50 protein-coding genes (1 of these 50 only partly in view) are annotated in these 57,671 nt (G+C 69.1%); 32 read left to right on the top strand and 18 right to left on the bottom strand.

What is annotated here, in order from left to right; translation table 11 throughout:
- Nucleotides 1–103 precede the first annotated feature (103 nt).
- The gene (locus Aple_RS15475; protein WP_170321479.1) at nucleotides 104–265 is read left to right on the top strand and encodes a hypothetical protein; all 162 of its coding nucleotides are present in this window, start codon (nucleotides 104–106) and stop codon (nucleotides 263–265) included.
- A 68-nt stretch (nucleotides 266–333) separates the two neighbouring features.
- Here the strand turns inward: Aple_RS15475 and Aple_RS15480 are convergent, their stop codons facing one another.
- On the bottom strand, nucleotides 334–1,224 hold the full coding sequence (locus Aple_RS15480; protein WP_155345281.1) for a sigma-70 family RNA polymerase sigma factor: 891 nt from the start codon (nucleotides 1,222–1,224) through the stop codon (nucleotides 334–336).
- A gap of 85 nt (nucleotides 1,225–1,309) precedes the next feature.
- Here Aple_RS15480 and Aple_RS15485 point away from each other — a divergent pair, with 85 nt between their 5' ends.
- Both Aple_RS15485 and Aple_RS15490 read left to right on the top strand, forming a co-directional pair.
- Complete coding sequence (locus Aple_RS15485; protein WP_246264491.1) at nucleotides 1,310–1,759, top strand: carboxymuconolactone decarboxylase family protein; 450 nt, start codon at nucleotides 1,310–1,312, stop codon at nucleotides 1,757–1,759.
- Nucleotides 1,760–2,066: 307 nt separating this feature from the next.
- Nucleotides 2,067–2,807, top strand: coding sequence for an SAM-dependent methyltransferase (locus Aple_RS15490; protein WP_155345283.1), 741 nt, complete (start codon nucleotides 2,067–2,069; stop codon nucleotides 2,805–2,807).
- On the opposite strand, the gene Aple_RS15495 is transcribed toward Aple_RS15490, so the two are convergent.
- The 10 genes from Aple_RS15495 to Aple_RS15540 form a co-directional block, all read right to left on the bottom strand.
- Nucleotides 2,804–3,976: an ABC transporter permease gene (locus tag Aple_RS15495; protein ID WP_155345342.1), complete on the bottom strand. Its 1,173-nt coding sequence runs from the start codon at nucleotides 3,974–3,976 to the stop codon at nucleotides 2,804–2,806. The genes Aple_RS15490 and Aple_RS15495 overlap by 4 nt on opposite strands.
- A gap of 17 nt (nucleotides 3,977–3,993) precedes the next feature.
- The gene (locus tag Aple_RS15500; RefSeq protein WP_155345284.1) at nucleotides 3,994–4,674 is read right to left on the bottom strand and encodes an ABC transporter ATP-binding protein; all 681 of its coding nucleotides are present in this window, start codon (nucleotides 4,672–4,674) and stop codon (nucleotides 3,994–3,996) included.
- Entirely contained in the window at nucleotides 4,671–5,732 is a 1,062-nt protein-coding gene (locus Aple_RS15505) for a peptidoglycan-binding protein (protein WP_155345285.1), read from the bottom strand. Before Aple_RS15505 ends, Aple_RS15500 begins: the two co-directional genes overlap by 4 nt.
- Complete coding sequence (locus Aple_RS15510) at nucleotides 5,732–6,229, bottom strand: hypothetical protein (RefSeq protein ID WP_155345286.1); 498 nt, start codon at nucleotides 6,227–6,229, stop codon at nucleotides 5,732–5,734. Before Aple_RS15510 ends, Aple_RS15505 begins: the two co-directional genes overlap by 1 nt.
- Before the next feature lie 45 nt (nucleotides 6,230–6,274).
- Nucleotides 6,275–7,675 carry a sensor histidine kinase gene (locus tag Aple_RS15515; RefSeq protein ID WP_155345287.1) on the bottom strand — a complete coding sequence of 467 codons (1,401 nt, stop codon included), beginning with the start codon at nucleotides 7,673–7,675 and terminating at the stop codon, nucleotides 6,275–6,277.
- A complete protein-coding gene (locus Aple_RS15520) occupies nucleotides 7,672–8,355 on the bottom strand; it encodes a response regulator transcription factor (RefSeq protein WP_155345288.1) in 684 nt (227 codons plus the stop codon). The genes Aple_RS15515 and Aple_RS15520 overlap by 4 nt, the downstream gene beginning before the upstream one ends.
- A gap of 45 nt (nucleotides 8,356–8,400) precedes the next feature.
- On the bottom strand, nucleotides 8,401–9,096 hold the full coding sequence (locus Aple_RS15525; protein WP_308805505.1) for a FadR/GntR family transcriptional regulator: 696 nt from the start codon (nucleotides 9,094–9,096) through the stop codon (nucleotides 8,401–8,403).
- A gap of 7 nt (nucleotides 9,097–9,103) precedes the next feature.
- On the bottom strand, nucleotides 9,104–10,138 hold the full coding sequence (locus Aple_RS15530) for an MBL fold metallo-hydrolase (RefSeq protein ID WP_308805506.1): 1,035 nt from the start codon (nucleotides 10,136–10,138) through the stop codon (nucleotides 9,104–9,106).
- 114 nt (nucleotides 10,139–10,252) lie between these two features.
- Complete coding sequence (locus tag Aple_RS15535) at nucleotides 10,253–11,380, bottom strand: steroid 3-ketoacyl-CoA thiolase (protein ID WP_155345290.1); 1,128 nt, start codon at nucleotides 11,378–11,380, stop codon at nucleotides 10,253–10,255.
- A 60-nt stretch (nucleotides 11,381–11,440) separates the two neighbouring features.
- A complete protein-coding gene (locus Aple_RS15540; protein WP_246264493.1) occupies nucleotides 11,441–12,103 on the bottom strand; it encodes a TetR family transcriptional regulator in 663 nt (220 codons plus the stop codon).
- Nucleotides 12,104–12,307: 204 nt separating this feature from the next.
- Between Aple_RS15540 and Aple_RS15545 the strand changes: the two genes are divergently transcribed.
- From Aple_RS15545 to Aple_RS15565, 5 genes are all read left to right on the top strand, one after another.
- Nucleotides 12,308–13,369 (top strand): acyl-CoA dehydrogenase family protein, encoded by a 1,062-nt coding sequence (locus Aple_RS15545; RefSeq protein ID WP_155345291.1) that lies wholly within the window; start codon nucleotides 12,308–12,310, stop codon nucleotides 13,367–13,369.
- Entirely contained in the window at nucleotides 13,369–14,523 is a 1,155-nt protein-coding gene (locus Aple_RS15550) for an acyl-CoA dehydrogenase family protein (RefSeq protein ID WP_155345292.1), read from the top strand. The genes Aple_RS15545 and Aple_RS15550 overlap by 1 nt, the downstream gene beginning before the upstream one ends.
- A gap of 133 nt (nucleotides 14,524–14,656) precedes the next feature.
- Nucleotides 14,657–15,562, top strand: a complete 906-nt coding sequence (locus tag Aple_RS15555) for a bifunctional MaoC family dehydratase N-terminal/OB-fold nucleic acid binding domain-containing protein (RefSeq protein WP_155345293.1) — start codon at nucleotides 14,657–14,659, stop codon at nucleotides 15,560–15,562.
- A gap of 1 nt (nucleotide 15,563) precedes the next feature.
- Nucleotides 15,564–15,956 (top strand): MaoC family dehydratase, encoded by a 393-nt coding sequence (locus Aple_RS15560; protein WP_155345294.1) that lies wholly within the window; start codon nucleotides 15,564–15,566, stop codon nucleotides 15,954–15,956.
- Between the two features lie 14 nt (nucleotides 15,957–15,970).
- Nucleotides 15,971–17,140: a lipid-transfer protein gene (locus tag Aple_RS15565; protein ID WP_155345295.1), complete on the top strand. Its 1,170-nt coding sequence runs from the start codon at nucleotides 15,971–15,973 to the stop codon at nucleotides 17,138–17,140.
- 226 nt (nucleotides 17,141–17,366) lie between these two features.
- Here the strand turns inward: Aple_RS15565 and Aple_RS15570 are convergent, their stop codons facing one another.
- A complete protein-coding gene (locus tag Aple_RS15570) occupies nucleotides 17,367–18,965 on the bottom strand; it encodes a hypothetical protein (protein WP_155345296.1) in 1,599 nt (532 codons plus the stop codon).
- A 315-nt stretch (nucleotides 18,966–19,280) separates the two neighbouring features.
- On the opposite strand from Aple_RS15570, the gene Aple_RS15575 reads away from it, so the two are divergent.
- From Aple_RS15575 to Aple_RS15620, 10 genes are all read left to right on the top strand, one after another.
- The gene (locus Aple_RS15575; protein WP_155345297.1) at nucleotides 19,281–20,288 is read left to right on the top strand and encodes an ABC transporter ATP-binding protein; all 1,008 of its coding nucleotides are present in this window, start codon (nucleotides 19,281–19,283) and stop codon (nucleotides 20,286–20,288) included.
- A complete protein-coding gene (locus Aple_RS15580) occupies nucleotides 20,281–20,952 on the top strand; it encodes an ABC transporter permease (protein ID WP_246264495.1) in 672 nt (223 codons plus the stop codon). Before Aple_RS15575 ends, Aple_RS15580 begins: the two co-directional genes overlap by 8 nt.
- Complete coding sequence (locus tag Aple_RS15585) at nucleotides 20,949–21,611, top strand: ABC transporter permease (protein ID WP_155345299.1); 663 nt, start codon at nucleotides 20,949–20,951, stop codon at nucleotides 21,609–21,611. Before Aple_RS15580 ends, Aple_RS15585 begins: the two co-directional genes overlap by 4 nt.
- A gap of 39 nt (nucleotides 21,612–21,650) precedes the next feature.
- The gene (locus Aple_RS15590) at nucleotides 21,651–22,562 is read left to right on the top strand and encodes an ABC transporter substrate-binding protein (protein ID WP_155345300.1); all 912 of its coding nucleotides are present in this window, start codon (nucleotides 21,651–21,653) and stop codon (nucleotides 22,560–22,562) included.
- Between the two features lie 104 nt (nucleotides 22,563–22,666).
- A complete protein-coding gene (locus Aple_RS15595; protein ID WP_246264496.1) occupies nucleotides 22,667–23,146 on the top strand; it encodes a flavin reductase family protein in 480 nt (159 codons plus the stop codon).
- 960 nt (nucleotides 23,147–24,106) lie between these two features.
- Nucleotides 24,107–26,278, top strand: a complete 2,172-nt coding sequence (glgB, locus tag Aple_RS15600) for a 1,4-alpha-glucan branching protein GlgB (RefSeq protein WP_155345301.1) — start codon at nucleotides 24,107–24,109, stop codon at nucleotides 26,276–26,278.
- A 158-nt stretch (nucleotides 26,279–26,436) separates the two neighbouring features.
- Entirely contained in the window at nucleotides 26,437–27,570 is a 1,134-nt protein-coding gene (locus tag Aple_RS15605; RefSeq protein ID WP_155345302.1) for a hypothetical protein, read from the top strand.
- 640 nt (nucleotides 27,571–28,210) lie between these two features.
- Entirely contained in the window at nucleotides 28,211–29,101 is an 891-nt protein-coding gene (locus tag Aple_RS15610) for an FKBP-type peptidyl-prolyl cis-trans isomerase (RefSeq protein ID WP_155345303.1), read from the top strand.
- A 105-nt stretch (nucleotides 29,102–29,206) separates the two neighbouring features.
- Nucleotides 29,207–29,590, top strand: a complete 384-nt coding sequence (locus Aple_RS15615) for a hypothetical protein (protein ID WP_155345304.1) — start codon at nucleotides 29,207–29,209, stop codon at nucleotides 29,588–29,590.
- A 211-nt stretch (nucleotides 29,591–29,801) separates the two neighbouring features.
- Nucleotides 29,802–31,400, top strand: coding sequence for a glycosyl hydrolase family 18 protein (locus Aple_RS15620; RefSeq protein ID WP_218038339.1), 1,599 nt, complete (start codon nucleotides 29,802–29,804; stop codon nucleotides 31,398–31,400).
- Nucleotides 31,401–31,480: 80 nt separating this feature from the next.
- On the opposite strand, the gene Aple_RS15625 is transcribed toward Aple_RS15620, so the two are convergent.
- Both Aple_RS15625 and Aple_RS15630 read right to left on the bottom strand, forming a co-directional pair.
- On the bottom strand, nucleotides 31,481–34,063 hold the full coding sequence (locus tag Aple_RS15625) for an outer membrane protein assembly factor BamB family protein (protein ID WP_155345305.1): 2,583 nt from the start codon (nucleotides 34,061–34,063) through the stop codon (nucleotides 31,481–31,483).
- Between the two features lie 44 nt (nucleotides 34,064–34,107).
- Nucleotides 34,108–34,854: a FadR/GntR family transcriptional regulator gene (locus tag Aple_RS15630; protein WP_155345306.1), complete on the bottom strand. Its 747-nt coding sequence runs from the start codon at nucleotides 34,852–34,854 to the stop codon at nucleotides 34,108–34,110.
- Nucleotides 34,855–35,016: 162 nt separating this feature from the next.
- On the opposite strand from Aple_RS15630, the gene Aple_RS15635 reads away from it, so the two are divergent.
- Both Aple_RS15635 and Aple_RS15640 read left to right on the top strand, forming a co-directional pair.
- Nucleotides 35,017–36,192 (top strand): mandelate racemase/muconate lactonizing enzyme family protein, encoded by a 1,176-nt coding sequence (locus tag Aple_RS15635; protein ID WP_155345307.1) that lies wholly within the window; start codon nucleotides 35,017–35,019, stop codon nucleotides 36,190–36,192.
- Nucleotides 36,189–37,802, top strand: a complete 1,614-nt coding sequence (locus tag Aple_RS15640; RefSeq protein WP_155345308.1) for an N-acyl-D-amino-acid deacylase family protein — start codon at nucleotides 36,189–36,191, stop codon at nucleotides 37,800–37,802. Before Aple_RS15635 ends, Aple_RS15640 begins: the two co-directional genes overlap by 4 nt.
- 84 nt (nucleotides 37,803–37,886) lie before the next feature.
- On the opposite strand, the gene Aple_RS15645 is transcribed toward Aple_RS15640, so the two are convergent.
- A complete protein-coding gene (locus tag Aple_RS15645; protein WP_155345309.1) occupies nucleotides 37,887–38,786 on the bottom strand; it encodes a dihydrodipicolinate synthase family protein in 900 nt (299 codons plus the stop codon).
- Nucleotides 38,787–38,907: 121 nt separating this feature from the next.
- Between Aple_RS15645 and Aple_RS15650 the strand changes: the two genes are divergently transcribed.
- The 11 genes from Aple_RS15650 to sppA all read left to right on the top strand — a co-directional run bounded on the left by Aple_RS15650 (nucleotide 38,908) and on the right by sppA (nucleotide 51,044).
- Nucleotides 38,908–40,509: an ABC transporter substrate-binding protein gene (locus Aple_RS15650; RefSeq protein WP_155345310.1), complete on the top strand. Its 1,602-nt coding sequence runs from the start codon at nucleotides 38,908–38,910 to the stop codon at nucleotides 40,507–40,509.
- An 87-nt stretch (nucleotides 40,510–40,596) separates the two neighbouring features.
- Nucleotides 40,597–41,541: an ABC transporter permease gene (locus Aple_RS15655; protein ID WP_155345311.1), complete on the top strand. Its 945-nt coding sequence runs from the start codon at nucleotides 40,597–40,599 to the stop codon at nucleotides 41,539–41,541.
- A complete protein-coding gene (locus tag Aple_RS15660) occupies nucleotides 41,538–42,398 on the top strand; it encodes an ABC transporter permease (RefSeq protein ID WP_155345312.1) in 861 nt (286 codons plus the stop codon). The genes Aple_RS15655 and Aple_RS15660 overlap by 4 nt, the downstream gene beginning before the upstream one ends.
- Nucleotides 42,398–43,408, top strand: coding sequence for an ABC transporter ATP-binding protein (locus Aple_RS15665; protein WP_155345313.1), 1,011 nt, complete (start codon nucleotides 42,398–42,400; stop codon nucleotides 43,406–43,408). The genes Aple_RS15660 and Aple_RS15665 overlap by 1 nt, the downstream gene beginning before the upstream one ends.
- A complete protein-coding gene (locus Aple_RS15670) occupies nucleotides 43,405–44,442 on the top strand; it encodes an ABC transporter ATP-binding protein (RefSeq protein ID WP_218038340.1) in 1,038 nt (345 codons plus the stop codon). Before Aple_RS15665 ends, Aple_RS15670 begins: the two co-directional genes overlap by 4 nt.
- A complete protein-coding gene (locus Aple_RS15675; RefSeq protein ID WP_170321488.1) occupies nucleotides 44,439–45,311 on the top strand; it encodes an NAD(P)-dependent oxidoreductase in 873 nt (290 codons plus the stop codon). The genes Aple_RS15670 and Aple_RS15675 overlap by 4 nt, the downstream gene beginning before the upstream one ends.
- Nucleotides 45,308–46,042: a cysteine hydrolase family protein gene (locus tag Aple_RS15680; RefSeq protein ID WP_155345316.1), complete on the top strand. Its 735-nt coding sequence runs from the start codon at nucleotides 45,308–45,310 to the stop codon at nucleotides 46,040–46,042. The genes Aple_RS15675 and Aple_RS15680 overlap by 4 nt, the downstream gene beginning before the upstream one ends.
- A 4-nt stretch (nucleotides 46,043–46,046) precedes the next feature.
- Entirely contained in the window at nucleotides 46,047–46,808 is a 762-nt protein-coding gene (locus tag Aple_RS15685) for an amidohydrolase family protein (RefSeq protein ID WP_344316128.1), read from the top strand.
- Nucleotides 46,805–47,740 (top strand): Gfo/Idh/MocA family protein, encoded by a 936-nt coding sequence (locus tag Aple_RS15690; RefSeq protein WP_155345318.1) that lies wholly within the window; start codon nucleotides 46,805–46,807, stop codon nucleotides 47,738–47,740. The genes Aple_RS15685 and Aple_RS15690 overlap by 4 nt, the downstream gene beginning before the upstream one ends.
- Nucleotides 47,741–47,757: 17 nt before the next feature.
- A complete protein-coding gene (locus Aple_RS15695; RefSeq protein WP_155345319.1) occupies nucleotides 47,758–49,290 on the top strand; it encodes a hypothetical protein in 1,533 nt (510 codons plus the stop codon).
- 62 nt (nucleotides 49,291–49,352) lie between these two features.
- Nucleotides 49,353–51,044, top strand: coding sequence for a signal peptide peptidase SppA (gene sppA / locus Aple_RS15700; protein WP_155345320.1), 1,692 nt, complete (start codon nucleotides 49,353–49,355; stop codon nucleotides 51,042–51,044).
- A 181-nt stretch (nucleotides 51,045–51,225) separates the two neighbouring features.
- On the opposite strand, the gene Aple_RS15705 is transcribed toward sppA, so the two are convergent.
- From Aple_RS15705 to Aple_RS15715, 3 genes are read right to left on the bottom strand one after another with little or no spacing between them, the layout of a single operon-like run.
- Nucleotides 51,226–52,569 (bottom strand): maltokinase N-terminal cap-like domain-containing protein, encoded by a 1,344-nt coding sequence (locus Aple_RS15705; RefSeq protein ID WP_155345321.1) that lies wholly within the window; start codon nucleotides 52,567–52,569, stop codon nucleotides 51,226–51,228.
- Nucleotides 52,570–52,573: 4 nt separating this feature from the next.
- On the bottom strand, nucleotides 52,574–54,286 hold the full coding sequence (treS, locus tag Aple_RS15710; RefSeq protein WP_155345322.1) for a maltose alpha-D-glucosyltransferase: 1,713 nt from the start codon (nucleotides 54,284–54,286) through the stop codon (nucleotides 52,574–52,576).
- Nucleotides 54,287–54,317: 31 nt separating this feature from the next.
- Complete coding sequence (locus tag Aple_RS15715) at nucleotides 54,318–56,402, bottom strand: alpha-1,4-glucan--maltose-1-phosphate maltosyltransferase (RefSeq protein ID WP_155345323.1); 2,085 nt, start codon at nucleotides 56,400–56,402, stop codon at nucleotides 54,318–54,320.
- Nucleotides 56,403–56,721: 319 nt separating this feature from the next.
- Here Aple_RS15715 and glgP point away from each other — a divergent pair, with 319 nt between their 5' ends.
- Nucleotides 56,722–57,671, top strand: partial view of an alpha-glucan family phosphorylase gene (gene glgP, locus Aple_RS15720; RefSeq protein ID WP_155345324.1) — the beginning only. 1,654 nt of this gene lie beyond the right edge of the window; the window shows 950 of its 2,604 coding nt (coding positions 1–950); its start codon is at nucleotides 56,722–56,724; its stop codon lies off the right edge, out of view.

The raw sequence follows: 57,671 nt of genomic DNA on the forward strand, positions 1-57,671 counted from the left end.
GGGTGGGAGAACCAGAACCCAGACCATCACGTCCGAGACGTGACGTTCAGAAAGGACCGATGCGGAGTGCGCACGCGCCTCAGCACCCTTGATCCTGGCGGTCATGCGCAGCCACGCGATCGGCGCGCCGCGACTGCTCAACTTCACCGATATCGCTGAAGGCACCCGCTGGGCCCGCGACGATTTCAGCAACCCGCTGATCACCCTCGGTCTCACGATGGGAGAACTCCTTCAGCCCTGCTACCCAAAACGCGCTGGTATCTGAGTCGAGTTGAACGTGTACCTCGCCCGTCACGGGCGCCCAGGTGTGGCATTCAAATGACAGGACAGCGTTTAGATTCCCAGTGCGGTCAGGTCGAGGTGGGCCACGCGGGTGGGGTCGGCGAGGATGTCGATGCCCACGATTCCGCCCTCGAGGATGGTGAAGCTCATGACCGAAAATGGGCGGCCGTCGAGGGTGCCGATGACTCCGGCGGTGCCGTTTACCAGGGCGGGTAGCGCGGCGTAGGCGAGTTGTGTGGTGCTGGTGGAGCGTGAGAAGAGGAGCGACTGGCCGGCCACGTCCGTCGCGCCTCGAACGACCCGCAGGCCGCCTGGCGTGTCGACCCGCAGGAGCACATCTGGGTCCAGGACGGCCACGAGGGCGTCGAAGTCGCCGCCGCGTGAGGCGGCCAGGAAGGCGTCCACGACCTGGCGCTGGCGGGTCAGGTCGAGGTCGGGAGCGGGTGCCGTGCGCTGGACCCGTCGCCGGGCCCGGCTGGCGAGCTGGCGTGCGGCGGCGGGGGTCCGTCCCACCATGGGGGCGATCTCCTCGAAGGGCACCGCGAACATGTCGTGCAGGACGAACGCCAGCCGCTCCGCGGGCGTCAAGGACTCCAGGACGACCAGCAGCGCCAGCCCCACCGAGTCGGCTAGCAGCGCCTCATGCTCGGGCTCGATTCCGCCGGCGGGGCTGACGACCGGGTCCGGCAGGTGCTCCTCCAGGGGATCCTCACGACGGGAGGCACGAGATCGGAGCATGTCCAGGCAGACCCGCCCGGTCACCGTGGTCAGCCAGCCGGCCAGGTTTTCCACCTGGCCGGCGTCGGTACGGCTGAGCCGGAGCCAGGCCTCCTGCACGGCGTCGTCGGCCTCGCTCAGCGAACCGAGCATCCGGTAGGCCACCGCCTTGAGCCGCCCGCGGTGAGCCTCGAACCGGTCCGCCAGAAACTCGTTCTCATCCATCGGTCACATCCTCCAGTTCTGTCCCGTCATACCGATGACGAACCAAAACAACCCGGTGTGACCTGGAGGAATTATGGAAGCACGAATGAGCAACCCGGCGATGGCCCTCCCTGGCGCGCTGACGGCCATCCAGGGGCTCATCAAGGCCAAGTCCAAGGGAGGAGTGCCGGAGGAGACCCTGGAGCTGGTGCACCTGCGGGCCAGCCAGATCAACGGCTGCAGCGCCTGTGTGTACGCGGGCGGGATGTCCGCGAGGAAGGCGGGAATGAGCGACGAGCGGCTGTGGGCGGTGGCGGCCTGGCGGGAGGCGCCGTACTTCTCGGAAGCGGAGCGTACGGCCCTCGAACTGGCCGAGACGATGACCCGGCTCAGCGACCGCACCGGCGAGGCCGTGCCGGACGAGCTGTGGGAGCGCGTATGCGACCACTACGACGAGCCGCAGCGCGCGGCCCTGATCCTCTGGATCGCCACCGCCAACTTCTTCAACCGCATCAACACCGCCATCAAGGAACCGGCAGGCACCACCTGGGGATAAACCACAACAAACCCGCTACCGCAACATCCGCCCGCAGTGGCCTGATACCAACCCAGGTACCCGATCTCGGTCGGGATCGGGTAGGGGTGGCCTTGCCTGGCGGGTGGCGAACCCAGGGTACGGCGACCCTTACCCGATCTCGGTCGGGATCGGGTAGAGGCGACCTGCCTGCCGGGTGGCAAGCCCAGGCACGGTGACCTTTATCCGATCGGTTCTCGCCGCACCGGCGCCGAAGCGGCAGCGGGATTCTGTTGTGCGTTCCAAATGGGTGGTGTGCTCTGCGGGAGATACGACAGAGTTGGACCCCATGGATCGCCAGCTCATCAGCCATCTCGCTCATCGTGACCATCCCATCGCCGCGCCGGTCTCCGGCGCGCAGGTGACCCGGCTGCTCCGCCGGGCCCGATTGTCCGAAGGGGCGAGGATTCTCGACCTCGGCTGTGGCGAGGGGGCCTGGGCGCTGCGGGCGCTGGCGATGTACCACGACGCGACCGCCGACGGCGTGGACATCTCCGCCGAAGGGCTCAAGGCGGCCGAGCGTATGGCCGAAATGCAGGGCGTCTGGGAGCGGATCCGCCTGCACAACAAGCCGGCCGCCGACTTCCCGGTGGCCGAGCAGTACGACCTGGTGCTCTGCGTCGGCGCGACGCACGCGTTCGGCGGTCTCGTCCCGACCGTCGAGCACGTCCGCCGCTACCTGCGCCCGAACGGGCTCGCGCTGGTCGGCGAGGGCTTCTGGGAACGCGAACCGACGCCGGAGGCGCTCACCCGCCTGGGCGCCGACCCGTCGGAGTACCTGGACCTGCCCGGCACCGTCGCCGCCGCCGAATCCGCCGGATTCGACACGGTCTACGCGTACACCAGCGACCTGTCCGAATGGGATGACTACGAGTGGTCCTGGACGGGATCCCTCCTCCGCTGGGCCAACGAACACCCTGGCCCGGACGCCGCCGACGCCCGCTCAGCGGCCCTCGACCACCGCGACGCGTGGCTCCACGGCTACCGGGGGGTCCTCGGTTTTGTCACCCTCCTACTCCAGCGAACCTAGGGAGTCGCAAGGGCCTCCGTGGGAGGCATCCGGGCGGCCCGTACGGCGGGGTAGAAACCGGCGAGCCCGCCGATGACCAGCGTCGCCACCACGCCGCCGATCATCGCCCAGGCGGGCACGATGGCAGGCCAGCTCTGATAGCTCGCGTACGCCCCGGTTACCCCGATGCCGAGCAGCACCCCGCCGACGCCGCCGAGCAGCGAAAGCAGCAGTGACTCGGCCAGGAACTGCAGCCGGATCTGCCCCCGGGTGGCCCCGAGCGACCGGCGCAGGCCGATCTCCGCCCGCCGCTCCAGGACCGAGATGACCATCGTGTTGGCCACCCCGACCCCGCCGACCAGCAGCGCCACCCCGCCGAGGCCGAGCAGCAGCGCGTTGAGCGTCGCGTCGGTGGCCTGCTTGGCGGCCAGCGCGTCCGAGGGCCGCGAGACCTTGACCTCCTGCGGGTTCTCCGGGTTCGCGGTCCCGGCCAGCACCCCTTGCACGGCCACGACCTGGGACTCCTCGGCCCGGGTGTACACCGTCGTGGGATATCCGTCGAAGCCGAGCCGCTCCTCGGCGACGGGCCAGCCGACCAGCGCGGCGGTGTCCAGCTCGGGCGCGAGCGGCGCGGGAGCCAGCACCCCGACGACCGTGAACCATTCCCCGCCCAGCCACACCCGCTGCGCGGGGCCGGGCTGGTAGACGCCGAGCCGGTCGGCTGCCGTCGCGCCGAGGACCACGGCCGGGTAACGTTCGGTCGCCGCGTTCAGCCAGCCGCCGGCCGCGACCGTCGCGCTCACCTTGCCGAGCAGGTCCAGCCGGGCCGCGGTGACCGCGATGCTGCCGCTCTCCGCCACCGGGATCCGGTCGTTCCGGTACACCTTGGCGGGCGTGGTCCCGATCGCGGTCACCGCCGTCACCGGCCCGATCCGGGCGATCATCGGTTCGGCGTCGGCGGGCAGGTGCGAGTGGTCGCCGAACAGGGTCTGCCCGGGTGCGACCGTCAGCAGGTTGGTGCCGAGGGCGGCCAGCCGGCGGTTGAGGTCCTCCTGGCTGGACGCCGAGATGCCGACCACGGACAGCATGGCCGCGATCCCGATGGCGATGCCCAAAGCTGACAGGAAGACGCGCAGCGGGCGCGACCGCAGCCCCGCTCCGCCCACCCGCGCCACGTCCCGCGGGCTCATCCGCGCGGGCCGATAGGTCACCACGTGGCCACCTCCAGAGCGGAGTCCCGGACGACCCGGCCGTCCAGGAGCTCGATCTGGCGGGGGAGCGCGGTGGCGAGGTCGCGGTCGTGGGTGATGACCAGGACCGTGGTGCCGCCCGCGTTGAGCTCCCTGAGCAGGGCCATCACCGCGGCTCCCGAGGCGGAGTCGAGGTTGCCCGTGGGCTCGTCGGCCAGCACGACCGCCGGGTTTCCGACGACGGCGCGGGCGATCGCCACCCGCTGCCGCTCGCCGCCGGACAGCTGGTGCGGCCGGTGGCCGAGGCGGTGCCCGAGGCCCACCTGCCGCAGCGCGAGCTCGGCCCGCCGTTGCCGCGCGCCCAGCGGCACCCCCGCGTACAGCAGCCCGTCCGCCACGTTGTCCAGCACCGGAACGCCCGCGGCCAGGTGGAACTGCTGGAAGACGAACCCGATCACGCGGGCCCGCAGCGCCGACAGCTCGCGATCGGTCAGCGCGGCCACGTCGTGCCCGGCGATCCGCACGGTCCCGCCGGACGGGCGGTCCAGAGTGCCGATGAGGTGCAACAGCGTCGACTTGCCGGAGCCGGAAGGACCCACGATCGCGGCCAGCTCGCCCGCCCCGATCGTCAGGGACGCCCCGCGCAGCGCGGTCACTTGGCCGTTGTAGCGCTTGCTCACGTTCGCCAGCTCGATCATCGCGGCACCACCACGGCGGCGCCTTCGGCGACCCCGGTGACCTCGACCTGGCCGCCGGCGAACAACCCCGTCTCGACCGGCAGGTAAGAGCCGTCCACCGCCTGTACGGCATAGCCGCCCTCGGCCAGCGCGACCAGCGCGTTCACGGGGACCGCGAGCACGTCCGCCCGGGTCCTGGACACGATCGTCACGTCCACGGGCGCCTTGTCGTACGCGGACAGTCGCTTGGCCGGCTGGACGACCACGCGGATCGTGGTGACCGGGTTCTGGCCGGTGCTGGTCGTGGCGACCTTTCCGACGCTGGTCACCTTCCCCTGGACGGTCGCACCGCCGGGCAGTTCGACCGTGGCCGCGACGCCCTTACGAACCAGGCCGGCGTCGGCCACGTCCAGGTCCACGTCGACCTGCTGCCGGGTCCCCGTGTACGCGAGGACGGGCCCGCCGGTGGGGGAGCCGGGCGCGGCCGTCACGTCGGCCACCCGGATGGCGGCCCGCGCGAGCACGACGTCGCCGGGGCTGACCCGGCCGGTGACGGGGACGCCGAGGTTGTCCTGCCACTCCTCGACCGCGTTCGCCGTGGCCGACGTGAACGTCCGGTCCACGGTGAATCCGTCGTATCCGAGGGCTTTGAGGTTCTGCTCCAGTTCCTCGACGTCGCGGCCCGTCACGCCGCTGGACAGCGTGCGGTAGAGGGGCAGCGTGCCGTATAGCAGCGGCACCTTGTCGTTGTCCACGCTGTAGACGGCCCCACCCCGCTTGATCGTCTTGCCCTCCGCGGGCAGCCAGGTGATCGTGCCCTGCCCGGCGGCGCGTACGGTCGTGGGGTTGCCGTAGCCGAGGGACCCGGCGACGGTCTCGGTCGCCTTGAGCGTGGTCCGCTCGACCCTGGCGGTGGCCGGGGGCGTACGGGTGAGCGCGGGTTCGTCCCCGCCGCCGACCCCGACGGCGGCCACGACCGCGGCGGCGAGCACCGTGGTGGCGCCGCCGACGGCGAGCGCGGTCCGGCCGCGCCGCCGGTGCCGAGCCGGAGCCTCGACCGCGACCTCCTGATCGATCATCACTTTCCTCCGGTCAGGGGGGAGAGCTTGTCTTGACAGGCGTCGAAGGCCTTCAGCACCTTGGGGTCGCTCCGGTTGAGCCCTTCCGCGGCGATTCGCCCGGACGCCGGGTCGGGGTCCGGCATGTCCACGCCGTTCGCGCGCATGCACTGCGCGAACTGGCGCATCGCCTCCTGGACTTCCGGGTCCTTCGGATCTATGTCGCCCACGGGCGCGAGCGATCGGCAGGCCTCCAGCGCCTGCTGGAACTTGGGCTGGCGGGCGGCGTCGCTCTTGAGCAACCCGTCGAAGGCGCCGTTCGGGCCGGGGTCGGGCATGTCCACGCCGTTGTTCCGCATGCACTGCGCGAACGCGCGAGGATCGGCCGAGGCCGACGGGGACGAGCTGGCGCTCGGAGTGGCACTGTCCTTGAGGGACGCGACGCCGGTGTCAGCGGCCGTCTGGCCGCACCCGGCGAGCACGCCGATCAGGAGGCCGATGGCGAGGTGAATTCTCATGCCTGGATGCTGGCGAGGCTTCCTCGGAGCAGGCTCGGAGCCACCTCAACGTGGCAGCAGGATCCGGAACCTCGCGCCGCCGGGCTCGTCGCCGAGCTCCACCCGGCCGCCGTGCGCCCGGACGATGGCGGCCACGATCGCCAGGCCAAGCCCGGCGCCGCCGTCCGAGCGCGACCGGCTCCGGCTCGCCCGGTAGAGCCGCTCGAAGATATACGGAGCGTCCTCGGCTGGGATCCCGGGGCCGGTGTCGGCCACCTCGACCACTCCCTGCGCCGAGGAGACCCCGACCCGGACCGTGATCTCGGCCTCGGCGGGCGTGTGGGTCAGGGCATTGCTCACCAGGTTGGTCAGCACCTGACGGAGCCGGGCGTCGTCACCGGGCACGATCACCGGCATGAGCGGACCCGTCCCGTACGGCATGAGCCGGATCTTGCGCTCCGGAACCCTGGCCCGGGCATCCCTGATCGTGTCGGCCGCGATCTCCAGCAGGTCCACCGGCCGCCGGTCCAGCGGGCGCTCCTGGTCGAGCGCGGCCAGCGTCAGCAGGTCCTGGACCAGCACACCCATCCGGGTGGCCTCCTCCTCGATCCGCCGCATCGTCTCGTCCAGTTCGGGGCCGGGCGGCGAGCCGCCGTGCCGGTACAGCTCGGCGAACCCTCGGACTGACGTCAGCGGGGTGCGCAGCTCGTGCGAGGCGTCCGCGAGGAACTGGCGCAGCCGCACCTCGGACGCGCTTCGCGCGGCGATCTCCCGCTCGACCCGGTCGAGCATGACGTTCATCGCGAGGGCGAGGCGGCCCGGCTCGGTGTGCGGGTCGGGCCCGGGCGCCCGGTGGGCGAAGTCGCCGCTGGCGATCCGCGACGACGCGAGCTCCATGCGGGTGAGCGGGCGCAGGCCGAGCCGTACCACGGCGGCACCGGCCGCGCCGAGCAGGAGCAGCACCGCCGCGGTGACCAGAACCTGGATGACGTTCAGCTTCGACTCGGTGTCCAGGATCGGGCGGAGCGAACCGGCGACCACCGCGACACCGCCGTTCAGAGCGGGCTGGACGGCCACCCGCCACGGCCCGGAGTCCGAGGGGACGTCGAACTCCTGGCCGCCGCGGGCCGCCAGTTCGGCGAAGGGCGGCAGCTGGGGATCGTCGGCTTCCGGACTCATCAGGTACGCCAGGGAACCGTCGGGCGCGTACACGTAGAAACGATTGTCGACGGCCAGCCGTTTGGCGATCACCTCGGTCGGCAGCTGGAGGCTGGTGAAGTCGAACGCCGTCGACACGCGCGCGAGGGCGGTCGCGTTCGAGGTCAGCTGCTGGTCCAGCCGGTCGATCAGGTAGCCGCGGAGCAGCGCGGCGCCCACGACGTCGGCCAGCACCAGCCCGACCGCGGTCAGCGCGAGGATCGCCACCACCAGCCGGGTGCGCAACGTCCACAAGCCGGGCTTTCTCATCGGGGGAGCCTCAGCGTGTAGCCGACGCCGCGGACCGTGTGGATCAGCGGCGGCTCCCACCGGTCGATCTTCTTGCGCAGGTAGTAGACATACGACTCCACGATGCTCGCGTCGCCGTCGAAGTCGTAGTGCCACACGTTGTCCAGGATCTGCGCCTTGCTCAGCACCTGGCCCGCGTTCGCCAGCAGGTATTCGAGCAGGTTGAACTCGGTCGGCGACAGGTCCACCGGCACGCCGCCGCGCCGCACCTCGTGCGCGCCCGGATCCAGCTCCAGGTCCGCGTAGCGCAGCGCCTGATTCCCCCGAGCCGGTACGGCTCGCGCCCGCCGCAGGATCGCGCGGATCCGTAGCACCACCTCCTCCAGGCTGAACGGCTTGGTCACATAGTCGTCCGCGCCGATCAGCAGCCCTTTGACCCGGTCCTCGACCGTGTCGCGGGCGGTGAGGAACAGCACCGGCACCCGGTCGGTCAGCCGCCGCGCCACCTCGAAGCCGTCGAGGTCGGGCAGCATGACGTCGAGCACGATGAGGTCGGGCCGGAACCGCTCGGCCGAGACCAGGGCCGCCCCGCCCGTCCCCGCGGCGCACACCTCGAAACCGGTCAGCCGCAGGGTCTGCGACAGCAGCGCGCAGATGTTCGGCTCGTCGTCGACGACCAGAACCTTGCTCGTGGGGTCCATATCCCCGCTTCTACCCCGGCAAGCTCAACGCCGGCTGGGAGTCCGTCAGAGGGCTTGGCGGAGCCATTCCTCGACGCCGGCGATGTGGACGGTGGCCCAGGCCTGGGCTATCTCCGGCTGGCGGGCGGCGATGGCCTCGTAGATGGCGTAGTGCTGGTCGAGGGTCTTGCTGGGGGCGTTCTCCTGGGTCAGGCCGCGCCAGACCCGGGCCCGGGTGGTGGGTCCTGAGAGGCTTTCGATGAGGGAGCAGAGGACGGCGTTGCCGGAGCCCTCGGCGATGCGCTGATGGAACTCCAGGTCGTTGGCGACCAGTTGCTCGATGCTGGGGTTGGCGGGGAGGGCGTCGAGGATCTTGCGGAGTTCCGCGATGTCGGCGTCGGACATCGTGGTGGCGGCCATGGCGGTGGCGGCGGGCTCGAGGATGCGGCGGACCTGGAAGAACTGCAGGACGGTGTCGTCGCGGTGGAAGTCGACGACGAAGGAGAGGGCGTCGAGGAGGAGGCGGGGTTCCAGGCTGGTGACGTAGGTGCCGTCGCCTTGCCGTACGTCCAGGACGTTGATCAGGGCGAGGGCGCGGACGGCCTCGCGGAGGGAGTTGCGGGACAGGCCCAGCCGTTCGGCCAGGTCGGCCTCCTTGGGGAGCCGGTCTCCGGGAGCCAGCTCGCCCGTGATGATCATATCTTTGATTCTGTCGATCGCCGCGTCGGTAACCGCCACGCTACGCACCCCACCCATAGACATCCGATGTCTATGAGTGTATGACGAACCGGACCGGCTCATCTGCTGTGCGTTCGATCACATCGCGGGCTTCGAGAGTGCGCAGGTGGGCGGCGGCCTCTCCGGCGGCCATGCCGCGCAGCATCGGCGGAAGCTGGTCCCAGGGGCGGTTCCAGGTCATCCGGGCGGCGACCTCCCAGATGGTGAGGGGTTCCGGGGTTTCGGCCAGGAGGGTCCGCAGGCGCTGGAGCTTCTCCTCGTGGTGGGTGTGGATCTCGGCGGCCCGGGCGGAGACGTCGGGGAACCGGATCTCGTGGGCGGGGAGCGCTTCGATCGGGCCGAGCTCGGTGACGCGCAGCAGCGACGTCATGAAGTCGCTGAGCGGGTCGATGTCGTTGCGGTCATAGGGATATATGCCGATATGGGGGGTGATGTCGGGGAGGACGTGGTCGCCGGTGAAGAGGCGGTCGGCGTCTTCGAGGTGCAGGCAGATGTGGCCGGGGGAGTGGCCGGGCGTCCAGATGGTACGCAGGCGGCGGCCGGGGAGGTCGATCAGGTCGCCGTCGGTCAGGGACAGGTCGGGGAGCGCGGGAGGTTCGGGGCGGTTCGCCACGCCCTCGGCCACCTCGTGGCTGTCGGCTCCGGCACGGCGCAACATGTCGGCCTGGAAGTTCTTGTGGTTCCCATCCTTGACGACGTCACGGAACAGCCGCACTAAGGCGATGTCGGCTTCGTGCATGGCGATCCAGGCGCCGGAGCTTTCGCGAACCTGACCGGCCAAGCCTGAATGATCCGGGTGGTAATGCGTCACCACCACACCGCGCACGTCCGCGACATCCATGCCCACGCTGGCCAGCCCCTCGGTCAGAGCCAGCCAGGCATCCGGGTGATTCCATCCCGCGTCGATCAACACCGGCCCGCCCGGCGACTCGACCGCGTACACCAGCGTGTAACCGAGCGGATTGCCTGGAATCGGCACCGGCACGCTCCACACGCCCCCGCCGACATCCATCGGCCGCTGCTCGATGTACGCCCGCCGCCGTGACCTGACGCCGCTCTCACTCACGCTAGCCGTCCACTCCCAGGGTTCACGGCCGAGCCGCCCCCCGAATAAGCCCTACGCAAGCGAATCAAGCGCTTGGTACGCCGAGTCTATCGACTCCCCATCATGGCCCATCGGTCAGATGCGTTCGAGGATGGTGGCGGTGGAGAGGGCGCCGCCGGCGCACATGGTGACGAGGGCGGTGCTGGTGTCGGAGTGTTCCAGAGCGTGGAGGGCGGTGGTGATGAGGCGAGCGCCGGTGGCGCCGACAGGGTGGCCCAGGGCGATGGCGCCGCCGTTGGGGTTGACGCGGTCGAGGTCAGGGCGGTGCACGGTGATCCAGGAGAGGACGACCGAGGCGAAAGCCTCATTGATCTCGATGAGATCCAGATCGGGGATGGCCATGCCGGTCTGCGCGAGGACCTTGGCGGTGGCGTCCACGGGCCCGTCGAGGTGGTAGTACGGCTCGGAACCGACGAGGGCCTGAGCGAGGATGCGGGCTCGGGGCCGCAGCGACTGGCGGGCGGCGGCTTCCTCGCTCATGAGCAGGACGGCCGAGGCGCCGTCCGAGATCTGCGAGGAGGTGCCCGCGGTGTGCAGGGCCTCCTCGCCGAGGATGGGTTTGAGGCGGGCGAGACCGTCGACGGTGGTTTCGCGCAGTCCCTGGTCTCTGGTGACGGTTCCGTCTTCGGTGGTGATCGGGAACACCTCGCGGTCGAAGCGGCCGTCGGCCCAGGCTTTGGCGGCCAGCTGCTGGGAGCGGGCGCCGAAGGCGTCGAGCCGGTCGCGGGTGATGCCGCGGCGTCTGGCGATGCGTTCGGCGGCGGTGAACTGGTCGGGCAGGTCGATTCGCCAGTCGTCGGGGCGAGGGTTGGCGGGGAGCACGTTGCTGCCGAGGGGCTGGCGGCTCATCACCTCGACGCCGCAGGCGATGCCCACATCGATCACCCCGGCCTGGATGAGCGCGGCCACCAGATGCACGGCCTGCTGCGACGAGCCGCACTGCGCGTCGACGGTGGTCACCCCGGTCTGGTACGGCAACCCCGCATAGAGCCACGCATGCCGCCCCACATGCCCGCCCTGCTCACCGGCCTGGGTCACGCACCCGGCGAACACCTGCCCCACCGACAGGGGATCGACCCCGGACCTCTCGATCAGGCCGTTGAGCGTCGCCGCGAGCAGCGCCTGCGGTTTCACCCCGGCCAGCCAGCCGTTGCGTTTGCCGATCGGTGTCCGGATCGCGTCGACGATCACCGGCATGCCCATGCAGACCTCCAGAACATCACTCTGGAGGGAATGTAACCCGTTCTACTTTGGACCGAAAGTCTAGAAGTCCGCCAGCAGCCGGTCCGCCGCGATCTCGATACGCCGCTGGATCTGCTCGTACGTCCTGCGGCTGCGCAGCATCTCCAGCAGCTCGTGCACCCACACGCTGGACAGCGACCCGGCCAGCGCGAACTGCTCCTCGGTGGCGCGCTCGGGGGTGAGCCCGTCGGCCGCGACCCGCAGCAGCAGCCCGGTCATACGATCGCCGAACGGGGTGTCCACCTCGGCCATGATCAAAGATCGGATCAGCGCGTCCGCCAGTTCGGGCTCGCGCATCAGCCCTCGGGTGGCGCGCATCAGCACGTCGACCGCCCGTCCCGCCGGGGTCGCCGCCTGCGGAGGCCGCCGCTCGATGCTCGACTCCAGCAGATCGAGCTCCTCGCCGACGACAGCGACCACCAGATCCATCTTGGATGGGAAATACCGATAAAGCGTGCCGAGCGCGACACCCGCGCGTTCGGCCACCGTACGCATCTGCATCGCCTCGACCCCGCCGCGGGACGCCAGCGCCGCGGCCGCCTGCACGATCCGCTTGCGCCGCTGATGCTGGCTCCGGGTACGGACACCGGGGGCGGCGGTGCCGTGGGCGGAGACCTGTCTGGGCACAGGATCGACGACGGGGCCTACCTCGGCCACGTCCGTGATCACCCGCGAAGAGCGCATAAGAACACGTTATCTGATTTCCCTCCGTCCCGACTGGTTACTCACCGGTCACAAGCCACCACCTACACGCACGTATTTCACGATTTATCCACATGTAATGCCCGTGGAACACGGCCCGGCTATGGACACGGAATAGAATCTGTTCTACTTTGCCTCTCGGTTGGCCTGAATCCAGTACGCCTGTGAGCACACCCTGGAGCGCCGGTGGACTTCAATCTGGACGAGACACAGACCGAGATCCGCACCCTCGCGGCCGACCTCCTCGCTCGGGAGGCCACCCCGGCCCGGCTGGAGGCGTACGACAAGAGCGGCAAGCCCTACGACGCGGACCTCTGGCAAGCGCTCGCCAAAGCAGGACTTATCGGCATTTGCCTCCCCGAATCGGCGGGCGGCGCTGGATACGGCCCGGTCGAACTGGCGGTGATCCTGCGCGAGGCGGGCGCCAAGGTCGCCCCCGTGCCTCTCGCCTCCAGCCTGGTCGCCGGCCTGACGATCGCCCAGCACGGGACACCAGCCCAGAAAGACGCCCTCGCCCCCCTGGCCGACGGCGAGATCACGCTGACCTACGCCCTCCGGGAACCCGGCGCCGACCTCCAGGATCCCCCCGAGACCACCGCCACCGGCAACCGCCTCACCGGCCGAAAAAGCCTCGTCTCGTACGCCGCCGAGTCCGCCGGAATCCTGCTGACCGCCGACACGGGCACCCATACCCAGCTCTATCTCGTCGACCCGGCGGACGTCACCCTCACCGATGCCCCGCTCTCCACCGGCGAACCCGGCTCGGTGATCACCCTCCAGGACACCCCCGGCCAGCCCGTCGGCGACGCCACCGCGGCCGAGGCACTCAAGCTCAACGCCCTCGCCGCGATCACCGCCACCGCCTCCGGCGTGCTCTCCGGCGCCCTCACCCTCACCACGGACTACATCAAGACCCGCCGCCAGTTCGACCGCGCCCTCGCCGAATTCCAGGCCGTAACGGTACAGATCGCCGACGTCTACATCGCCGGGCGGGCGCTCGACGTCGCCGTCTGGTCGGGCGCGTGGCGGCTGGCCCAGAGACTTCCCGCCGAGCAGGACCTGGCGATCGCCGCCCTGCACACCGCCGACTCCGCGCTTCGTGCCCTCTACACCTGCCAGCACCTGCACGGCGGCATCGGCCTGGACGTGTCCTACCCGCTGCACCGCTACTTCGCCTGGGGCAAACACGCCGCCCACCTGCTCGGCGGCCCGGAGGCCCAGCTGGACCTGATCGGAGCTCTGGTCTGATGTTCATCGAACTCACCGCCCAGCAGCAGGCCCTGCGCGATGAACTACGCGAATATTTCACCACCTGTCTCACCGCTGAGGAGCGCAGGAAGATCTCCCAGGACCCGTTCGGCGAGGCGTACATGGCGCACTGCCGCCGCCTCGGCAGCGACGGCATGCTCGGCATGGGCTGGCCGACCGAGTACGGCGGCCGCGGCTACGGCCCTCTGGAACAGCAGATCTTCGCCAACGAGATCGCCCGCGCTGAGGTGCCGTACCCGATCATCACCCTGCAGACGGTCGGCCCGACCCTCATGCAGTACGGCACGGCGGAGCAGAAGGAGTTCTTCCTGCCGCGCATCCTCGCCGGGGAATGCCATTTCGCCATCGGCTACAGCGAACCGGGCGCGGGCACCGACCTGGCCTCGCTGCGCACCACCGCGGTCCGGGACGGCGACCACTACCTCGTCAACGGCCAGAAGGTCTTCACCTCGGGCGCGCACTACGCGCAGTACATCTGGCTGGCGGTCCGCACCGACCCGGACGCGAAGAAACACCGGGGCATCACGATGATGATCGCCGCCACCGAGGACCCCGGCTACTCGTGGACCCCGATCGTCACGATGGACGGACGCCACCACACGAACGCCACCTACTACACCGATGTCCGGATACCGGTGGGCATGGTGGTCGGCGAGGAGAACAAGGGCTGGGATCTGATCGTCAACCAGCTCAACCACGAGCGGGTGACGCTGGGTCCGGCGGGCAACATCGCCCACACCTACCTCAGGTTCGAGCGCTGGGCCAGCGACACCGGCCTGATCGAGCACCCGGCCGTCCGCCGAGCCCTGGCCCAGATATACGCATATTTCCGGACCAATGAGTTGCTCAACTGGCAGGTCGCCGCCAACATGGATCTCGGCTGGCTGGGTGCCCCCGACGCCTCCGCCACCAAGATCTACGGCTCGGAGCGCATGCAGGACGTCGGCCGGATCGTCGGCGAGACGCTCGCCAGATTCGGCGATCCCGCCGACGAGCAGACCCGCGACCTGATGGAGCGGGTGGACCGCGGCGTCAAGGGCGGCCTCGTCCTCACCTTCGGCGGCGGCGTCAACGAGGTCCAGCGGGAGCTGATCGCCATGCTCGGCCTGGGACTCCCGAGGCCGCCCCGATGACCGGCCTTCTACGGCCTGGCCGCGAAGGTCATCGCCCAAGACTCGCGGCTCCCGAGGCCGCCCCGATGACCAGCTTCTACGGCTTGGCCGCCAAGGTCATCGCCGAAGGCTCGCGGCTCCCGAGGCCACCCCGATGACAGACCTCCACGACCTGGCCGCGAAGGTCATCGCCGAGGGTGAGGGTCCGCGGCTGCCCACACCCAGCCCGGTCGATCGCACGATGATCCGGCACTGGACCGAGGCGATGGGCGACGCCAACTCGCGCTACCAGGGCCCCGACGCCATCGCGCCCCCCGCCATGATTCAGGTCTGGAGCATGGACGGCCTCAACGGCCGGAAACGCGCGACCCGTGCCCCTCTCGACGACCTGCTCGACGCCCTCGACGCGGCCGGATACACCGGCGTCGTGGCCACCAACTGCGAACACACCTACCACCGCCCGCTCGTCCCCGGCGAGGAACTCACCTCCGCCACCCGGACGACCGATATGACCGGTCTGAAGAAGACTGCCCTCGGTGACGGACATTTCGTGACCTGGAACGTCACCTGGTACGCACAGGACGAACCGGTCGCGGAAATGATCTTCAGGTTGCTTAAGTTCCGCCCCCGGGAGGAAAGATCCCCCACCGAGGGGCGGAAGCCGTACCCCCTGCGACCGGCGGTGAACCGGGACACGGAGTTCTTCTGGGAGGGTGCCAGGAGCGGAGAGCTCCGGATCCAGAAGTGCGGCGACTGCGGTGAGCTGCGACATCCCCCGGGCCCGCTCTGCCCGTCGTGCCGGTCCACCAAGCGCACGTACGCGGTGGCGGCGGGGACCGGTGTGGTCTACAGCTACGTCGTGCACCACAACCCGCCGGTTCCGGGACGCGAGACGCCTTTCGTCGTCGCTGTTGTGGAACTGCCGGAAGGGGTACGGATCGTGGGGAACGTCGTGGACTGCGCACCGGCGGAGGTGGAGATCGGCATGCCCGTCCGGGTCACCTACCGCGAGATGGACGACGAACTGACGCTGCCCTTGTGGACACTGGGAGAGTCCTGACATGCGAACGCTGGAGATGGCCGTCGGCACCACGCTCCCCGAGCTGGTGATCCCGCTCACCCCGACCCTGATCATCTCAACCGCGCTCGCGACCCGCGACTTCACCCCGGTCCACCACGACGTCGAACTCGCTCGCGCCCAAGGCTCCCAGGACATCTTCCTCAACATCCTGACGACCATGGGCCTGATGGAGCGTTTTGTCACCGACTGGGCCGGACCAGAAGCCTTGATCCGCGGCATCAACGTCAAACTCGGTGTTCCGGCGTACGCGGGGGATACTCTCACCTTCCACGGCACCGTCGCGGAGCGTGACGGCGACACCGGCACCGTCGACGTGCGCGGCACGGTTTCGCTGGGCGCCCACGCCACAGGCACGGTCCGTTTTTCCCTCTGAACGAGAGGTTCTCCATGGCTGGTACGGCACTCGCGGGCATCGGCGCCACCGAGTTCTCCAAGAACTCCGGCAGATCCGAACTCCAGCTGGCCGCGGAAGCGGTCTTGGCCGCCCTTGACGACGCCGGACTCGCCCCCTCGGATGTGGACGGACTGGTCACCTATACGCAGGACAGCAACCAGGAGATCGGGCTCGCGCGCGAGGTCGGCATCGGCGATCTGACCTATTTCTCCAGGGTGCACTACGGCGGCGGCGCGGCCTGTGGCACGGTCGCGCATGCCGCGATGGCCGTGACCACCGGAGCTGCGGAGGTGGTCGTCTGTTATCGGGCGTTCAACGAGAGGTCCGGGCGCAGGTTCGGGCAGCCCGACGCGGGGCTTGGGGGTGAGCCGTCGTCTCTGGGGCTGGAGATGAGCTGGCATGTGCCGTATGGGCTGATGACTCCGGCCGCGTGGGTGGCCATGTTCGCGCAGCGTTATATGCACGAATATGGGGTTAAATCCGAAGATTTCGGGCGGGTGGCGGTGGCGATGCGGCGGCATGCGGCCACTAATCCGGCGGCCTGGTTCTATGAGCGGCCGATCACGTTGGCCGACCATCAGGCTTCGAAGTGGATCGTGGAGCCGCTGCACCTGCTCGACTGCTGCCAGGAGAGCGATGGCGCCGTGGCCCTCGTCGTCACTTCCGCGGACCGGGCGCGCGATCTTCGGTGCACCCCCGCGCTGATCGCGGCGGCGGCCCAGGGTGCCGGAGCGGGCCAGATGATGATGACCAGCTACTATCGCGATGACATGACCGGCCTAGCCGAGATGGGCGTAGTCGGCCGCAAATTGTGGGAAATTTCGGGACTCAGGCCGTCGGATATGCAGGCGGCCATTCTTTATGATCATTTCACCCCGTTTGTCCTGACCCAGCTGGAAGAACTGGGGTTCTGCGCCCGGGGCGAAGCCAAGGATTTCATCCACGACGGCGGCATCGAGATCGACGGCCACCTCCCCGTCAACCCCCACGGCGGCCAGCTCGGCGAAGCGTACATCCACGGCATGAACGGCATCGCCGAAGCGGTACGCCAAGTCAGAGGCACGGCGGTCAACCAGGTCCCCGACCTGGAGAACATCCTGGTCACAGCCGGAACCGGAGTCCCCACCAGCGGCCTGATCCTGACCCGAGGTTCCGAATCCTGACCCGAGGTTCCGACCTGACCGGAAGTCCCCCGATCTGACCGAGGTTCTGGCCTGACCGGAGGTCCCCTGATCTGATCGAAGTCAGGGCGGCACCAGCGTCGGCACCGAGAAGAACACCAGCAGCGCGATGGCCAGATGGCGAACCCGATCAGCTCCCACAGCCAGTCGTAGTGGTGTCCCGATCCGAGGTTCCGGCCTGGCCGGAGGTCCCCTGATCTGGCTGAGGTTAAGGCGTCACCAGCGTCGGCACTGAGAAGAAGACCAGCAGGGCGATGGCCAGGCAGATGGCGAACCCGATCAGCTCCCAGAGCCAGTCGTAGTGGTGTTCGCCCACCTTGATCGGCTTGACCTTCCGCTTTCGCTCCCGCCGCCGAGGCCGCTCACTCTCGCGCCCGGCCTGGACGGCCCGCGCCAGCGCGCTGGGCGTGTCGTCCACCGTGGTCGTGCCACCAGGGAGATCGTCATCCGGCGCGGGAAGCACCGGAAGCGTGGCCTCGATCTTCGCCTCGCTCCGCTGTCCTTCGGCCGTCGCGCTCTCGGCGACCTCCGCTACGGCGGGGCGAACGGGATGGCTGGCGTCGCCTGCCCGGTGAGCGGCAGGCTGTGCCACCGGCTCGGCCACGGGTTCCGCGGCGGGCGCGATCGTGGCTTCGGCCATGGTGTCGGCCTTGGTCTCACGCTTGGAGTCGCGCTTGGTGTCGGCCTTGGCGTGGCGCTTGGTGTCGTGCTTGGTGTCGGCCTTGGCGTGGCGCTTGGCGTGGTGCTCGGTGTCGGCCTTGGCATCGACCTTGGCATCGGCCTTGGCATCGACCCTGGCCCTGGGCTCGACCGGGTGCTCGGCCGCGGCCGTTTCCTCCGTGGGCGTGAAGGCGTCGAACGACTCCATCTTCTCGAAGGTCGCCAGGCCCTCCTCGACCAGCGCCTCCACCTGGTCGACCGGCCGCGCCGGAGCCTGCGGCGCGAACCGCCTGCGCCGGGGATAGGTGTCCGACAACACCCGCAGAATCGACCCGCGGATCCGCGGCATCGGCTCGGTCGGCGCCTCGTGCCGCCGCCGCCCCTGCGGCTTGACCTGCTCGGCAGGTTCCGCGAGCCCTTCGGCCTGCACCAGGCAGGCGTTGCTGACCTCGTCCGGGGACTTCAACGGCAACGGCCACACCGGCGTGGTCGGCCATAACTTCTTGGTGATCAGACCCGAGGGTTGCGCCGCCGACGGCTCCTCAAAAGGGAGCGCCGACAGCACGCGCTGGCGTACACCGTGGGCGGGCTGCCGCCACGGCAACCGGGCCAGCACGTCCTCGATCGGGGCGACGCCGATGGCGTCGTAGATCTCGGCCACGTCCGGCGGAACGAACGGAGCCTCGCGGGCGGCCGTCACAGCGGTCGCGAGGGTCTGGCCGAAACGGTTCCTGGCGCTGGAGGTCAGCTCGGTGGCGGTGTCGACGGCCACGTCGAGCACCCAGGAGAGCTCGCTGACGTTCAGCCCGCAGACCGCGGACAGGAGTAGCACCTCGCGCTGGTGCGGCCGGATGTCCCGGAACACGCGCTCGATCAGCGCGGTCGCCGGGTCGGCCACCGAGTCGACGGCGGGCAGGGCGTAGCTGACGTCGCGACGGTAGATCTCGCGGCGGGCGAGCGCGTACAGGGCGGCACGCTGCGGCTCGCTGCCGGGAACGCTGGTGAGCACGGCCACCAGGGCGTCGGCGGCGGAGGCGGTTTCACCGAGCTGATCGTGACAGTACGCGAACAGCCCGGCGGCGTGACGCTCGTAGAGCTCGGCGATCAGATCGCTCCGGGAGCGATGACCGGTGAGCGGTTGTGTCACGTCCGGTACCTCTGGGGTTCCTGTGGAGGGATCGTAAGAGCAATCATGCCAAGGTCGCGCCCTCCGGCGCACTATATAGCCGCCTTTTTGATTGGATATTTGGTGCGGCTTATCGATAGATCATTGCGAAGTTCCAATTAGGTCGCCCCAGGCGACAGAACAGACAGCCGCCTCGTAGGCTGGCTGGCGAGATCGACTGGAGGTGGCCAAGCCCGCCGAGCCGAAGGATCGGCCATAAGCACAGCCGCCGATCTGGAGGATCGGCTCTATGCACAGCCCGCCGTGCCGGAGGCGCGGCCATAGCGAGGGTCACGAGTGATCAAATTTGACGGCGTCACCAAGCGCTACGCGGACGGGACCGTGGCTGTGGACAACCTCAGCCTGGAGGCGGCGAGCGGGACGATCACCGTCTTCGTGGGGCCTTCCGGCTGTGGCAAGACCACCTCGCTGCGCATGATCAATCGAATGATCGACGCCACCACGGGCCGGATCACGCTGGACGGCCAGGACGTCAAGGCCATCGAACCGGCCACCCTCCGCCGCGGCATCGGCTACGTCATCCAGCAGGCCGGGCTCTTCCCGCACCGCACGATCGTGGACAACATCGCCACCGTGCCGTACCTGCTGGGCTGGGACCGGAAGAAGGCCCGGGCGCGGGCTATGGACCTGCTCGAACGGGTGGGCCTGGACCCGAAGCTGGCCAAGCGGTATCCGTTCCAGCTGTCCGGCGGGCAGCAGCAGCGGGTCGGCGTGGCCCGGGCGCTGGCCGCCGATCCGCCGGTGCTGCTCATGGACGAGCCGTTCAGCGCGGTCGACCCGATCGTCCGGACGAGCCTGCAGGAGGAGCTGCTGCGGCTGCAGTCCGAATTGCACAAGACCATCGTGTTCGTCACCCACGACATCGACGAGGCGGTCAAGCTGGGAGACACGGTCGCGGTCTTCCGGGTCGGCGGACATCTGGCCCAGATCAGCGATCCGGCCACGCTGCTGAGCAAGCCCGCCGACGACTTCGTGCGCGAGTTCCTCGGCCGCGACCGCGGCATCCGCCGCCTGTCGTTCGTCCCGGCCGCGGACGTGCCGCTGAGCCCGCCGCCTGACACTCTCGTGGTCAACGACGGCAAGCCGGTGGGATGGGAGTCCGACGGGGAGATGCGGCCGTACGGGAGCTTCAATCCGGCGACGGACTCGCTGCGGGCCGCGCTGGACGCGGCGCTGCTGTCGGTGAACGGCGTGGCGGTGGCCGTGGACGGCGACGGCAAGGTGCTCGGCGTGGTCGCCAGGGAGGCGCTGGATGCCGCCGTGTCGGGAGTGGCCCGTGGATGAGCCGCTCATCCGGTGGGATTGGATCGCCAGGAACTGGGACAACGGCAGCCCGCTCGCGATCAGGACCCTGCTGGAGAACCACATTGTCATGGCCTTCGTACCGGTCGTCTTCGGGCTGATCCTGGCGATTCCGCTCGGCCTGGCCTGCGCCCGCTGGCGGCTGCTCTACCAGCCCACCACCGCCCTGATGAACATCGTGTACGCCATGCCCTCGCTCGCTCTGTTCTCCATCCTGCTGTCGGTGACCGGGCTCACCCAGACCACCGTGATCATCCCGCTGACGCTGTTCTCGCTGGCCGTGCTGATCCCGTCCGTGGTGGACGGGATGACCTCGGTCCCCGATCACGTGCGGCAGTCGGCCACGGCGATGGGCTTCCGGCCGCTGCGGCGGCTGGTCCTGGTCGAGCTGCCGATCGCCACGCCGGTGGTGCTGGCCGGCACGCGGGTGGCCACCGTGGCCAGCATCAGCCTGGTCAGCGTGGGCGCGCTGATCGGTCAGGGCGGCCTGGGCGCGCTCTTCACCGACGGCTGGCAGCGGCAGTTCTCCACGCCGATCATCGTGGGCATCGCCCTGATCGTCCTGCTGGCCGTCGCCGCCGACCTGGTGCTGATAGCGCTGCAACGGCTGCTGACGCCGTGGTCGCGGGCCAGGAGGTCGGCGTGAACTGGCTGATCGACTTCTTCGGGGAGCCGGCCAACTGGTCGGGTCCCGACGGCATTCCCACCCGGCTGCTCCAGCACGTCGAGTTCTCCCTGCTCGCGTTCGCGATCGCCGCGCTCATCGCGCTGCCGCTCGGGCTGTGGGTCGGCCACACCGGGCGCGGCGCCGTGCTCGTGGTGCTGTCGGCCAACGCCGCCAGGGCGCTGCCGACGCTGGGCCTGCTGGTGCTGGTCGTGCTGCTGATCGGGGTGGGCACGATCTGGCCGGTGCTGATCCCGCTGATCGCGCTGGCGGTCCCGCCGATCCTGGTCAACACCTACGAGGGCATCAGGAACGCGGACGCGGATCTGCGCGACGCCGCCTACGGCATGGGGCTGCGCGGGCGGCAGGTGCTGTTCAGCGCGCTGGTCCCGGTCGCGCTGCCGCTGATCCTGCTGGGGCTGCGGCTGGCCGCGATCCAGGTGGTGGCCACGGCCACCGTCGCCGCGTACGTCGGGCTTGGCGGTCTGGGCCGCTACATCATCGACGGTCTGGCCACCAAGGACTATCCCAGTGTCTTCGGCGGAGCGGTGCTGGTCGTGCTGCTGGCGCTGGCCGTGCAGTTCGGCTTCGCGCTGCTCAACCGGGTGGTCGTCTCGCCGGGGGTGCGCCAGGTCCGCTAATCTCACCTATACCCCCCGAATTTGAAGGGATATTTTCCGATGAAACGCCTCATACTCACCGCGGTTGCCGCGGTGTTGACTCTGTCCGCGTGCGGGGGCGGATCCGATCCGCTCAGTCAGGCCACTCCCTCCGCCGCCGCACCGGCCAGTTCGGGGGGAACCGCCGCCAGCGTCACCGTCGGCTCCTTCGACTTCCCGGAGAGCGTGCTGCTCGCCTCGATCTACGCCCAGGCCCTGCAGGCCAAGGGCGTGACGGTCACGGAGAAGCCCAACATCGGCAGCCGCGAGATCGTCTACGACCAGATCAAGAGCGGCGGCCTGACCATCCTGCCGGAGTACATCGGCTCCCTGCTGGCCTTCGTTGACTCCAGCGCCACCGCCAAGAGCACCACGGACGTGGTGACCGCCCTGGGCACCGCCCTCCCGCCCGAGCTGCAGGTCCTCGCCCCGTCGGCGGCGCAGGACAACAACTCGCTGACGGTCAGCAAGGAGATCGCCACCAAGGACAACCTGAAGACGATCGAGGACCTGGCCAAGGTCTCCAAGGACTACATCGTGGGTGGCCCGCCGGAGTTCAAGGACCGCCAGGAGGCGAACTTCAAGACCGTCTACGGCCTGGAGTTCAAGGAGTGGAAGCCGACCGGCGCCACCACCGCCGACGCCATCAAGAGCGGCACCATCCAGGTCGGCAACGTCTTCACCACCGACCCCAAGATCATCCTCAACGACCTGGTCTCCCTCGAGGACAACAAGAGCGCGTTCGCGGCCGAGAACGTCACCCCGCTCGTCTTCAAGGCCGGCGTGGACGACACCGTGAAGTCCACCCTGGACGCGATCTCGGCCAAGCTCACCACGCAGGGCCTGCTCGACATGATGAAGAAGATCGCCGTCGACAAGGACGACCCGCCCGTGGTCGCCAAGGACTGGCTGACCGCGAACGGTCTGCTGTAGCAATTGGAAAGTTGTGATCTGGACAGCCGCAACGGTGAGTCGCTAGGTCTGCGGCTGTCTAGCCACCTGGAACCCTGGCCCCCACGTGGGGCTAGGGTTTTCCGGTGAGCGAGTTCACCGAGGCGATGGCGCAGCTGGCCGGGGGAGTGGCCGTGGTCACGGTCCGGGACGGCCGCGACGACGTCGGCAACACGGTCAGCACCCTGCTCTCGGTCTCCGCCGAACCCCCCTTGATCCTGGTCAGCCTGACCTCCTCCAGCTACCTGGCCGAACTCCTGCTCCGCCAGGACCGCTGGGCGGCCAGCCTGCTCGCCGACGGCCAGCAGGCCATCGCCTCCCGCTTCGCCACCCCCGGCCGCCCCGGCGCCCGCCTACTCCTCGCCGGCACCCCGCACCACCGGGGCCCCGTCTCCGAGGCGCTCCTCATCGACGACGGCGTCGCCGCCCTCGAAGCCGAGACCACCCGCGTCGTCCCCGCCGGCGACCACACCCTCTTCCTCGCCACCGTCCTGTCCGTCGACTACGTCGACGCCGTCAGGTCCCCCTTGGTACGCCTCCGCTCCCGTTACCGCCCCGTCGGCTAACTGATGCGCCGACCGTACGGCCCAGAGCGGAGCGAAAACATTCGTGTCGGACAGCACGCCCAGCAGTTGGACGGCCAGACCCGACGCGATCACCTGCTGGTAGAGGACGTCAGGACCGAACAGCACCAGCGGCTGGAGATTGGCCGCGACCAGCGACAACCAGCCGGGCCACAGCGCGCTCCCGGTCCAGCGGCCGTCCCTGTGCTGGGCGATCAAGATCATGATCAGCCAGACCGCGGGCCCGAGGTAGGCGGCGTCCCCGAGCATCGCGAGCTCTACCAGCGAGAGGCTGCTGAACCAGAACGACAGGAACAACGTGGCCTTGCTCACGACTCCGATCGTCCCGAAGATCGTCGCGATCCAGCGGAGCACCGCGGATGTGCGCGTGAGCACGCGGTGGAAGAGGACCACGACGACCGCGGTCACGATGATCTCTAATATGAAGCCGATGATCGACAGTGGCGTGTCATTCACGATGATGAACGCCAGCTGTATCCCGGCCAGCCAGTAGAGCGCGCGGCGCAGGCCGTCGGCGCCTCCGCTGAGGAACGGCGTGGAAAGCTTCGGCACGGTCTTGGCCGGGCCACGCGCGACCTGCCAGAGCGCCCAGACGATCAGCAGGCCCGCCCCAGCGTCCCAGCTGAAGCTGACGAGAGCCGAGTCGAGGGGGTCTACGTCAATTGTCCACGCGGGGGTCTCGTGCCAGGTGACGTAGTCGCGGGCCAAGATCGTGACCTTCAGCGCGAAGTAGCCACCGGCGAGGAGCAGGCCGAGGACCGCGTAACGGTATTTGGTCACGGACATGTCCTCCTGAATGGTCAAATGTCGGCCACTGTAGCCGGGTTCACGTAGGCGTTCCGGTGTGGTGAAAAGAATCTTTCGGGCGCGGGGGGTGGGTGTGGGAGAGGTTCTGGGGCAGGGTAGGGAAGCGGCGGCGGGTAAGGCGAGGAGTGAGGCAGCGTGGACGACCAGACGCGTAGGGACTTGGACCGGCTGGCCGGAGGGGCGCACCATGATCCGCATGCGATCCTGGGCGGGCATCTGACGGCGGACGGGGTCGTCATTCGGGTGTTGCGGCCGTTCGCGGAGAAGGTCGAGGCGCTGGTCGACGGGGTCGCGTATGCGCTGCGGCATGTGGCGTTCGGGGTGTTCGAGGTGGTTTTGCCGGGGCTGGATAAGATTCCGGCGTACCGGATCAGGGTGGGGTATTCGGGCGAGGAGCCGTACGAGGCGGGGGATCCGTACCGGCATTGGCCCACGCTGGGGGAAGTGGACCTGCACCTGATCGGGGAGGGGCGGCACGAGCGGCTCTGGGAGGTGCTCGGGGCGCGGGTGCTCGACCACGACGGCGAGGTGGGTACGGCTTTCGCGGTCTGGGCCCCCAACGCGCTGGGCCTGCGGGTCATCGGCGAGTTCAACCACTGGAACGGCGGAGGCCACCCGATGCGGTCGCTGGGCCGGTCGGGAGTCTGGGAGCTGTTCATCCCGGGAGTCGAGGCGGGCTCGCGGTACAAGTTCGAGATCCTCGGCGTGGACGGGGTGTGGCGGAGCAAGGCCGACCCGATGGCGCGGCGCACCGAGGTCCCCCCGCAGACCGCCTCCGTGGTCGACAAATCTGAATATGTCTGGAACGACGAGGAGTGGCTGGCCGATCGTTCGGCGCGGGACGCGCTGGCCGCGCCGATGAGCACCTACGAGGTGCATCTCGGGTCGTGGCGGCCGGGGCTCTCCTATCGGGAACTGGCCGAACAACTCACCGCGTACGTCGTGGACATGGGGTTCACCCACGTCGAGTTCCTGCCCGTCGCCGAGCACCCGTTCGGCGGCTCCTGGGGCTACCAGGTGACCTCCTACTACGCGCCGACGTCCAGGTTCGGCGGCCCTGACGACTTCCGGTTCCTCGTCGACACCCTGCACCAGGCCGGGATCGGCGTGATCGTCGACTGGGTGCCCGCGCACTTCCCGATGGACGACTGGGCGCTGGCCCGCTTCGACGGCACCCCGCTCTACGAGCACGCCGACCCCGAACGCGGCGAGCACCCCGACTGGGGCACCTACGTCTTCGACTTCGGCCGTCGCGAGGTGCGCAACTTCCTGGTCGCCAACGCGGTCTACTGGCTGCGCGAGTTCCATGTCGACGGGCTGCGGGTGGACGCGGTGGCCTCGATGCTCTACCTGGACTACTCGCGCCGGGACGGCGAGTGGACGCCCAACATCTACGGCGGCAGGGAGAACCTGGACGCGATCGAGTTCCTCAAGGAGATGAACACGCTCGCCTACCGGGAGGCCCCCGGGATCGTGACGATCGCGGAGGAGTCCACCGCCTGGCCCGGGGTGTCGCGGCCGGTGCACCTGGGCGGGCTCGGGTTCGGCTTCAAATGGAACATGGGGTGGATGCACGACGCCCTCGCGTACATGAAGCACGAGCCGGTGTTCCGGCAGTATCACCATCACCAGCTGACGTTCTCCTTGATGTACGCCTACTCGGAGAATTTCGTGCTGCCGCTCTCGCACGACGAGGTGGTGCATCTGAAGGGTTCGCTGCTGGCCAAAATGCCCGGCGACGAATGGCAGCGCTTCGCGAACCTGCGCGCGCTCTACGCGTTCATGTGGGCGCATCCGGGCAAGCAGCTGCTGTTCATGGGCGGCGAGTTCGGCCAGGGCTCGGAATGGTCGGAGTCGAAGGGGCTCGACTGGTGGGTCCTGGATTTCGACTTCCATCAGGGCGTGCAACGCCTGGTCAAGGACATGAACGGGGTGTACGCGTCGACGCCCGCCCTCTTCTCGCAGGATTTCACCCCCGACGGATTCCGCTGGATCGACGCCGACGACGCGCCGGGGAACGTCTTCTCCTTCCTCAGGTACGGCTCCGACGGCTCGGTTCTGGCCTGTGTGACCAACTTCTCCGGCGGGCCGCACGAGGATTACCACCTCGGGCTGCCGCGGGAAGGGCGCTGGGAGGAGGTGCTCAACACCGACGCGTACGAATACGCCGGCAGCGGCATCGGCAACCTCGGTGAGATCATCGCCACCGACGTCCCTCATCACGGTTTGCCCTGCTCCACCCACCTCCGGGTACCCCCCTTGGGCGCCGTCTGGCTCCTCCACAAATCGGAAATTTCCGACATCTAATTAAATGGGCGAAATGAATGGCCTTGGGATTTATTAACGTGCATTAGGGTTCGACTGCACTCTTTCGTGGCGATGTCTGGATTGGAAGTGTCTCGGCGGTAATGGCGTCGAGATACGAAATTCCGGAATTTCTTCCCACATAAGAGGAGTGCTACCTCATGCGAGGTCACATCTACTTCCGGCGTGCGGCCGCTCTGGCCGCGGTCCTCGCCGCCGGAATGATCAGTGTGGTGCCGGGTGCTGGGGCGGACGGCGTCGACGGTGTTGACGGCCTGCCCGAAGTGATGCGCGGAGACCCGAAGGACGTCTCCAACTGGGGCACGGTCATGGCCCTGCCCGGCTGCGTGCAGTCCGACGCCTGGATCGCCCGGCTGAAGGGCCTGGGCGGCGCCGTCAACACCACCCTGTTCCAGGCGCACTACCCCGAGTTCGGGCAGGCCGGGAAGACCGCGGGCGGCAAGGCCCTGGTCGACCTGAAGATCCCGGACCCGAACCGGTTCACCTCGGGCATCTCCTTCGGCCAGGCGTCCGGCTTCTATGCCAAGGCCATCGGCGACGCGCTCCCGTCCACCGAGATCAGCGGCGACGACGTGGCCACGAAGTGCGCCGCCTATGCGGAGGCGGGCGGCGCGATGGTCGACGTCGGCCTGCCCGGCATCCCCGGCTTCAGCTTCTTCAGCGGGGCCGCCAACACCCGCGGCGGCCTGATCAACAAGGTCAACCCGTTCCGTCCCGGCACGTCCCCGTCCTGGAGCGAGCTCCGCGACTCCTCACCGCTGCGGGTACACGCCGAGGGCATCGCCGTGTCCGCGCGTTCGGTCCCCGGCAAACCCATCGAGTTCGCCGGAAACTTCGCGCATGGGTACATCGCCAGCTTCGGCAAGAAATTCATCGACATCCCGGCCAAGTGGCCCGCCAACTTTGGCGTGGAGGTCCCCACCCCGTTCGGCCCGCCGCTCGCCCTGGTCACCACCAACGAGCAGGTCACCACCAACACGAACGGCACCGGCACGCTCGCCCCCGGTCGTTCCACCTACCAGCACAACCCGATCGCGGCGAGCGGCTACATCAACGCCATCCACGTCACCGTCCTGGGCACCAACGCCGCCGACCTCACCATCGGCCACGCCGCCGTCCTCAACGGCACCCCAGCCGGCCCGGCCCAGCCGGTCCTGCTCCCCTGCGTCGACGCACCCGGCCGCGAGGCCACCTGCCCCACCGACGCCCAGGAGAAAACCCAGGACACCACCATCATCGACTCCATTCCCACCACCCTGAAACCCCGCGACTAGCGACCCTTCAAACACGCCTAACGTTGGCTATTCAGCACGCGGTCAATGAACCCTTTTCATCCTCTGGCGGTATGGCCGTTGAGCAGGGCCGATCTGCTGACAACGAAGGCCTCCGGTGAAGATTTGCAAGATTCCGCATGCAGGTCAACGGGCCCGACCTCGCGGCCGCAGCCTTCCGACCTGCGGAGACGGGTTGAAATGAGCTCAACGCATCTGATAACGGACCTCCTGACCTGCGCGAACATGGCCCGTGTGCGGCCGGCAGCTTTCGCGTGCCGGGCGAACGAGCGTTCTCGCAGCCCAGGACGGGTGAACGAGCGCTCTCGCAGCCCAGGACGGGTGAACATATAGATCGCGAACCATCGGGGCCAACCTTCGAACACGCCTGGCCTCTTTGGCGCCGGGTCGGTGAGAACCATCACCAGCGTTAACGGCGCCGGATAACGGCGAGCGGCTCGGCGACCTGCTCATTCTGTTGAGCGGCTTTCAACCCGCGTCACCCGGTGACGCGCTGATATTTCTTCTCGTGGCGCATGCGCCGCGTCGTTCCCTTCATGGGAGCAATATTGGCGGGCAACACTTCTGCCAAGCCCGCCCGTGGCAAGAACATCGACCGGCGCACAATTCGGAAAATCGACACGTGCGCCGGTTTTTGTCCCTCGCCCTGCTGATTTCGCTCCTGCCCGGCTGCGGGACGACCAGGACAACTCCCTTGGTCACCGGTGCCTTCGGGACTCGGCCCACGATCGTTCTGCCATCCGGCCCACCCCCCACGCGACCGACCATTCAAGTCATCGCCCAAGGCCGCGGCCCGATCGTCCAGAAAGGCCAAGCCGTCATCACCCACGCCGACATTCGCCTCTGGAAAACCGGCAAACCCTACCTGAGCACCTTCGACCTCAAACAGCCCACCACCGTCTCCCTCGACGGCCAGCATGTCTCCCACACCTGGACCGCCGCCCTGGCAGGCCGCCGCGTGGGCAGCCGAGTCGTCCTGATCAGCCCTGCCTCCCACGGTTTCGGCCCCGCGGGCATGGCGCCCTCCGGAGTCTCCCCGTCCGAAACGCTGGTCATCGTCTTCGACATCATCGGCTCGTACGCCCCCACCGCCAACGTCGGCGCCCCGACGACCCCCACCACACCCCCCAATCTCCCCAAGATCAGCGGCTTCCCCCCTTTCCCCAGCAATTTCCCGAAAAATCCACCGAAATCCCTCACCATCCACACCCTCCACCAGGGCTCCGGCCCTCCGATCCACCCCGGTTCCACGATCGTCGTGCAATATGTCACCACCCCCTGGGCCGCCAAGACGCCCACCGACGCCTCGTACGCCCGAGGCGGTCCCAACGGCTTTCTCCTCGCCGAGAACTCCGTCCCGCCCGGCTGGGTGAAAGGCCTCACCGGCATCCCCACCGGCAGCCGCGTCCTCCTGGTCGCCCCACCCCAACCGGGCTTCACCACCACGACCGGTGGCGTGATCATCCCCCAGGGCAAAGCCGTCACCTACGTCATCGACATCCTCGCGGCGTGATTCGGACGCGAATCGGCATTGGAACGGTCTAACGCCCGGCTATCCGCCGATCGTAGGTTCTCCTCATCCGGCCGGAAGAGCCGGTTTCACCACGAGGGGACCAACATGACCGAGAAGACGATCGAGAAGCCGACCGCCCGTCCGCTGAGCCAGCGGTCCGTCAACTATGTGCTGGCCGTTGTCCAGGACGACCCGCAGCTGGCCGCCCAGGCGGCCGACGAGCTGGAGAAGGACCCGCGCGGCACGATCAAGCAGTACTTCGCCCTGACCCGCGAGCAGCAGCTCGGCCTGAACCAGTTCGACGAGGACTTCCTGCGCCGCACCCTCATGCCCGTCGCCAAGGCCCTCCGCGAGGACGTCGACGTCGTGGCCACCGTCCGCCCCGCGGGCGTCACCGCCGCCGGCTGCTCCATCAGCGTCAGCTACACGCCGCCGAACCCGTCCACCGGCACGCCCCGCATGATCGAACTCAAGGTGATCTTCAACTGACCCCGCGTCAACCCCCGGCCGGGCCGCACACCGGGGGTTAAGCGCGAAGGAGGGCCGCTCCTTAGCCCAGGGTTAAGCGCACATTAATCCCAATGTCGCCCCATTGACCCTGCCCCATGATGGACCATACGCTCCCCAGGTAACTCATAGGAAACTTTCCTATTAGTACGCCGTATTGGCCCTATCTGACCTGGAGCAACCCTTGCGTCGAATGACATTCGGGTCCTTGATCGCCGCGGCGGCGCTGTTGGTGCCGTTGGGGGTCGGGACGGCTATCGCTGCAACTCCGGCTACCGCCACCTATGCCGTCACCTCAGACTGGGGCTCCGGCTTCGAGGCGAAGGTGACGGTCCGGGCGGGCGACTCCGCGCTGGCCAGCTGGCGCGTCGAGTTCGACGTCCCGGCGGGAACCGCCATCAGCTCGGCCTGGGACGCCGACATGACGAAGAGCGGCAACCACTACACCTTCGTGAACAAGGGGTGGAACGGGGCGGTTCCGGCGGGCGGGCAGGCCGCGTTCGGCTTTATCGGGGCGCCCGGCGGGCTGGCTGCCGTACAGAACTGCACCCTCAACGGAGCGGCCTGCACCGGCGGCACGAACCCGTCCCCCTCGCCGTCGCCGAGCCCGACCGCGAGCCCCAGCCCGACCGCGAGCCCCAGCCCCAGCCCGAGTCCCACGCCGACCACGCCGCCCGGAAGTAAGGTCATCGGCTACTTCACCAACTGGGGCGTCTACGGGCGCAACTACCACGTGAAGAACCTGGAGACCAGCGGCTCCGCCGCCAAGCTCACCCACATCCTGTACGCCTTCGGCAACGTCTCCGGCGGCCAGTGCTCGCTCTCCGACACCTACTCCGACTACGACAAGTTCTACTCGGCGGCGGACTCGGTGAACGGCGTGGCCGACACCTGGGACACCGGCGCGCTGCGCGGCAACTTCGGCCAGCTGCGGCGGCTGAAGGCCATGCACCCCGGCCTGAAGGTGATCTTCTCCTTCGGCGGCTGGACCTACTCCGGCGGCTTCACCCAGGCCGCCGCCAACCCGACCGCGTTCGCGAACTCCTGCTACAACGTGGTCGAGGACCCGCGCTGGGCGGACGTGTTCGACGGCATCGACATCGACTGGGAGTACCCGAACGCTTGTGGCCTGACCTGTGACAGCACCGGCTTCGCCTCCTTCAAGAACTTGATGCAGGCGGTGCGCAACCGGTTCGGCGCGAACAGCCTGGTGACGGCGGCGATCACCGCCGACGGCACCAACGGCGGCAAGATCGACGCGGCGGACTACGCGGGCGCGGCGCAGTACGTGGACTTCTACATGCCGATGACCTACGACTTCTTCGGAGCCTTCGCCCCGCAGGGCCCGACCGCCCCGCACTCGCCGCTGACGTCCTACACCGGCATCCCGCAGGCCGGTTTCTACTCCGACGCGGCCATCCAGAAGCTCAAGTCCAAGGGCATCCCGTCCAGCAAGCTGCTGCTCGGCATCGGCTTCTACGGCCGGGGCTGGACCGGGGTGACCCAGAGCGCGCCGGGTGGTTCGGCCACGGGCGCCGCGCCGGGCACGTACGAGGCGGGCATCGAGGACTACAAGGTCCTCAAGACCAAGTGCCCGGCCAACGGCACGGTCGCCGGCACCGCGTACGGGTTCTGCAACGGCCAGTGGTGGGGATACGACACCCCCAGCACGATCACCGGAAAGATGACCTACGCCAAGAACCAGGGCCTGGCGGGCGCCTTCTTCTGGGAGACCAGCGGCGACACCAGCAACGGTGAGCTGATCAGCGCCATCTACAACGGTCTCCGCTAGCCACCCTCCGATCCTCGGGGTCGGCTCGACCCCATTCCCCGGAGGATCAACGGCCCTCGCGTCGGCAGACGCGAGGGCCGTCACTCTTTGGTGCCGAGGAGCCGGAGCTTTCCGTCCGCGGTGGCCACGAGTATCTCCACCCGGTCGTCGCCGTTCACATCGGCCGGCACCGGGTTGGTGACCGCGGCGGGAAACTGGTGTTCCCAGATGATTTCGCCGTCGCGCAGGCACAGCAGCCGGCCGGTCCGGGTGCCGACCAGGAACTCGTCGCGCCCGTCGCCGTCCAGGTCACCAGCGGCGACCGCGCGCTCCGGGATGGCCGGTCCGGTGTCGAGCTGCCAGCGCACCTCTCCGGTGGCCGCGTCGAGCGCCGCGAATCGGCCGTCGCGCGACACCGTTCCGAGCAGCCATCGTCCCGGCTCCGGTGCGCGGGCCAGCGCGGAGCGGCCCGGGAAGTAGCGCCACAGTTCGGTGTTGACCCGCCACACCGTTTCGCCGTCGAGGTCGATCAGTTCCAGGCCGTGGATTCCGTCCGCGCGCAGCAGCGCGGCGGTGCCGCCGTCGGCCGCCGGCACCGCGATCGGGGTGGTGTACGCGGCGGTCCAGTCGTTTTCCGCGCGGACTTTTCCGGTTTCGTCATACAGGCGCAGGCGGCCGTGGTCGTCGGCCGCGATCAGCCAGGTGTCCCCGCCCAGCGGCAGCACGCCGGGCCGGGCCGGATGTCCGCCGTGCCGGGCGTCGGTCCACAGGGGGGCGCCGACGGCGTCGTACAGGGTCAGCGCGGCGGTGTGCACGCCGGTGTGCTGGTTGGCGAGCAGCCGGAAGGTCAGGCCGAACGGGACGAGCGCCAGAGCCGGCGGCGCGGCCAGCGTGATCGTGATCGCCGTGGCGTCCGGGCTGCCCGGTTCGCGGTGCACCATCGCCGCTGGTCGGCCACCGTCCATAGTGGACACGACAAGTCGGTGCGTACCTCTGGCGTCGCGGTGCAGCGCCGGCAACTCGCCTGGCACCCGCCACTCGCGGTCCAATCCTGCGGGCCCGGGTGTCCCGCCGATGACCTGCCCGCCGGCCAGGTCGGTGACGATCTCGGGGCCGTGGTCCCGCGTCCACACCAAAGGCTGGCAGAACCGGCCGGAGGCCGGGACGGGGTCGCCGACCGGGGACAGGTCCGGACCGCACCGGCTCACCCGGCCGTCCGCAGTGGACAGGATGAGCTCTCCGCCGTACCAGTCGGCCCTGACGTACTCCGGCCCGGCCAGCCGACGCGTCGTCCGCCCGTTCCACACATGAACGCCATCGTCGCGGCGGACCAGCAGTCCGGGCGCACCCGAGCAGTTCAGCACCTCGATCGCGCTTCGCCGCTCCGCGTGGAAGTTGACGTGTTCGGGGAGCGCCGAGTCGCTCGAGGTGAGCAGCGCGGCATCGGCCAGCGTGGCCAGCGTTTCCAGGGTCACGCCGTCCACGATCTCCAGCACGGTACGCCCGGCTGGGCGGCGCGCGGGCTCGCGGCTCACCACGAGTTCGGGACGCCCATCGCCATCGAGGTCATGGCATCCCCAGAAGTACCGTCCCGGCAACGCGGCCAGTGCCCCAGCCGCCAGGTCACCGCCGGACGGCCCGGCAAGGAGGTCGAGTATGAGCGTGCGCCACTGGCCCTCCTGCCAGAGGCCGACGACGAGATCGGGGCGTCCCGTCCCGCGCACGTCCGCGACCGAGGTGATCTGCGGGCGCAGCTCACGATGGTCCTCGGGCCAGTCCTTCTCCACGAAGTGCCCCCAGGCGCGATGGAGTCCCGCGCCGGAGTGCCCGGTCACCGCCAGGTACTCCTCGACCTGGCAGCTCACCAGCACGGCGCCGAGTCGTGGGCCCACGGCTTGCAGGAGCCCGTACGGCCGGGCGCACGGGTAGTCGCCGGGATCGGGCCGATAGCGCGTGACGAGCCGCACGTCACCAGTCCCGGCGTCGATCACCGCCTGGTAGAGCCGGCCATCCTCGCGCCCGAGCACCAGCGCCTCGGTGTCAGCACTGGCATAACCGGTACCGCATCGGCTGGACACCAGCACCTCGGCCCGGCCGCGCCCGGTCACGTCCGCGACGACCACGGTGGGCCCGAACCCGGCGTCGTACGCGTCCCCGTAGTCCACGTCCCACACCACGGACGGCCGGCCCGGATCGGAGAAGTCGACGCACCGGCCCCGGGTCGAGTAGGTCGGGAAACACACCCAGCGCAGCGCGCCGGGGGAGCCGAACACCTTGGACGAGCCGGGTCCGGCGAGGTTGGCCCGCGCCTCAGTGCTCCAGGTCCACAGCAGCGTGCCGGTGTCCAGGTCGACCAGGGCCACGGTGCGCTCGTCCGTGGTGATCAGCGCCTGCCACGATTCGGGCGCGCCGAACCGCCCGGCGTGCAGCACCCGCGTGACGCCGAGCGTGTCCGCGCGCCAGATCGGCGTGCCGTCCCAGCCGGTCGCGGCGAGCGTGCTGCCTGCCTGAACCAGCAAGGCTTCGACGCCCCGGACCTTTGCGGTACGGGCGAACCGCACATCCCCGCCGGTGTCGAGATGCCAGACCTCCACCGGCGCGTGACGGTATCCGCCGGGAAGGTCCGTACGCCCGAGGTTGCGGCCATCGCCGCGCGCGGTCCACCACTCGCCCGAACCTGACACCGCAACCCCCAAAGTCTGTCTTAGGACAGAGTTCAGGATCGAGGTTAAGCACCCGGCGGTGTGCTGTCCAGGTCCCGGAAGTAGTGCCGGGCGCGCTCCAGTATCGCCCGCATGCACTGCTCGGCGAGCTGGGCGTCCCGCGCTTCCAGGGCCAGCAACAGCGCCTGGTGCTGGGTGTTGGTCTCGGCGTGGGTCAGCCCGGCCGCCTCGGTGAGCTGGCCGCCGCGGTGCCGCTCGGCGGTGAGCGCTTCGGCGAGCGCGTCCAGGATCGACTGGAAGAACCTGTTTCGCGAGGCGCGGGCGATCGTGCCGTGGAACGCCATGTCCAGCTCGACCCGGCGGGTCAGATCATCCTCGGCGTCGTTGAGCTGGGCCATGACCGTGCGGAGCTCGGCGATCTCCTCGGCCGTCGCCCGGGTGGCGGCCAGCCCGGCGGCCTTGGTCTCGATGGCCAGCCGCAGTTCGAGGAGCTCGTCGATGGCTTCCTCGTGGGCGTCCACGGCGAGCCGGAAGTAGTCCTCCACGGCGACCGGGCGCAGCCCGCTGACCGTGGCCCGCTTGCCCTGGCGAGTCTCCACGACGCCCTGGTTGGTCAGCGTGCGAAGGGCGTCGCGGACCACCCGCTGGCTCACGCCATACCGGTTGGCCAGGTCGGACTCCGACGGCAGGGGGTCGCCGTCGGTCAGCCCTCCGGTCTTGATGAGGTCCCGGATCTGGTCGGCGATCTGCTTCCCGAGCGGCACCCGGGTGTGCCGCCACTGCCCCTCTGGTGCTGACTCCCCGATGGTCACGCCGGTCACCCTCCCAGAATCGCTGCCGAACTGGCCGACCGGCCAAGTCGGGCACCTGCGGGGACAGCGTAGCGCGTTCCGGTGTACCCAGGACACAGGAGGTATGACCTAGGGCCTAACCTGAGTTACATTGTGGCGGTGAGCTGAGCTGTGGGAGGTGCCATGCGAGTCACCGGGGTCCGTCAGTGGATCGCCGATTTCGGGTTCTACAACGCCATCTACATCCGGATCGAGACCGATGAAGGGGTGGTGGGGGAGGCCGAGGTGGCGATGCGCCGGCGAACGCGGTCGGTCTCCGCCCTGATCGAGGAGCTGTCCGAATACCTGGTCGGGCGTGATCCGACCCGGATCGAGCAGCACGCCGAGCGCATGTACCGGGACGCGTTCCTCGGCGGCACCCTGCTCACCATCGGCATCAGCGCGATCGACCAGGCGCTCTGGGACCTCAACGGCCGGGCGCTGGGCGTCCCGGTTCACCGGTTACTGGGGGGCAAATTCCGGGATCGGGTGCCGGTCTACACGCACGCGAAGGCCGGGGGCTCGCCGGAGGCGATGGCGGCCGAGATCCGGGACCGGGTGGACCGGGGCTTCACGGCGGTGAAGACCACGCTGCCCGGCTTCTACGAGCAGGTGACCAGCGTCAAGCACGATCGGCCCGCGCTGATCCCGGCCCGGCAGACCGAGACCGAGTTGCTGCCCACCCGGACGTTCAAGGTGATCGCTGAGTATTTCGCGGCGGCCAGGGAGGAAGTCGGCCCGGACATCCAGCTGATGCTCGACTGCCACGGCCGGTTGAACGTGGCCAACGCGATCCGGCTCTGTGAAGCGCTCGCGCCCTACGACCTGACCTTCATCGAGGAGCCGGTGCCGGCGGATCGGGTGGACTGGATGCTCGAGGTGAGCCGCCGTTCGACCACGCCGATCGCGGCCGGCGAGCGGTGGGGCAACCACTTCGGCTCGGCCCCGTTCATCGGCGCGCACGCGGTGGCGGTGGTCCAGCCGGATGTCGGGATCTGCGGCGGGATCACGGCGGCTCGCAAGATCGCCACCTGCGCGGAGGTGCACGGGCTGTCGATCGCGTTCCACAACCCGTTCGGGCCGTTGCAGAGCGCGGCGACCTGGCAGCTCGCGGCCACCCTGCCGAATCTGCTGATCTCCGAGTCGATGATCACACCGGCCCAGACGCGGTACTGGGAGCGGTATACCGAGGATCCGCCGCGGGTGGAGAACGGCGAGTGGGTGGTCACGGACGCGCCCGGGCTCGGGCCTCGGCTGCGGGTCGAGGAGATCGTCAAGCACCCGTTCAAACCCGAGCTCGACCGAGGGGGCACCCGATGAGCGAGCCGTACCAGCTGATCATCCACTCCGGGCTGGTTGTCGACGGGTCGGGAAACCCCGGGTTCCACGCCGCCGTCGGGGTCCGCGGCGACCGGGTGTTCGTGCTGCGCGGCGATGTGTCCCAGGTGCCCGCCGATCGCCGGATCGACGCCCGCGGCCTTGTCGTCGCGCCGGGCTTCATCGACGCGCACTCGCACTCGGATCTGGTGCTGATGGTCGATCCGACGCTGGAGATGAAGGTCAGGCAAGGGGTGACCACCGAGATCCTGGGTGTGGACGGCCTGTCCTACGCGCCGTTCGACGACCCGGCCGACCTGCTGCGGTTCGTCCGGATGAACGCCGGCATCGCCGGCCACCCGGAGATCGACTACTCCTGGCGGTCCGTGGCCGACCTGCTGGCCCGCTATGACGGCGGCGCCTCGGTCAACGTCGGGGTCTTCGTGGGCAACACCTCGCCCAGGATCAGCGCGCTCGGCTGGTCGGACGCGCCGGCCGACGGGGTCGCGCTGGACCGGATGCGCGGGATCGTCCGGGACGCGATGCGCGACGGCGCGCTGGGTCTGTCCACCGGCCTGGACTATCCGCCGGGCAGCCACGCGGACACCGACGAACTGGTCGCCCTGGCGAAGGAGGCCGCGAGGTTCGGCGGGATCTACCACACCCATGTGCGGTACGCGCTGGGCGACACCTACCTCGACCCGTTCCTGGAGGCGCTGGAGATTGGCCGGCGGGCCGACATTCCTGTGCAATTAACCCATTTCTCCCGCTCGGTGCGGGCCACCTACACCGGCGGCGCCCAGCGGATGCTCGACCTCGTGGAGGACGCGCGGACAGGCGGGCTCGACGTCACGTTCGATACGTATCCGTACGAGTGGGGCGGCACCCGGCTGGTCCGCCTGCTGCCCGGCTGGTTGCAGGCGGATGGACCGGACCCGCTCCAGGAACGGCTCGCCGATCCGGCGCTCCGCGACCGGTTACGCGCGGAGCTGGCCGACAGCGCGGCCGTCCGGCAGTACGTGGTGAGCCGGCCCTTCGCCGACGTGCGGCTGGGGAACCTGAGCGAGCCGGCGCACGCGCGGTTCGAGGGCTGGAATCTCGCCGATGTGGTCACCGAGTGGGGCGGGGACCTCACCGAGACGCTGTGCGTGCTGGCCGCGGCCAACCCGGGCGCCACGTTCACCAGGCCCAGCCCGCACGCGATGACCCTGTGGAAGTTCGTCTGCCATCCGCTTGGGATGATCGCCAGCGACGCGGTGCTGATCGGGGCATACCCGAGCCCTCGGGCGTACGGATGTTTCGCGCGGGTGCTGGGCGACTTCGTCCGCGAGGAGCGGCTGCTCTCGCTGCCCGAGGCCATCCGCAAGATGACCTCGTTCCCGGCGCAGCGGCTCGGCCTCGCCGATCGTGGGCTGGTGCGCGACGGCATGAAGGCCGACCTGGTGGTCTTCGACCCGGCCACGGTGTACGCGCCCGCCAGCTTCGAACGGCCTCGGGAACTCGCGCTGGGTATGTCCTACGTGGCGGTGAACGGTCGCCTGGTGCTCGATGACGGCGTGCTCACCGGGGCGACTCCGGGCCGTGCCCTGCGCGGACCTGGCGCTACCTGCTGACCGCGGGCTGCCCCGCGTGCGGGGCAGCCCGGTTCTGGCTCAGCCCTTGGCGAGCAGGCGGGTCGGGTCTCGCGCTGGGCCTGCTCAGCTCTCGGCGAGCAGGCGGGCCAGGGTCTCGCGCTGGGCCGGGGTCAGCGGCAGCAACGGCTTGCGGCTGTGCCCGCCCGGCAGGCCCCGCATCGCCAGCATCTCCCGGTAGATCGCCAGATCGCTGACCGGCCCGAGGGGTTGCCGCGTGTAGAGGTACTTGATCGGCAGGATGCGAGCCCAGGCGGATCGGGCGGCGGGCAGATCACCCCGCTGGACGGCGTTCCAGAGCGCGACCGCGTCCGGGGTCACCACGTTGAGGATCCCGCTCACCCAGCCGTGCGCGCCTCCGGCCATCCCCTCCAGCGGGGCCATGAAGCTGCCGTAGAAGACGCGGAATCCCTCGTCGGTGGCCGCCCGCGCCTCGTGGACCTGGTGCACGGTCGGGAACGTGCTCTTCACCGCCTGCGCGGCGCCCTCCGCATACAGGGTGGCGAGGTCGGCGGCGGTCAGCGGCTCGGTCCCCGAGTTGGCCGGATTGTTGTAGACCATGATCGGGATCTCGGCGGCCTGCCCGACCGCCCGGAAGTGCGCCATCACCTCGTCCCGGTGCGGGCGCTGGTAGTACGGCAGGATCACGATCGCCCCGGCGGCGCCCGCCTCGGCGGCGCCATGGGTCAGCTCGACCGTCTCCGCGGTGCTGAACGCTCCCGTACCGGCGATGACCGGGACCCGGCCCGCCGCGGCCTTCACGGTGGCCTCGAAGAGCCGTTGCCGTTCCCGGCCGGACAGGGAGATGAACTCGCCGCTGGTGCCGGCCACGACCACGCCGTGCGCGCCCTGCCCGATCAACCAGTCCACGTGGGCGGCCGTGGCGTCCTCGTCGAGCCGGCCGTGTGCGTCGAACATTGTCAGGGCGGCGGGGAAGATCCCGCCCCAGATGGTGGTGGCTTGCATGACCGTCCTCTCGTGCGTGTGAAATCAATGTAACACTTATGACCTAAGTCAGGGGTCTTGACCGCGGCTCGGATCGCGCCCTAATCTCTGCGCTAGTTACGTGGAACATTAAGGAGGCGGGATGCGACGAACAACGGCGCTTGCCGGGGCCTTTGTGCTGGTCGGCGTGTCTGCGCTGGCCGGTTGTAGCGGCTCGGAACCCGGTGCGTCGAGTGCCCCGAGCACCGCGATCACCGAGATCACCATGTTGCAACCCGAGCCGAGCCAAGGGCTCGATCCCAATATCGCGGCGGCCGACGCCTCGCGTATCCCGATGGCGATGATGTACGAAACCCTCACCGAGCGCGACGCCGACGGCAAGCTCGTCGGCGCGCTCGCGGAGAAGTGGGAGTCCTCGCCGGACAACACGACATACACGTTCACGCTCAAGGGCAACGCCGCCTTCAGCGACGGGACCCCGGTGACCGCGGAGGACGTCAAGTTCTCCTTCGACCGGATGAAGACCGGCGAGGTGATGAAAGGCCTGCTCTCGACGCTGACCGGCGTCGAGGCCGTGGATCAGAAGACGGTGCGGTTCACCCTCTCCGCGCCGTCGCGGATCTTCCCGGAGACGGCCAGCCGGCCGGGCAGCGCGGCGATCCTCTCGAAGAAGGCGGTGGAGGCGAAGCCGGACTACTTCACCCTGCCGACCGCCACCTCCGGGCCGTGGCAACTCACGTCCTATGTCCCGAAGGGCAGCGCGATCTTCGACGCCAACGCGCACTACCCGACGCCGCCGAAGATCAGCAAGATTCGGTACACGTTCTCCGAGGACCCGTCCGGGCATGCCGCCGCCATCGAGAGCGGTTCCGGCGACATCGCCAACATCGGTTACACCGACGCCGAGCGGCTCAAGAGCGGTGGTTCCGTGCAGGTGCTCCAGTCCGACGCGCTCGCCCCCCTGTTCTGGGGCTGGGACCGGACCAAGGCCCCGTTCTCCGACAAGAAGGTCCGCCAGGCGGTGGCCTTCGCGGTGGACCGCGTGGGCCGGCAGACCGCCTGCTGGTCGGGCACCGGCGGGGTCACGTACGGCAACATCCTGCGGCCGTGGGATCCCAACTACACCGAGATCTCCACCTATCAGACGTCGAGCCGGGCGGATGCGATCAGCAAGGCCGACGCGCTGCTCGACGAGGCCGGCTGGGTGCAGGGCGCCGGAGGCGCCCGGACCGCCAAGGGTGTGGCCGGAGTGGCCGACGGCACCCCGTTCAAGGTCTCCGTGCCCTACGAGTCCAACTGGCCGGCCGCCGGCTGCCACGTCCAGGTGCTGCAGCAGAACCTGAAGGACGTCGGCATCCAGGTGACCCCGGAGAAGTACGATCCGGCGGCGTACTGGGGTGACGTGGCCAAGGGCAAGTTCGCCATGTACCACGGCGGCGCCGGCGCCAGCGGAGCCGCGGACCTCTACCAGAACTGGTTCCACACCGGCGGATCGCTCACCTCACTGACCACCCATCTGGAGGATCAGTCGCTGGACGCCAAGATCGATCAGGCGCTCGGCGCGGGCAGCCCGGCGGATGCCACCGCCATCTTCAAGGAACTGGAGCAGTGGCAGGCTGACGAGGTGCCGATGCTGGTGGTCGGCTACCAGTGGCCCCAGGTCGCGGTCAGCAAGCGGGTGCAGAACTTCACCGCCCCGCTGGACGACGACTCCTACAGCCTGGTGCGGGCCAGCGTCGGCTGATCCGGTGCCGAGGCGGCGGTTGACTGTGATCGGTGGTGATCGGCGGGCGCGCCGGTCACCACCGATCCTGGGAAAGGAAGGTGGGCGATGCTCCGGTACGCATTGGGAAGAGTCCTGCTCGCGGTGCCCCTGCTCTTCGGGCTATCCGTGCTCTCGTTCGTCTACGTCAGGCTGATTCCCGGCGATCCGGTCACCGCGATGCTCGGAGTGAACAGCAATCCCACCGTCGTGGCCCAGCTGCGCGAACAGTTCGGCCTGGACCGCCCCCTGCTCGGCCAGTACGGCGACTGGCTCGCCGGGGTAATGCGCGGAGACTTCGGGGTCTCCTTCCGCTCCCAGATGCCGATCAGCACGATCATCGTCGACCGGATCCCGGCCACGCTCCAGCTGGCGGGCGCCGGGCTGGTGGTGTCCCTGCTGATCGCAATCCCGGCGGGGGTGGCCGCCGGCATGCGCCCGGGCTCCCGGCTGGACTCGCTGATCACCTCGGCGACCCTGTTCGGGCTCGCGGTGCCGGCGTTCTTCCTGGGCACCCTGCTGATGCTCTTCTTCTCCTTGAAGCTGAACCTGGTGCCGTCCCAGGGATACGTGCCCTTCGCCGACGATCCGGCGCAGAGCCTCCGGCTGACGGTGTTGCCGGCGCTGACGCTCGGGCTGGCGATCAGTCCGTACCTGGCCCGGTTGACCCGATCCGCGGTGCTCGAGACGGCCCAGGAGCCCTTCGTGCCGTTCGCCCGCGCGAAGGGCCTGGCGCCACGGAAGATCTCCGTCGGTTACGTGCTACGCAACGCCCTGCCCTCGCTCGTCGCGGCGCTGGGGTTGACGGTCGCCTCGCTGATGGCCGGCTCGATCGTGGTGGAGGCACTGTTCAACTGGCCCGGCACCGGTCGCCTGGTCACCGGCGCGGTGACCGAGCGGGACTACGCGATGGTAGAGGCGTTATTGCTCATCTACGGCGGCCTGTTCATCGCGGTCAACCTCGCCTGCGAGATAGCTCAGAGCCTCCTCGACCCGAGGGTAAGGCTGACGTGACCGCCCCGGCCGCTGTTCTCGTCACCGAGCCCCGGCCGGTGGGCCGGCGGCGGACGCCGCTGCTCACCATGGTCGGCGCGACCCTTGGCCTGCTGGTGTTGCTCACCATCGCGATCGGCCCGTGGCTGATCGGCAAGGATCCGTACGCGATCGACATCGGCAACCGGTTCGCCGGTCCGAGCGCGGCACACTGGCTGGGCACCGACGAGCTCGGGCGGGACGTGGCGAGCCGGATCGCGCACGGCGCGCGGGCGACCGCGTTGATCGCGCTCGGCGCGGTGGCCCTCGCCACGGCCATCGCCCTTCCGCTGGGCGTGCTGACCGGGTTCATGGGCGGCTGGCTGGATCTCGTGGTGACCCGGGTGGTCGACCTGTTCTTCGCGATCCCGTCGCTGCTGGTGGCGATCGGCGTGGTCGGGCTCTTCGGCCCGTCGCTGACCACGACCGTGCTGGCGCTCGGGTTGTCGTACTGGCCGTTCTACACCCGGCTGATCAGAGCCGCGGTGGTGAGCATCCGGTCCCGGCCCTACGTCGACGCGGCCCGGGTGCTCGGCGCGTCCCGGCTGCGGGTGATCCGGACCGACATCCTGACTGGGCTGGTCCCGCTGGTGCTGGTCCAGACGACGGTGCTGCTCGGTTTCGCCATCCTCGATGAGGCCGCGCTGGGCTTTCTCGGTCTTGGCGTGCAGCCGCCCCAGGCCTCGTGGGGCTCGCGCCTCGCGGAGAGCCGGGAGTTCATCCTGGTGCATCCGGAGTTGGCGCTGGTCGCGGGCGTCCCCATCGTGCTCGCGGTCTTTGCCATGAACCTGCTCTCCGATTCGCTGCGCGATCGGCTCGACGCGAAGAGGATCGGCTGATGGCCAATGTCACCGAGACCGTGCTGCGGGTGCGGGATCTCGCCGTGGAGTTCTCGCTGCGCGGGAGCGTGGCGCGGGCCGTCGACGGGGTCGGCTTCGACGTGCGCGCCGGGGAGATCGTCGGCATGGTCGGCGAATCCGGCAGCGGCAAGAGCGTGACCATGCTGGCGCTGCTCGGGCTCGTGCCCCGGCCGGGCCGGATCGTGGCCGGTTCGGTGCGGCTGCGCGACATCGAGCTGGGCACGCTCAGCCTCCGGGAGCTGGCCCGGTTGCGGGGGCGGCAGCTGGCGCTCATCCCGTCTGACGCGGGCGCCGCGCTGAACCCGGTGACCCGGATCGGCGCCCAGGTCGGCGAGGGGCTCGCCGCCCACCTGCCCGACCTGCCACGGGCCGAGCGGCCGGCCCGGATCCTGGACATCCTCCGGCGGGTCGGATTGCCACGCCCTGAGCAGCAGGTCCGGCGGTATCCGCACGAACTGTCCGGCGGGATGCAGCAGCGGGTGGCCGTGGCGATGGGGGTACAGCTCGGGCCGGACCTGCTGATCGCCGACGAGCCGACCACCGCCCTCGACGTCACCATCCAGGCCCAGATTCTCCGCCTGCTGCTCGATGTGCGGGAGCAGTCGGGCACCGGCATCCTGTTCGTCACCCACGACATGACCACGGTGGCGGAGATCTGCGACCGGGTCCTGGTGATGTATGCCGGGCAGATCGTGGAGTCGGGTCCCGTGGTCGACGTGTGCACCGCTCCGGCCCACCCGTACACCCGGGCCTTGCTTGACGCCATACCGCCACTGGGCGGTGATCCGCCCGAGGAATTGACCACGATTCCGGGCGCGCCGCCCGATCCGCGCGCCTGGCCGGCCGGTTGCCGCTTCGCCGAACGGTGCTGGCTGCGCAAGCAGTTGGGTGATCCGGACGAATGCACGTCGCTTGCTCCGCACCTCGCCGACCTCGCGTCAGAGGGCAGGCGCAGCCGGTGCCACTTCACCGAGGCGGTGGTCCGGTGACCGGGGAGTCGCTGCTGTCGGTGCGCGGTCTGGTGAAGGACTTCCGGGAGCGCGGGTTCGGGCCCGGACGGCCGACGGTGCGGGCGGTCGACGACGTGTCCTTCGACCTGTATCCCGGCGAAACGCTGGGCCTGGTGGGGGAGAGCGGTTCGGGCAAGACGACGATCGGGCGGCTCATCGTGCGGCTGGAGGAACCGACCGCCGGTCAGGTCGAGCTGCGCGGGCAGGATCTGCGAGGTTTGTCGGGTCGGCGATTGCTGGAGTTTCGTCGCGACGTGCAGATGATCTTCCAGAACACGCAGAACGCCTTCAATCCCCGGCGGACGGTTCGTTCGGTGCTGTCCGATCCGTACCAGATCCACGGGCTCGCCGCTGGAGCGGACCTGGAGGAGCGGATGGGCGCGCTCCTGCGCCAGGTTGGCCTCACGCCCGCAATGCTGGACCGGTATCCACAGCAGTTCAGCGGTGGGCAGCGGCAGCGCCTCGGCATCGCGCGAGCGCTCTCCGTCCAGCCCGCTCTCGTGGTGGCCGACGAACCGGTCTCGGGGCTGGATGTCTCGGTGCAGGCGCAGGTGCTCAACCTGTTCGCCGAACTCCGCCGGGAACTCGGCCTGGCCATGTTGTTCATCAGCCATGATCTGCGCGCTGTGTACTTCCTTTGCGAGCGGATCGCGGTGTTGTATCTGGGCCGGCTGGTGGAGATCGGTCCACGTCGGACGCTGCTGGAGAACCCGGTGCATCCGTACACGCGGGCGTTGATCGGTTCGATACCCGTGTTCCGGCCGGGTGGCGGCTTCACCCGCACGGTGATCCAGGGCGAGATCTCGGACTCCGGGCCGGTCGCGGCAGGCTGCCATTTCGCGCCCAGATGTCCCTTGTGGCGGGAACTGGGCCAGCCGGCGCGCTGCCGCGAGGAACGCCCGCTCCTGCGCCCGGCGGCCGGCGGCGGCCTGGCCGCCTGCCATTTCGCCGAGTCGTCGCCCCCGCTCGCCGCGCCCGCGGCGAAACTGGCCGGTTCGGGAGGGATCGGATGAGGATCGGTTGGATCGGCACGGGCCTGATGGGCGAGCCGATGGTGGCGCGGCTGGTCGCGGCCGGGCACCAGGTGAGCGTGCACAACCGGACCCGGGCCAGGGCGGAACCGTCGCTGGCCCTGGGCGCGGGCTGGGCCGGCTCGATCGCGGCGGCGGCCCGGGATCGCGACGTGGTCATCACCATGCTGCCGTTTCCCGCCGACGTCGAGGCGGCCTACCTGGGCCCGGACGGCATCCTCGCGAACGCCTCGCCCGGCACCGTCGCGGTGGACATGTCGACGTCGTCGCCCGCGCTGGCCCGGCGGCTGGCCGACTTCACCGGAGGTTCGGTCCTGGACGCTCCGGTGAGTGGCGGGCCCGCCGGCGCGCGGAGCGGCGCGCTCTCCATCTTCGTGGGTGGTGCCGCCGACGCGTTCGAGCGGGTCCGACCGGTCTTCGAGGTGCTCGGCTCGACCGTCGTGCACCACGGACCGGCCGGTGCCGGGCAGGCCGCGAAGCTGGTCAACCAGGCCCTCGTGGCGAACCTGACGCTCGGCATCTGCGAGGCCTACGCGGTCGCCGAGGCGGCAGGGCTCGATCCGGCACTGGTCCACGAGTCGGTACGGGTCGGGGTGGCGGGTTCGCCCCTGCTCGACTTCGCCTGGTCCCGGCTGAGCGACGGCGACCTGGAGCCCGGATTCAAGGTGGCGCACCTGGCCAAGGACCTCGCCCTGGCCCTCGACGAGGTCGGCGACACGCGCCGGCTGCCCGGCACCAGCCTGGTACGCGAGCTGTGCCAAGCGGTGGCCGACACCCTCGGCGGGGACCGGGGCACGCAGGCTCTCATCACCCAAACCCAGCCGACTGTCCCCAGCGAAGGACAACGATGACGCTGACCCTGACCGGCCGGTACTACCGGATGTACCCGTCGTTCGACAACCCGCTCGGCCACGCGGAGGAAGAGCTGGAACTCGACCCGGCGCGGACCGGATTCCTCATCGTGGACGCCTACGGCCGGGGCTTCGACGACGAGGAGGAGCATCCCGGCCTGGCCGGCATCTACGCCCCCGACCCCGTCGTGAAAGAGATCGTCCGGGAACACATCGTCCCGGCCAGGGAGGCGGCGCGACAGGCCGGCCTGCCGGTCGTCTACCTCACCAACCATCTCTCACCAGGTCTCACGGAGCGCACGGAGTGGCGCAACCTCTCCATGCGCACCTGCGACGTGGACGTCCTGGACGCGTGGCGGGAACCCAACGACATCCTGGCCTTCTCCAAGGTGATCGCGCCCGGCGACGGGGAACCGCTGATCCGCAAGCAGATGTACAGCGGCTTCTACGAGACCACGCTGGACTCCACGCTGCGGGCGCGCGACATCCGCGACCTGGTGGTGGTCGGCTTCGACAGCCGGATCTGCCTCGGCAACACGGTCACCGAGGCGATGTACCGGGGATACCGGGTGGTGGTCCTGCGCGACTGCGTCCGGACATTCGAGTATCCGGAGACGCGCGAGGGCGAGCTGGCCAACCTCCTGGCGATCCGGTACATCGAGTCCAACGTGGGGTATACCGCCACGTCAGCGCAGTTCGCGGCGGCCTGCGCGCGGTTGGCGGGCGGCTGACCGCGTGATCGTCGACTGCCATGTCCACGTGGGACTCACCAAGTACCGGCCGGTCACCGACTATCTCGACACCATGAAGACGCACGGGATCGCCCGCGCCGTCCTCGTGCAGTATCTGGGCAACCCCGACAACGGATACCTGGAGCGTTGCGTGCTCGAGCGCCCGGACCTGTTCGCCGGAGTCGCGCTGGTGGACCCCCAGGATTCCCGCGCGCCGCGGCTCGTCGACGAGATCGGCGAGCGCGGCGTGCTGAGGGGGGTACGGCTCCCGGCTGGCGGCACGCCATCCGGCGTCTGGCGGGCGATGGACACGCATCGGCTGGTCGCCAGCGTCACCGGGCCGTTCGCCGACGTCACCGGCGACGCGTTCCTGGACATCGTCGACCGGCACCCGGGCGTGCACTTCAGGCTCGAGCATCTCGGCTGGCTGAAGCTGGCCGACGATCCCCCGCCGTATCGCGGATTCCGCCGGTTCCTCAGGCTGGCCGAGCGCCCGAACACCTCCACCTCGTGGTCGGGCTTCTTCCTCAACGCCGGCACCCCGTACCCCTATCCGGACGCGGAGCCGTACCTGCGGATGTCCCTGGCGGCGTTCGGGGTGGACAGGCTCATGTGGAGCGGGGACTGGAACCGGGCGGGCGGCACCGACGCCGACTATGCCGCGGCCGTCGAGCATGTCACCGGCCACATGCCGTTCCTCAGCGACGAGGACCGGGACCGGGTGCTGGGCCGCAGCGCCGACACGATCTTCGGAGGGATTTCATGAACATCGGCATTCTCGGGCCGGGCGCGATCGGCGCCTGCCACGCCCGGGCGATCCGCGCCGCAGGCGGCAGGATCGTCGCGGTGGCCGGGCCGAAGCCCGAGGAGAACGCCGAGTTCGCCGCCGAGCACGACATTCCCCGCGCCTACGCGGACACCGCGGCGCTGCTCGCCGACGACGAGGTGAGCGCGGTCGTGGTCGCCGCGCCCAGCCCCGTGCACGCCTCGCTCACCGTCGCCGCGCTGCGGGCCGGGCGGGACGTGCTGTGCGAGATCCCGGCCGGGGTGTCCCTGGCCGAGGCCGAACTGGTGGCGCGCACCGCCGCGGAGACGGGACGGTCCGTCGCGATGGGCCACACGTTGCGGTTCTGGGCGCCGCACCTGGAGGTGCGGGCCCGCGTCGAGCGCGGCGAGCTGCGGCTACGCCACGTCGTGGCCCGCTCGCTGCAACTGAGGCAGAGCAACGTGGGCTGGACCGGCAGGGCCCGGGACTGGACCGACAGCGTGCTCTGGCACCATGGCGCGCATCTCGTCGACGCGGCGCTGTGGCTGCTCGACGCGCCCGAGGTCAGCGTGTCCGGCCGGTGCGGGCCGGCCTGGCCGGGCAGCGACAGCCCGATGGACGTCGGTGCGGTGCTGGCCACCCCCGCCGGCGACCTGGCTACGCTCTCGCTGTCCTACCACTCCCGGGAGCCGGTCAGCGACTACATCCTGATCGCCGAAGACCAGACCCTGCACATCAGAGACGGCCGCCTGTACGGGCCCGACGGCGTGATCGTCGACTCGCCCGGCGTCGCGGCCACCCAGGACGCGGCGATCGAGGCACAGGACGCTGATTTCCTCGCCGCCGTCGCCGAGGGCCGCGCCCCGCGTTGCACGGTGGCAGACGTGCTGCCGGCCATGCGAGTGCTGGACGCCTTGGAGACCGTTCCATAACCCAGCGAGGAGTCCGTGTGAACCGACTCACCTTCCGATTAGCGATGTGCCTGCTGGTGACCGCGGCCGTCGGCTTGACCGGCGTGGCGCCGGCAGCCGCGAACCCGCCCGCCGTGGGCAACGTCATCACCCTCTCCGGCGGTGTCGTGCTGCCGGTCTACCCGGTGACCGGCAGCGCGACCGTCAGCGCCGTCGGCTTCCAGCTCACCGGCGGCACCCTGCGCGCCGTCGACCAGTCCGGCACCCAGCTCTGGACCGCGAGCACCACCGGGTACGGACCCTACGGCGGCTTCGACTACGACGCCGACGGCTGGCCCGACGTCTTCGTCGTGGTGTCCGCGTCCACGGGCACCACGTGCGGCACCACCCCGGTCGTCACCACCACGCTGTACTTCTACAGCGGACAGACCGGAACCCGGCAGACGCCGCTCTCCCCGCTCACGGACATCTGCTGGAACTTCGGCAGCACGATCTATCCGACCCACCAGTGGACCGAGAACGGCGTGCTGTGGGGCGCCACGAACAAGATCGCGGTTTCGCCGTACTATGCGAGCACCTCGTGGTTCTTCGGCTTCAACGGCAGCTCGTTCACCACCGACGGGGCGCTCTACTTCCCGTCCACGTCGTCGTATGACGCCACCTACACCAACGCCCAGGCCAACACGTATCCGACGGGCACCAAGTACATCACCAACTCCCATGCGGCCAACGGGCTCATCGTCAACGTGTCGGGTCAGGAACGGCTGGTGTTCTGGACCTCGGGGCGGGTCGCGCAGTACGCGGTCGGGCCGTTGAGCGCGAGCCAGCTCGTGGCCGACCGGCCCTACCTCACCGGGGGGCGCACCGACATCGGCGGGCGCAACTACGGTGTCGTCGCGGTCGACCCAGGAAACTCCAGCAAGGTGGTGCTGGTCGCCGGGACCAGCAACTACTCCCTCTATCTGGACCGGCTCTCCGGCACCATGACCCGCGACCCGTGGGGTGGCATCGAGCGGCACGTCTCGGTCTACAACCTCGGCTCGAACACCGTCGATGACCGGTTCTACTCCTACGCTCACGACAACAGTGACGGCGACAAGTACGAGAACCGGGTGTCGTATCCGGCGAATCCCTTCGTACGGACCGGCGGAACGTCGCGGATCGCGTACAACGTCTACACCGGAGGGCGCTGGTACCTGCACATCTCGGACCCGGGGGCCACCACCGATCGGTACGCCATCAAGGACCTGTTCCTCTGGGACATCGCCGATGTCGACGGGGACGGGGTGGACGACTGGCTCGTCTCGCCGACCCGCGACGCCGGTGAGCCGGACGTGCCCGGCTACTACTACCCGAAGTGGCAGACCAACATGTACCACTGGAACGAGGCCACCGCGTCGCTGACCAACTTCCGCACCGAGGTCGGTTACATCCCGCACTTCCAGCAGACGTTCAACCGGCCGACGGCCACGTCCAGTGACGGGTACCTGACGCCCGCGCAGACGTACATGGACGGTAGCCAGCTGAAGCTCATGATGATCAACAGCGCCGGAACCGTTTCGGCCCGCTGACGGGTGCGGCGGCCCTCACCAGGGCCGCCGCATTGTCGCCGGGGTCGCTTAGGGTGGCGGGTATGGACGCGACGAGGACGATCGTGGAGACCGTTGGGCGGATGCGGCAGCGCCGCACGGGGCCCCTGGTCCTTGAGCTGGACCTGACCGAAGGGCTGACGGAGGGGCCGCCCTCCGATCCGCTGGGCGCGCTGCTGACCATGCGCAAGCCGCGCCTGGCCGACGTGCTCGCGGGGCTGCGCAGGGCCCGCAAGGATCCCCGGGTCAAGGCGCTGATCGTGAAGATCGGCGGCGGCCCGCTGGGGCTCGGCATGGTGCAGGAGCTGCGCGGCGCGGTCCTGAAGCTGCGCGCCGCCGGGAAGCTGACCGTGGCGTATGCGGAGACGTTCGGCGAGTTCGGCACCGGAACCGTGCCCTACTACCTGGGCAGCGCGTTCGAGCGGGTCTACCTGCAGCCGTCCGGCGACGTGGGCCTGACCGGGATCGCGCTGGAGCAGCGGTTCGTGAAGGACGCGCTGGCCAAGCTGAGCGTGGAGTATCAGGTCGGGCAGCGGCACGAGTACAAGACCGCGGCCAACATGTACACCCAGGATCACATGACCGACGCGCATCGCGAGTCGGCGTCCCGGATCGCGGAGTCGGTCACCGAGCAGATCGTGGCGGGAATCGCGGAGTCGCGGCGGCTGGATCCGGCCCGGGTGCGCGAGCTGATCGACGAGGGGCCTTTCATCGGCGCGGAGGCGCTGGAAGCCGGTCTGATCGATGGCCTGAAATATCGTGACGAGGTATACGCCGAGGTCGTGCCCGAGGGCGCTCATCTCCAGTATGTGGCGCGGTATGCCAAGCTCGGCGTGCCCCGGAAGTTGCCGCATCCGGGGGAGGACGTGGTGGCGCTGGTCCAGGGTGAGGGGCCGATCCGGATGGGCCGCAGCGGGCGCTCCCCGCTGGGCGGCGGCAGCGCGATGGGCTCCGACACCATCGCCGCCGCGCTGCGCTCCGCGCGCCGCGACGACAAGGTCCGCGCGATCGTGTTCCGGGTGGACAGCCCCGGCGGGTCGTATGTGGCGTCCGACACGATCTGGCGGGAGGTCGTGCTGGCCCGCAAAGCCGGGAAATCAGTGATCGTCTCGATGGGTGACGTGGCCGCGTCGGGTGGCTACTTCGTGGCCATGGCCGCCGATGTGATCGTGGCCCAGCCGGGCACGTTGACCGGCTCGATCGGGGTCTTCGGCGGCAAGCCGGTGCTGGGGGAGCTGCTCAACCGGGTCGGCGTGGTGTCGGAGACGATCACCGAGGGCGCCAACGCCGGGATGTTCTCGCTCACCCGGGGGTTCTCGGAAGCCCAGTGGGGACGGGTCAACGCCTGGCTGGACCGGATTTACGATGACTTCGTCGGCAAAGTGGCCGAAGGGCGGAATCTGGGCCGGGAGCGGGCGCACGAGCTGGCCCGTGGCCGGGTCTGGACCGGCGCGGACGCGCGGGAGAACGGCCTGGTCGACGAGCTCGGCGGGCTTGAGGACGCGCTGTCGCTGGCTCGTAAGCGCGCCGGGTTGCCGGTCGACGCCCCTGTTCGCTCCTACCCCCGGTTGAACCCGCTGGAACGGCTGCGCCCGGCGGAGTCCAGCGAGGACAAGGCCGCCGCGCTGACCAGGATCCGCCTGGAGGCCTGGGGCCCGATGTCGGCCCTGGCGGCCGAACTCGGCCTGCCCGCCTTCGGCCCGCTGATCCTCCCCGGCCAGTGGACCATCCGCTGATTATCCCTGGGAGGGATCCCCGCGAGGTGGTCCGCACGGAGATCCGCCTTTTGACGCCGGTTCCGCTGACTATCCCTGCGTGGGATATCTCTGGGAGGGATATCCGCGAGACATCAGGCCGCGAGATGGGCATCTGCGGAGGATGTCCCCCGGGTAGGGCCGCCGGATATTTCGGGATCTGTTATTCCTGGAAGGCGGCCAACGGGATCGGCAGCCATGTGGGTCGGTTACGGGCCTCGTAGACGACTTCGTACACGGCTTTGGAGAGTTTCAAGGCGTGCAGCAGCACGGCGTCCGCGCCGGTGATGCTGCCACCGGCTTCGGTGTAACCGGCCAGGAAGGCGGCGCGGTTGCGGGCCGACCACTCCTGCGCGCGGGACACCAGCGAGGCCGCGTCCGGATGGTCGGCCAGCAGGTGCCGGGCCGCGTACTCGATCGAGCGCAGCATGCCCGCGACATCCCGCAGTGGCGAGTCCAGCGCCCGCCGCTCGGCCAGCGGCTGCCCGGGCTCGCCCTCGAAGTCGAGCACCACCCAGTCGGCCGCCGTCCGCATCACCTGCCCGAGGTGGTAATCCCCGTGCACCCGCTGGACGGCCACCGGACGGTCGATATCGGCCAGCCGGTCATAGGCCGCGTGCGCCACCTCCGCGTGCGCGTCCAGTTGCGGCACCTCCACGATGGCCCGATCCAGCCGCCGCCTGAACCGCTCCGTCATGCGCTTGACCTCGGGCGGCTCGATCACCGCCGTCGGGAAGGCCCGAGCCAGATCCCGGTGCACCTGCGCGGTCGCCGTGCCCAGCCGCCTCGCCTCGGCCGCGAAGTCACCCCCGGCGTCGGCCGCCGACACGTCCCTGGGCTGGGCGTAAAGATCGCGCACGCTCGTCAGCGCCATCGCCCAGCCCTCGCTGGAGTTGGACAGGAACTCCTGCATGATCGCCAGCGTGGTCGTCTCCCCGTCCAGCGTGGTCTCGATCCACCCGTACGGCTTCGCCACATGCGAGGACCCCTGCGCCGCCAGCGCGGTCACGATCTCCAGCTCCGGATTGATCCCCGGGATCAGCGCGCGGAACTGCTTCAGGATGTACTTGTCGCCATAAACGATCGAGGTGTTGGACTGCTCGGCCGTCATCACCAGGCTGCGCGGCGTCGTGTCGATCTCGACTCCGGGAACCCGGTGGAAGGCCAGCGGATCGACCCTCAGGTTCACATCCATACCGGTCAGCAGCCAGCTGGTCAGGCTGGCGTCGTGCGCCGCGTCGAACGCGTAACGATCACGGCCACCCCATTCGGTCCGCCCGATCATCGCGTGCCTGAGCCGGTCCGGGATCTCGTCCCGCAGCCCCAGCAGGAGCTGGTAACGGGTGACCCGATCCCCTTGCCGTACCGAGATGATCAGATGGGCGAGGATCGGGTCGTCGGCCGCGAGCTGGGTGCTCGACTCGATCGACAGCTCGTCGATCGGGCGCCCCTTACCGGCGAACCAGCGTTGAGTGGCAATCCAGCCGGTAAGGAGCTCGGTCAGCACGTTTTTAGTCCTCCCGTGACACCGGTGGGATGGTGAACCAGTAGAAACCATGCCCCGGAAGCGTCAAAAGATACGGAAGTTCACCAATTCGGGGGAAGGGGACGCCCCCCATGGTCTCCACCGGCTCCGCGCCCTCGAAGCGCCGCAGGTCCAGTTCGACCGGCTGCGGGAAGCGGGACAGGTTGTTGACGCAGAGCACCCGGTCGTCGCCCAGCTCCCGGACGAAGGCCAGCACGCTCGGGTTGGAGGAGTTGAGCTCGATGAACTCGCCGAGGCCGAACACCGGGTGCCGCTTGCGGATGTCGATCATCCGCTTGGTCCAGTGCAGCAGCGAGCCCGAGCTCTTCTGCTGCGCCTCGACGTTGATCGCCTGGTAGCCGTAGATCGGGTCCATCACCGGCGGCAGGTAGAGCCGGCCCGGATCGCAGGTGGAGAAGCCCGCGTTCCGGTCGGGCGTCCACTGCATCGGCGTACGGACTCCGTCGCGGTCGCCCAGCCAGATGTTGTCCCCCATCCCGATTTCGTCCCCGTAATAGAGCACCGGTGAACCCGGAAGGGACAAAAGGAGCGCCGTGAAGAGCTCGATCTGGTTCCTGTCGTTCTCCAGCAGGGGGGCCAGACGGCGGCGGATGCCCACGTTCGCGCGCATCCGGGGGTCCTTGGCGTACTCGGAGTACATGTAGTCGCGCTCTTCGTCGGTGACCATTTCGAGGGTGAGCTCGTCGTGGTTGCGGAGGAAGATGCCCCACTGGCAGTTCTCCGGGATCTTCGGGGTCTGCGCCATGATCTCCGAGATCGGGTAACGCGACTCCCGCCGTACGGCCATGAAGATGCGCGGCATCAGCGGGAAGTGGAACGCCATGTGACATTCGTCACCACCGGTGACCGGGTCGCCGAAGTATTCGACCACGTCGGCCGGCCACTGGTTGGCTTCCGCCAGCAGCACCCGGTCGGGGTAGAGGCGGTCCACCTCGGCGCGGACCCGCTTGAGGTACTCGTGGGTCCTGGGCAGGTTCTCGCAGTTGGTGCCCTCCTGCTCGAACAGGTAGGGGATGGCGTCCATCCGGAACCCGTCGATGCCGAGGTCCAGCCAGAACCGCAGCACCTCCAGCATCGCCTCCTGCACGTCCGGGTTCTCGTAGTTGAGGTCCGGCTGGTGGCTGAAGAAGCGGTGCCAGTAGTACTGGCCGCGGACCGGGTCGTGGGTCCAGTTGGACGTCTCGGTGTCGATGAAGATGATCCGGGCGTCCTTGTACTTCTCGTCGTTGTCGTGCCAGACGTAGAAGTCGCCGTACGGTCCGTCCGGGTCGCGCCGGGAGGCCTGGAACCACGGGTGCTGGTCGCTGGTGTGGTTCATGACCAGGTCGGCGACGACCCGGATACCGCGCTTGTGGGCCTCGTCGACCAGCCTCACGAAGTCCCCGAGGTCCCCAAATTCCGGCAAAATCTTCATAAAGTCGGCGATGTCGTATCCGCCGTCTCGGAGGGGGGATTCGTAGAGCGGGAGCAGCCAGAGGCAGTCGATCCCGAGCCACTGGAAGTAGTCGAGCTTCTCGATCAGGCCGCGAATGTCGCCCGTGCCGTCCCCGTTGGAGTCGGCGAAGCCCCGGATCAGCACTTCATAGAACACCGCCCGCTTATACCAGTACTGGTCGCGGGGTTTTTCGTGCGTGAAGGTGTTCGGGATGGGCTGATGCTGATTCGGCGTAAGGCTCACCGTTGTACTCCCCGGTTGTGCAGGGCTGTCCTCACGGGCGGTGCGCTGACCCGTGACGCAGCGTGAAGACGTGTGCGGGATTGACATGTGGATCGAGGCGCACGTAATTGGACTGCCGCCAGCGGTACGACTCGCCCGACAGCTCGTCGTCCACGACGAACTCGGCATGCCAGTCGAGACCTAGGGCCGGCAGATCCAGATGGACGGTGCCCTCATGGGTGTTGTGCGGATCCAGGTTGACGACAGCCAGAACGACGTCGCCTAGGGCGTGCCGTCGTGTGGCCGTGTCGTAGGCGCCGGGGAGCCGCTTCGAGAAGCAGATCACATCCGGCTGATCGCAGTTGTGAAACCGTAGATTACGCAATTCCTGGAGTGCCGGGTGTGCTCTTCTGAACAAATTGAGCTGCGTGATGAGCGGAGCGAGGCTGCGCCCCTCCCGTTCGGCCGCCGCCCAGTCCCTCGGCCGGTACTGGTACTTCTCGCTGTCCAGGTATTCCTCGCTGCCCGGCCGGACCGCGACGTTCTCGCCCAGTTCATATCCCGCGTACACCCCCCAGGTCGGCGCCGTCAGCGCGGCCAGCACCGCGCGGATCTTGAAGGCGGGTATGCCACCGTTTTGAAGGTACTCATGCAAGATGTCGGGAGTGTTGACGAAGAGATTCGGGCGCAAAAAATGTCCCGTTTCGTGGGCTAGCTCCGAGAGGTACTCCTCCAGCTCGGCGCGGGAGTTCTTCCAGGTGTAGTACGTGTACGACTGGTGGAACCCGACCTTCGCCAGCGCGCGCATCATGGCCGGACGGGTGAACGCCTCCGACAGGAACAGCACGTCCGGGTCGTCGGTCCGGATGTCGGCCAGCAGCCGCTCCCAGAACGCCACCGGCTTGGTGTGCGGGTTGTCCACCCGGAAGATCCGTACGCCATGGTCCATCCAGTGCAGCACCACCCGCTTGACCTCGGCGTAGATCCCGGCCGGATCCTTGTCGAAGTTGAGTGGGTAGATGTCCTGGTATTTCTTGGGCGGATTCTCGGCGTACGCGATGGACCCGTCGGCCCGGATGTTGAACCACTCCGGATGTTCCTTCACCCACGGATGGTCCGGCGAGCACTGCAGCGCCAGATCGAGCGCGACCTCCATGCCCAGCTCGCGGGTCCGCGTGACAAAGGCGTCAAAGTCCTCGATCGTCCCCAGATCCGGATGAATCGCGTCATGCCCGCCTTCTTCCGAGCCGATCGCCCACGGCGAACCCGGATCGAACGGCTCCGGGGTCAGCGTGTTGTTGCGCCCCTTGCGGAACGCCACCCCGATCGGGTGGATCGGTGGCAGATAGACCACGTCGAAGCCCATCTGGGCGACCGCGGGCAGGCGCTTGGCCGCCGTCGCGAACGTGCCGGAGACGGGCACGCCGTCCTCGATCACCGCCCCCTCCGAGCGGGGGAAGAACTCATACCAGGAGCCGAACAGCGCCCGCCGCCGGTCCACCCGGATCCGCGCCGGCGTCGCCTTCGTGACCAGGTCACGCAGCGGATGCGCGGCGATCAGCGCCAGCGTCTCCGGCAGCTGCGCCACCGCGAACCTGGCCCGCGGATCCACCTCGTCGTCCCGCAGCCGCGCGGCCAGCGCCAGCAGGGCGGCCCGGTGCCCGCACATCCGCAGCTCCGCCTGGAGCAGCGCCCGATCGCTCGCCTTCACCAGCCGTTTCGCGCCCGGCAGGCAGTCACCGGCCCGCACCGCCTTGGCGGCGCGCTCGAACAGGCGGGCGCCCTCCTCGCACATCAGGTCGGCGTCGAGCCCTCGGGGGATCTTGATCCCGGCGTCGTGCAGCCAGGTCGCCACCGGGTCGCTCCACGCCTCCACCCGGAAGGACCACAACCCTTCCGAGGGCAGGGTCACGCTCACCCCCCACCGATCGGTGCCCGGCGCGAGCTCGCGCATGGGCTGCAGCCGCCCGGCCGCGCCCTGGGGGTCGATCAGCACGACCCCCGCGGCGACCGCGTCGTGTCCCTCCCGGAACACGGTGGCGCTGATCTCGAAGGTTTCCCCTGCGGCCGCCTTCGCGGGACGCTTCCCGCAGTCGACGACAGGGTGGATGTCCTGGATTGGGATTCTTCCGATCATCGTTTCTCAACGTAGCGGCGGCACACCCGGTGCCGCCGGAGCTCACGGGGCAGGATCGATCTTTACTCGGAGTCGGGCAGCACGAACCACGACCCGCCGAGCGGGCCGGTGGCTCATACAGGAGTTGCCCCAATGCTCCATGTTTACCCATGGATATGAAAGAGCATGGCGACGGTCAACTCCAATCCTTCCGCCGAGCCGTGGACTGGCAGCGGATTCACGGGCGGGGACTGCGGATCTGTGATGTTTGAGTCCGTGGGGCAATGGTGAGAGCTGTATGTGCTCCTCCACCCCCTCACATCCCCTAGGGTCTGGCCACGTGAGAGCTATTCGCAGGTTCACCGTCCGTACCGTCCTTCCGGCCGAACTCGCCCCGCTCGGTGAGCTGGTCCAGAATCTCCGCTGGTCGTGGCACCCGGAGACGATGGACCTGTTCGCCGACGTGGATCCCGACGTGTGGGAGCGCGTCGGCCACGATCCGGTGGCGTTGCTCGGCGCCGTGGCCGCCGACCGGCTGCGCGAACTCGCCCGCGATCGCCGCTTCCTGCGTCGCCTGGCCGACGCGGCCGACGACCTCCGGGAGTACATGACCGCCCCGCGGTGGTACCAGACCCTCCCCAGCGGCCCCGCCGCCATCGGCTATTTCTCCCCCGAGTACGGCATCGCCGCCGCGCTCCCGCAATACTCCGGCGGCCTGGGCATCCTCGCCGGAGACCATCTGAAGGCCGCCAGCGACCTGGGCGTGCCGATCCTGGGGGTCGGCCTGCTCTACCGGCACGGCTACTTCTCGCAGTCGTTGTCGCCGGAGGGCTGGCAGCAGGAGCACTACCCGTCGCTGGACCCCGGCGGCCTGCCGCTGTCGCTGCTGAAGGAGGAGGACGGCACGCCGTCCAGGATCCGGATCGGCCTGCCCGGGGGGCGCACGCTGCACGCCCAGATCTGGGTGGCCCAGGTCGGGCGCATCCCGCTGCTGCTGCTCGACTCCGACGTCGCCGACAACGACGCCGCCGCCCGCGACGTCACCGACCGCCTCTACGGTGGTGGTGGCGATCACCGACTCATGCAGGAACTGCTGCTCGGGATCGGTGGCGTACGGGCGCTGCGTGCGTACTGCAGGATCACCGGCCATGCCGAACCCGAGGTCTTCCACACCAACGAGGGTCACGCCGGCTTCCTCGGGCTTGAGCGCATTCGCGAGCTCACCGAGGCGCGGCTGTCCTTCGACGAAGCGCTGGAGGCGGTGCGGGCGGGCACGGTGTTCACCACCCA

Source organism: Acrocarpospora pleiomorpha (assembly GCF_009687885.1).
Lineage (GTDB): Bacteria > Actinomycetota > Actinomycetes > Streptosporangiales > Streptosporangiaceae > Acrocarpospora > Acrocarpospora pleiomorpha.

Bases quoted from the DNA above. Each gene is read 5' to 3' on its own strand.
- Aple_RS15480 (WP_155345281.1), bottom strand. From the start codon at position 1,224: ATGGATGAGAACGAGTTTCTGGCGGACCGGTTCGAGGCTCACCGCGGG.
- Aple_RS15560 (WP_155345294.1), top strand. From the start codon at position 15,564: ATGCGAACGCTGGAGATGGCCGTCGGCACCACGCTCCCCGAGCTGGTG.
- Aple_RS15605 (WP_155345302.1), top strand. From the start codon at position 26,437: ATGCGAGGTCACATCTACTTCCGGCGTGCGGCCGCTCTGGCCGCGGTC.
- Aple_RS15510 (WP_155345286.1), bottom strand. From the start codon at position 6,229: ATGAGAATTCACCTCGCCATCGGCCTCCTGATCGGCGTGCTCGCCGGG.
- Aple_RS15565 (WP_155345295.1), top strand. From the start codon at position 15,971: ATGGCTGGTACGGCACTCGCGGGCATCGGCGCCACCGAGTTCTCCAAG.
- Aple_RS15550 (WP_155345292.1), top strand. From the start codon at position 13,369: ATGTTCATCGAACTCACCGCCCAGCAGCAGGCCCTGCGCGATGAACTA.
- Aple_RS15555 (WP_155345293.1), top strand. From the start codon at position 14,657: ATGACAGACCTCCACGACCTGGCCGCGAAGGTCATCGCCGAGGGTGAG.
- Aple_RS15665 (WP_155345313.1), top strand. From the start codon at position 42,398: ATGGCCAATGTCACCGAGACCGTGCTGCGGGTGCGGGATCTCGCCGTG.
- Aple_RS15540 (WP_246264493.1), bottom strand. From the start codon at position 12,103: ATGCGCTCTTCGCGGGTGATCACGGACGTGGCCGAGGTAGGCCCCGTC.
- sppA (WP_155345320.1), top strand. From the start codon at position 49,353: ATGGACGCGACGAGGACGATCGTGGAGACCGTTGGGCGGATGCGGCAG.
- Aple_RS15650 (WP_155345310.1), top strand. From the start codon at position 38,908: ATGCGACGAACAACGGCGCTTGCCGGGGCCTTTGTGCTGGTCGGCGTG.
- Aple_RS15515 (WP_155345287.1), bottom strand. From the start codon at position 7,675: ATGAGAAAGCCCGGCTTGTGGACGTTGCGCACCCGGCTGGTGGTGGCG.
- Aple_RS15635 (WP_155345307.1), top strand. From the start codon at position 35,017: ATGCGAGTCACCGGGGTCCGTCAGTGGATCGCCGATTTCGGGTTCTAC.
- Aple_RS15525 (WP_308805505.1), bottom strand. From the start codon at position 9,096: ATGTCTATGGGTGGGGTGCGTAGCGTGGCGGTTACCGACGCGGCGATC.
- Aple_RS15615 (WP_155345304.1), top strand. From the start codon at position 29,207: ATGACCGAGAAGACGATCGAGAAGCCGACCGCCCGTCCGCTGAGCCAG.
- Aple_RS15505 (WP_155345285.1), bottom strand. From the start codon at position 5,732: ATGATCGATCAGGAGGTCGCGGTCGAGGCTCCGGCTCGGCACCGGCGG.
- Aple_RS15485 (WP_246264491.1), top strand. From the start codon at position 1,310: ATGAGCAACCCGGCGATGGCCCTCCCTGGCGCGCTGACGGCCATCCAG.
- Aple_RS15620 (WP_218038339.1), top strand. From the start codon at position 29,802: ATGACATTCGGGTCCTTGATCGCCGCGGCGGCGCTGTTGGTGCCGTTG.
- Aple_RS15690 (WP_155345318.1), top strand. From the start codon at position 46,805: ATGAACATCGGCATTCTCGGGCCGGGCGCGATCGGCGCCTGCCACGCC.
- Aple_RS15475 (WP_170321479.1), top strand. From the start codon at position 104: ATGCGCAGCCACGCGATCGGCGCGCCGCGACTGCTCAACTTCACCGAT.
- Aple_RS15655 (WP_155345311.1), top strand. From the start codon at position 40,597: ATGCTCCGGTACGCATTGGGAAGAGTCCTGCTCGCGGTGCCCCTGCTC.
- Aple_RS15535 (WP_155345290.1), bottom strand. From the start codon at position 11,380: ATGGGCATGCCGGTGATCGTCGACGCGATCCGGACACCGATCGGCAAA.
- Aple_RS15495 (WP_155345342.1), bottom strand. From the start codon at position 3,976: ATGAGCCCGCGGGACGTGGCGCGGGTGGGCGGAGCGGGGCTGCGGTCG.
- Aple_RS15490 (WP_155345283.1), top strand. From the start codon at position 2,067: ATGGATCGCCAGCTCATCAGCCATCTCGCTCATCGTGACCATCCCATC.
- Aple_RS15715 (WP_155345323.1), bottom strand. From the start codon at position 56,402: ATGATCGGAAGAATCCCAATCCAGGACATCCACCCTGTCGTCGACTGC.
- Aple_RS15680 (WP_155345316.1), top strand. From the start codon at position 45,308: ATGACGCTGACCCTGACCGGCCGGTACTACCGGATGTACCCGTCGTTC.
- Aple_RS15590 (WP_155345300.1), top strand. From the start codon at position 21,651: ATGAAACGCCTCATACTCACCGCGGTTGCCGCGGTGTTGACTCTGTCC.
- Aple_RS15520 (WP_155345288.1), bottom strand. From the start codon at position 8,355: ATGGACCCCACGAGCAAGGTTCTGGTCGTCGACGACGAGCCGAACATC.
- Aple_RS15675 (WP_170321488.1), top strand. From the start codon at position 44,439: ATGAGGATCGGTTGGATCGGCACGGGCCTGATGGGCGAGCCGATGGTG.
- Aple_RS15500 (WP_155345284.1), bottom strand. From the start codon at position 4,674: ATGATCGAGCTGGCGAACGTGAGCAAGCGCTACAACGGCCAAGTGACC.
- Aple_RS15640 (WP_155345308.1), top strand. From the start codon at position 36,189: ATGAGCGAGCCGTACCAGCTGATCATCCACTCCGGGCTGGTTGTCGAC.
- Aple_RS15645 (WP_155345309.1), bottom strand. From the start codon at position 38,786: ATGCAAGCCACCACCATCTGGGGCGGGATCTTCCCCGCCGCCCTGACA.